Here is a 57,671-nt window from a genome sequence, read left to right as displayed (position 1 = left end):
ACGTCGAATGGATGCTATGCAGACTATCGAAGTGGCGCTCACTGAGGCCCTTACTCAGCAAGCTAACAGTAAAGTAGCCGATGCAAAAAATGAGATGGCCAATCATCAACAGTTACTTACGCGCTTCAATGACGAACACGCCACTGATGGTTCACCGCTTACCTTATTGTTCGATCCAAGCATGCCGGGCTTAGCGGAAGATACAAAAGAAGACGAGATTAAAACGCTGTCACTCAATGAGCAAACTAAAACTCTATCGGCCCACCGCTCTTTTTACGACTTACTGCGTTCACAAGCCCAGCATATAGAAGACATGGGGCGAGAGCTTGAAGAAGCTAAACGTGCAATTCAAGATCAGAAGCTGATAAGCCGAGCAAAGCTGGTAGTAATGGAACAATTTGGCCTAAGCGAAAACAACGCGTATCGCCGACTGCAAAAACAAGCTATGAGCGAAAATACAACTATAGCCACTATTGCCGCTAAAATAGTAGATATTACTACGAAAAATTCAGCCGTAAGGTAAGTAGAAACTAATACTGATTATGCAATCTCCAGTAGCGCTGCTGTCACTTATCAGCAGCTGCCACTACAATTTTTTTATATCAACCTATCGCCCTATTTCAGTTCGAACACCTGCTCAACTGGGATAGCAAAATGGGCAGCAATTCTTAGCGCTATAACAACCGATGGTGTGAAGCGTCCTGTTTCCACGGTACTAATGGTTTTTCTGGAAACACCAATCGCATCAGCTAATTCTTGCTGAGAGATTTTATGTTGCAATCGGAGCTTGTGAATGTGGTTATCTAAATCTTCATTCATCTAGGTCTTCCTCTCGCAGTTTCCACAAAATGGATGTTCCATGGGCGGCCGCGGCTACACCGAGCAATACTTGAAGTGCATTGGTAATTCGATAGGGAGCAATTAATTCTACAAACCACCTGCTATCCCCCCAAACAGCGAGAATCATTGTGCCCAAAATTAGTATATGACAGGTAACGCGCAAGCTAAATGAGCTGACATAGTCTACGTATTCATCGTCAAATGTTAGTGTCCAAAAACCCAAATGAGATATATTTTTGGCGAACTTCATTGATTTAATACCTAACACTACACAATAAACAACACTCGCTAAAGACGCTAACCCTAATGACCAGTAGATAGCTGAGTCTGTATCGTTAATCATAGCTAATGCGGCTTTGACTAAGATAAAGAACGCTAAGGCGAGACTGATTTTGCCAGTTATCGTTAAATACTCTTGCTCCGTCTCTGGTGGTACTAAAATCGATGTTGCCATTTTTAAATCCCTTAATAATTAACGGGCATTGATGCCGTTTGAAGCTCTCTGCGATTTAATATTACTTATGATACCTAAACGGATCATATGCAACCTTTAGGTATCAATGATACCCTAAGGTTACATAACTGCAAGTTTTTTATTCAACTTCAGCGTTGCGTGCTTGCTATAACTGTATTTCCCAGCCAACTTTTCGGCAATATATGTAGAGGAGATACGGAGATAATTGTTTATTTAGCAATGCTTTACATATTGCATAGGTGCAGACAAAAACGACTCTTTGTTATGCAGAAAAATCTCAATAATGGCTTTATTCCAACACAGAAAAACCTGAAACATTTAGGCTTGATGCGCTCAAATGCGTACTGCTTTCCGATTACCTTTGAACCTTCAGCAAAGGCCACACATCAAGCCAATTTTTAGATGCAAGTCGCTTACTAAAAACATCGGGTCTTGGGTATTGTGGGTTAATACTTATGGTGCCTGAGAAGTTTGTTTCCAAGCCAAATGGTGCCAGTACGTCTAAATCATCATTGGCTAAAAGGCGAACCGCTACGCAAGTCTCACGTTCTATCCAATATGAAATGGCTTCGTGGCAATTTTTGTAGGGAGCGTGCACGTGCACTAAGTGCATACGCGCTTGATTTTTAACTTGCCAATTAGCTTGGGGAACCATACGCGCTAACTCGCGTTCAATGGCTTGTTCTTGTGCTTTTACTTCTGATTTGGTAGCTGCCAAACTTGGTGAGTAAACTTGTGGTTGAGGTGCTAATTCCAATGCATTATCGGCACTCACAACACTTTGCGGCGGATTAATTCCACCACTAAAGTAAATCACATCAATATCGTTAAGCGGAGTCGGTGTAGCTCTTTCGTGTAACGCATCCCATATGGCATTTCGAACAAATCCAGCACCAATGTACCCTTGCGGTAAATCGAGCGCTCTTAGAGCACGAAGGCAACGCACTCGAAACGGATCCCGCTTGATAATGTCGCCTAGCCGTTTGAGAACTTGCACGTCTAACCTTCGTCTTTTATACGCAGTTTGCGTTCCCACTTGATGATATAAAAGCAAAAGGCAGCCATACTGCCACCAGCAAACCACCCAGCAATAATATCGCTAGGCCAATGCACGCCTAACAGTATACGGCTTAAACCAATGCAAAATACGAGAAAGGTGGCTGCCACGTAGATCCACACTTTTACTGAAGCGTTTTGCGTAAAGTACGTTAACAAATAGGCTATATAGAAATAAACAAGCGTAGATAAGGTAGCATGTGCAGAGGGGAAGCTTTGTGTATACACACTCACACCCTGCATGGGTAGCGGAGGGCGCGGCCTGTCTATCCCTACTTTGAGTAAGAAGGTCGTTGCGATCCCCACGGCAACAGCAATCAAAAAAGTCAGTGCTTTTTTCTTTTCACCGGCCATCGCCAAGGCGCCGGCAACTGAAATCGTTGCAAAGATAAGCGCCGTATTACTGCCTAACGCTGTGATATCGCGAAGCGCGTCTTCTTTCCAACCCGATACATTGCCTGCTTCGCTAATTACATTGAATAACGCATTGTCAAACGCAGTCAGCACGCCCATGTAAACAAACAGCATCATGAGCAAAAAGCCAGTGCCAAGCAGTAAAACCTGAATAGCTGGTGTTTTAATCATATTTAAATAAGAGGCTAGCGCGCCGCTGCTTTTCGTTTCACTTTTTGTCATTAATCTACTTCCATTTAGTACAATAAGCGCGTTATTGGTCGTGCTTGCTACCACCTAGGCAGTTCGGCGATACCTGAGATTGTCCACCTCGCGCTTCCCACTCTGCAGGCGTATACGTATGAAGTGCCAACGCATGAACTGGCCCCTGCAGTGCATCGGCCGCAAGACCGTTAATTTCTCTGTGTCTCGCTATCAAGCGCTTACCATCAAAAGCATCGCTCACTACCGTTACTTTAAAATGACTTTGCGCCCCCTCTGGAACATTGTGCATAAAACTTTCATCTACAACCTCGAGATAACTCGGCTTAAGTGCAGCTTCAATCGTAGTTTCCAGAAACGCTTTTACTTGCATTTGGCTTACCTTGCTCTTTGAATAAGATGTCGGAATGTAAGGTTAATTCTACCACCGATAGACTTAGCCGTCTTCGCAATACCGTGCACATAATGACTTTGTGTTGTTCCTGCCATAATTAATACACTGCCGTGCTCAAGCACCTGTGTATGCTTTTCCTTTGTTTCCTTATGCTTAAAAACAAAGGGCCTTGGTTCACCTAAAGTGACGGATGCGATAACCGGGTTTATACCCAACTCAGGCTCGTCGTCTGAATGAAAGCTCATGCTATCTTGCCCGTCGCGATACCAGTTCGCTAACACGCTGTTGAACCTTGCTTGGTACTGTGAAGCACCCGATTTTTCACACAGTTGCTCACAGCGCGCTTTGATGTCAGCAAGGCTTTCAGTCCAAGGGTTCGGCGACATGGTTAAATTTGAATAGGTGTAAGTACACTCGGCATCACCGTGCCAGCTTTGAAGCCGAGGGATCTTTACCGGCTTGCCAAACAGTTTAATCGTATCCTGACGCCAGGGTAACTCTGCCTGTAGCTTTGTAAAGAAGGTATCAGCAGCCTCACGAGATAGCGCATTCGGAAAATAGGTGACGTCGCCTTCTACTAACGGGAGCTTATAAGACGTACGCTTGTCTTCAGGCGTGTCGAAAAGAGAAAATTGCATGTGTAAGTGAGAGACTTCCTTTGGTATTTAGTAATCGCTATCTAGATAGCGATTGACGGTGCCAATGCCCCTGTAGAGCTTGCGTTATAACGCCTTGTTTTCTATGAATACGCATACTTTTCCAGTGCGGATTGCTCTGCTATCGTAAAGTATTCTGTTTTATACATGGTGCATTCAATATCGAAGAATAACGGGTTATTCGCTAGAGCCAAGTGGTTGATATGATAATATAGATATTAGCACGTAAACTGAATGAGCATTCCCTAGTAGATAATGCTTTGAGCCTTCTCTAAAAACAGACCCCAATGAACACAGAATTTATTTTTGCCGACCGACAATTCTCGCTGATTCGCTATCCTGAAAAGCACCAGCACATTAGCCTTCAGGCGTGGGATAGCGCCGATGAACTTGTTATAGAACACATTGAGACCTTATTAAGTGAGGCGTCGCTTTCAATTGGCAGCGGTGAAAATGATGGCTCAATGATGATCTTTAACGACGATTTCGGCGCGTTGGGTTGTTGGTTTTCGCACTTAGCACCTTACTGGGTATCTGACTCCTACATCTCTTTGCGTTCATTATCTGAGAATTTAAAAGCCAATCATTTGTTAGATAATGTAGAGACCAGTGATAACGGTGACTTGCCAACAGCGCCGCTTAAAACGTTAACCAGCGTACAAAGCTTGACGTTTAATCCAGGAAAGTCGCCGAGTCTTGTTGTACTGAAGGTGCCCCGCGCCCTTGCACTTCTTGAACAACAGCTTATTGATTTACAAAAATATATAACGCCTGATACACGCATTGTCGCGACGGGCAAAGTGAAGACCATCACAAAATCCGTACTCAACCTGTTTGAGCGATATATTGGCCCCACCACCACTTCCCTTGCCAAAAAGAAATCAAGGCTTGTGTTCGCTTCGCCTCGTAAGTCACTAAAACTTGCAGACTCTCCTTACCCTACGCGCTGGCAGTGTAAAAGCACCATGGGCACAGAGCTTACTATAGATAATCTTGCCAACACATTTGCTCGACAGTCGCTGGATATTGGCGCGCGTATTATGCTTGAGCACATGACGGTGAGTGCCAATGACGTGGTAGTAGATTTAGGCTGTGGTAATGGTGTACTGGGTGTAAACGCGCTGTCTCTCGCTCCTGATGCCAAAGTAATATTTGTAGATGAGTCCTATATGGCACTAGAAAGCGCTCGGCTCAATGTGCTAAACAACTTTCCGGATAAAATCGACCAGTGTGAGTTTGTGGCAAGTAACTGTTTAGAAACACTCTTAAATCGTGAAAATAAACCTGCTGTTACCAAAATTTTGTGTAACCCGCCATTTCATCAACAAAACGCAATCACCGACCATATAGCATGGCAAATGTTCACTGATTCCCGGGACGTACTCATTAAAAGCGGTCACTTAGTGGTGGTGGGTAACCGACACCTCGACTATCACATTAAACTTAAAAAGTTGTTTGGTGGTGCTAAGGTACTTGCGAGTGACAAAAAGTTCGTTATCTTAGGCACTGCAAAACGATAAGCGCGAATTAAGGAAAACACTTAAAGGCATTTTTATGAAGAAAATACTTTTATCTCTGCTGACCGCCATCATGCTAATAGACAGCAGTTCACCCGTTATGGCCAAGAAAGACGATGGGTCTCAGGTTCAGCCCGATAACTATTACCCAAGGGTGAAAATAGAAACCACTATGGGCGATATCGTGGTCGAGCTAGACAGAAGACGCGCGCCAATTACGGTAAATAACTTTCTTCGTTATGTGGACAAGCGAGCCTATGAAGACACGATTTTCCATCGCATTGTGCCCGGCTTTGTTGTGCAAGGTGGGGGCTATACTGCTGACTTCGACGGCAAGTCGAACTTTCCAGATATCTTCAATGAGTCTGGTAACGGTTTGACCAACGATCTGCACACCATTGCAATGGCAAGACAAAGTGACCCGCATACCGCAAACCGACAGTTTTTCTTCAATGTGAATGACAACAGCAGCTTAAACCCAGGAAGAGACTGGGGCTACGCGGTGTTTGGCGTGATTGTGGAAGGCGAAGATATTGTTGATGCTATGTCGGAAGTAGAAACTGAATACTCCATTCGCCTTAACGCGAATAACGTACCCATTGAGCCGATCATTATTAAAAAGGTGACTGTTTTACCACCGTTGTAATGATTACGTCTTTCAACAACGAGTCTGTAGAAAAAGCAGCCATGAGCATTATTGCTTTATGGCTGTAACTCCAACCTAAACAAGTGCTGCTTTGGGAAGGTTTTATCGAAGTAAAAGCCCTGTTTTTTAAACCCTAACCGCTGCAATAGCTTCTGTGAAGCCATATTTTCTGGGTGCGTCATCGCGGTTAAAAAGCGATATCCTTCAGACGCTGACCACGCAATAACACATTGACACGCCTCATAACATATACCATTGCCTCTTGCTTCAGGCAACATGGCGAAGCCCAAATCTGGACATTCAAATGCAAAGCGATTAAATAGACCACAAACTCCTAGAGGCTGTTTTGTGTCATTTAGCTCAACCGCAAGTAAACCATACCCCCACTCTTCTCGTTGAGCATTGGTTTTTCCAATGTAGTCGCAGGCATCGTCTAACGTATTTACATTTTTACTTCCAATGTACTTAAGCCACAGCTCGTCTTGTTGTAATGCCAACACCCAGTATTGATCATCAAACGCGAGCGGTCTTAAAGTAATTCTGTCGGAGGTTAAAATTGATGTTTCTGTATTCACATTAAATTCTCTGCCTAAGGGCGTCTGTTACTGCTAAAGCTAGCGCTTCGCTAAAATTCTGTCTATATGCTCAATAGTTTCATTACTTACTTTCGCCGCGCGCGGGTATTTGGGTTGTGCTCTGTCGTTCACTCTTGGGTGCTCCCAAAGCGACGTATGTATTACAAATCGCTCTGCCTCTTTGATGCCACCATGTTCTAAACAACCGGCCATACAAGTATCAATATAAGTTTGGTTAACCGGAAATGCTTCGCTTGCTGGCTCGCAAGCTAGTGTTTCACAAATCCAGAATGTGAACTGCGAGAATCGCTCGTTTAACGCATCTGTTACCTCACCTTGATGAAGTTGAAAACTAAGCGCTTTTGGGCTTACTTCCACAAACCTATAGTCTTTTTCCCTCTCCTGTAAGGCAGGGTTAATTTGCGTGGGAATAAGCTGAGCGTTTAACTGACTATGAGCGTTGGCTACAGCGCCTACATAGGTTTGCTCTTCATGAATACTGCGCGTCACCCAAGCCCGTTCGAACCCAGATACGGTTACAGGGATCCCTTTCGTGAAAATGTTCGAGTAGCGCTCTCGACTGTCTTTACTGAGCAAGCTTCCATAACCTAACACCATGTGTTTTTCGGTTTGCATGCTTAACCAATTGGCTACTTCATTCATTTTTACCTCTACTTCATTGCTGCTTAAAGAATACCACCTTAAGCATGCTGGTCGTTGCTGCGTATTCTCGCTGGAAAAATAAACTGTACTTGGCACTTTTATCCTAGCGTATAAACAACAAAGGCGGTGTAACAAGATACACCGCCTTTGATGTTTACAATAACGTTGTTGGTTAAAACAACGCTCTCACACCCATAGTAAAGTTTCTACCTGGAAGCGGTGCTTGGTCTTTTAAGAAAGATGTATGAACACGGGCTTCTTCATCAGTCAGGTTTTCACCACGGGCGAACAATACCCAGTCAATGCCTTGTGTGCCAAACTCATATTGCACGCTGGCGTTAACCAAGGTGTAGCCGTCGGTTGTGGTTTCGAACGACGCGACTTCGTTTTGGTCGTCGTACCACGTAAAGCCAACATCGGCACTTAAGCCATCGTTCACGTAGCTTAATTCACCACCAAAGCGCATTGGCGGGGTGCGTGGTAGGTTGTCATCTTCTATTTCAGCACGAATATAATCACCAAACACGGTTAAACGTAACGTATCTGTTAGATCAACGTAGGTTTCTGCTTCAAAACCCCAAATGTCAGCGTCAGCCTGCTGGAAGTAATAGATTGGCAAACCTTCTTCATCACCGTGCTCGTCATGCCCGTGTTCGTCGTGCTCACCTTCCTGCTCCTCTTCCTCATGATCATCGTGCCCTTCGTGTTCACTGAGCGCAATTAAGCCTGTGCTTGTTTGGAAGATATAGTCATCTGCCTGATTGTAGAAGAAAGACGCACTATAGCCCCAGCTACCGGTAAATTTACGGAAAGTAATATCCAGGTTGTTGCTTACTTCTTCTTTTACGCCTTTGAGCGTTTCTTCGATATGACCTTCTTCATCCATATCAAAGACTAAGCCCACTTCGTAACTTTGGGTTGCTAGATGTTGGCCCGCAGAGAAAAGTTCCTGCTGGCTAGGCGCTCGCTCACTGCGCGATAATGTAATTGCGATGGAGTGACCTTCTTGATATACCCAGTTAGCACCCGCTGACAGTGACAAGCTGGTAAAGTCGTAGTCAGGGAAGTTGAAAGCAACAGCATGCGCTTCATGTTCTTCTCCTTCATGCTCTTCATCGTGCTCCTCGCCATCATGCTCATCATGTTCTTCATGTAAAACGTCAAGTTCCACTTCGCTGGCATCAGCGTCTAATGTCGTTCGCTCTAGTCGGCCACCAAGCTCAAAGGTTACATCACCTACTTTCTTTTGTTCTATTAGATAAAGTGCGTAGCTTGATGTTGTATTAGCTGGGGTAAAGGCTTCCTCACCTACTGCATTGTAATCGCTATGATTAAACTGTAGCCCAAATACGCCGTGCCAGCCGTTCACTTCTTCATGGTAAGCTGATAAACGAATATCACTCGACTCATTAGTGAATACCGTGCCTGGCTCACCGTCTTCAATTTCGGCGTGTTGGTAATCGGTATAAGCTGCCGCAAACTTTAGGTTTGTTAAGCCACGTACTGGGGAGTGCCATTCACCTGCTGCTTGATAACGGGTCATATCTACGTCAAGTAACACGCCTTCTTCAGTGTGTTCTTCAAGATCATGGTCTTCGCCCTCATGCTCTTCGTCGTGTTCTTCCTCACCATGAGCATGACTATGACCAGGTACGCCATATTTGTTATCGAGTTGTTCAACCGCGAAACCGAAGTAGCCTTCTTCGGCCACGTAAGATAAACCTGCAACGACGTTACGCGTCTGCATTGCGCTGCTTTCTAGTACATCATTTGGTTCGTCTTCATCGGGGTCAATAGAGGCAAAGCCCGGAATATCCGCATTGTCTGTATCGCGATAAAAGCCATCAACATGCCACACAATATTTCCGCTTCCGCCTGTCACATCTGCACGGGTGTATGAGCCGTTATTCACAGTGCTGTAGCTCGTTTCAGCTTCGCCTTCTACGCCGTCTATCTGATACTGCGGAATACGTTTATCGACTACGTTCACCACACCACCAATAGCGCCACTGCCGTATTGAAGCGTTGCGGGGCCGCGAAGCACTTCTACCTGCGTTGCGCTTGAAAGCGTGGTGGCGACATTGTGATCTGGACCTACACGCGATACGTCCGATACATCCAAACCGTTTTGAACAATCTTTACTCGAGGACCATCGTTACCGCGAATAACCGGGCTACTTGAAACCGGGCCAAAATAGGTGCTGTGCACACCAGGCGCGTTTTTAAGGGTTTCGCCTAAGGTTGGTGCTTCTATTTTACGTAATTTTTCAGCACCAATTACGGTCACTGGCGTAACAGATTCCAGTACTGATGATTGAAGCGCATTGGCAGTAACCACGATATTTTCGACGGATGCAGGCTTTAAGACGAAGTCTACATTTTGATCCGTATTAACGTCGCCTAAGTCGTTGTCACCATGAATGTAGTTTGAAGAGTAAACATGTAAATGAATATGTGGCTGCTTAACATCGTCAAAACGGTAAATACCATTTGCATCGGTGTATGCTACACGGCGGCTGCCTTCAATTTTTACTTCAGCCCCTGCAACAGGTTGCCCTGCCGTGTCGGTGACTTTTCCCGTTACTGTGGTGGCGTACACAGGCGCACTTAACAGCCCTGCTATGGACAAACTTAGCAGCGAACGCATTTTCATGAGTATTCCTCTGAGGATGTTATAACATTATCTAGTGATGTTATAACATTTTTCAGCATTGGCTTACTTATGTCAACCGCAGGCTACCGTGACTTTCCTCTTATCTAACGTAATTTAATGTTTTGTGATCATTTATGCGCAAAATCGCCGCTTTTCACTCTTACAACCAATAAAAAAACGCTATGCTCTGCTTACCGTAAAGCTAATCACTTCTTGAATATGTTTTGCGTTAGCTTTAAGCATAAGCAGCCGGTCGATGCCCAGGGCCACCCCCGCACATGCTGGTAGCCCTGCGTCAAGCGCGCTTAGAAAATTTTCGTCGATAGGCTTTGTGGGTAGGCCATTCTCTTTGCGCTTCTCGTTATCATTTTCAAAGCGCAGCCGTTGCTCTTTTGCTGCACTTAGTTCATTAAACCCGTTAGCGAGTTCAGCGCCTTGGAAATACACCTCAAAGCGTTCGGCAACGCGTTCATCAACAGGACTTAACTTGGCAAGCGCCGCTTGAGAAGCTGGAAAATTGTAAATAAAACACGGTTTTTCGCTACCAATTTTAGGCTCGATAGCATAGCTGAATAACAGTTGCAATTTGCTGTCATAGCTTAGATTTTGCGGCGTATGAATATCTATATTCTGCTCTTCCATCGCCTTTAGCAACACGTTGTCATCTGCACTTAACGGGTCAATATTTAAATAGGTTTGAAAAGCTTGCTGGTAAGTCATCTTATCGGCCGAGGCCGTGTTTAAGGTTTCTTGCAATAAGGCGTCTACTTCATCCATTAGCGCAAAGTGATCGAAGCCCAAGCGATACCACTCTAACATGGTAAATTCTGGATTGTGCCAACGCCCTTCCCCCTCATGGCGAAACGCTTTACAGACTTGATAAATACTCCCGCTATCAGCACATAGCAATCGCTTCATGGCGTATTCAGGCGAAGTTTGAAGGTACAACTTGGTCGGTCTACCTGATGATGCAAAGTTAAATTGTATGTCAAACCCATCTAGATGCTCGTCGGTAACCGTACCGTTAGAAAGTAAAGGCGTGTCAACCTCTAACACATTTCTTGCGTAAAAAAACTCACGGATGGTTCTAAGTAATTCTGCTCGCGCAACTCGCGCTTCATGAGTGGTAGTAGGTTGCCAAGATTGCATGTGTTCAAACCTAATAGCAGTAGCTAAAACAAAAAACCGGTACACAAAGGCACCGGCTTTATACGTAAACAGAATGCGCTATATGCGCTTAATACCAATCCGCATAGATCATTGCCCACTCAGAAGGCGCTGGCAAGCTTCATAGCGAAGCGTGGGAATGCAGGAATGGTTGTTCCCTTTCAAATTCCCAGAATGAAGCTAGGAAGCTTGCCAGACCTTCCCGAAGGGCGAGTTTAAAATGTCCGTACTCTTTGTTGTGTCACCTTGATGTAGAACCACTATACCTACGGCAACACGCCGCGATTACGAACATTTTAACTCTCGCTGAGTGGGTAATTATCTATGCGGACTGGTATAAGATATTATTTTTGTGCGCGAGACACGTATTCGCCAGAGCGCGTATCTACACGGATAACTTCGCCTGTTTGAACGAATAGAGGAACGCGAACAACTGCACCAGTGCTAAGCGTTGCTGGCTTGCCGCCAGTGCCTGCTGTATCGCCTTTAAGGCCAGGATCAGTTTCAGTGATTTCAAGCTCAACAAAGTTTGGTGGCGTTACTGTGATAGGTGAACCGTTCCACAATGTAATGGTGCAAACGTCGTTTTCTACCAACCACTTTGTATTCTCGCCCACTGCTTTTTCATCTGCAGCGATTTGTTCGAATGTATCGTTATTCATAAAGTGATAGAATTCACCGTCGGTGTACAGGTAGGCAAGTTCCGTATCCATTACGTCAGCGCCTTCTACTGTTTCACCTGAGCGGAAAGTTTTTTCTAAAACTTTACCTGAAATAAGCTTGCGGATTTTTACGCGGTTAAACGCTTGGCCCTTACCCGGCTTTACGTATTCGTTTTCTAGAATGTTGCAAGGTTCGCCGTCCAGCATGATTTTCAGGCCGCCTTTGAACTCGTTAGTGCTGTAATTAGCCATAATTCCTCTGTCTAAACATAAGGTACAAAAAGTTTCGTGGAACAAATAATACCTAAAAAACCGATTTCTGTAGAGCATAACTGGCAAAAAGAATTAGCAAGCAGCTTTACCGATCCTGCAAAGCTGTTGCAACACTTAGGTTTAGACCAAGAAAAATACGCTCAACACATTAAAGCACGTCGACTTTTTCCTATGCGTGTTCCACGACATTTTGTTGACCTGATGGAAAAAGAAAATCCCAATGATCCGTTGTTTTTGCAAGTCATGCCGCTCAGCGACGAATTTCTAACGTCACCGGGCTACAGCGAAGACCCTCTCGACGAGCACGATACCGCAGGCAAAGGCATATTGCATAAATACGATTCTCGCGTGTTATTGATGGTTCGCACCGGCTGTGCGGTAAACTGCCGCTACTGTTTTCGCCGCCACTTCCCCTACGCCGACAATGCCGTAAGCAAACATCAATGGCTTGATGTGCTTGAATACCTTCGAAGTAATAACCAAATCAATGAAGTGATTTTTTCAGGTGGAGACCCGCTAATGGCGAAAGACGATCATTTATCGTGGTTAGCCAACGAAATTGCCACTATTGCCCACATAAAACGCCTGCGTATTCACAGCCGCCTCCCCGTGGTGCTGCCTGAACGAATTAGCCATGACTTTATTGAATGGTTTACCGTATTGCCGCTTCAAAAAGTGCTTGTGCTGCATGCAAACCACGCGAATGAGATGTCAGAAACGTTAAAATCTCGATTAAATGCGTTGCGAGAGAAAGGTGTAACTCTGCTCAATCAGTCGGTATTACTAAAAGGCGTGAACGATTCCGGCGTTGCGATAAGTAATTTGAGCGAAACCTTGTTTGAGGCAGGTGTGCTGCCCTATTACTTGCATGTGTTAGATAAGGTGCAGGGGGCGAGTCATTTTTATGTCAGCGATGATGAAGGTCGTCAAATCATGGAAGAAGCGATAAAGCGCCTGCCGGGCTTTTTAGTGCCAAAACTGGTGAGAGAAATTGGCGGTCAACCCGGCAAAACGCCTATCGACTTACATTTGCATCCGTAACTTACACGTAGGTATCGATGTTGGCGCCTAACGCGGAGGTTGAAGATGACGGTTTTGGTACGTCAGCGGCTGATTCCAGCAGCTGAAGCGCCGCTTGTCCCTCTTGTTCTTGTCGGCTTTTAGCTAACTTAAGAGAGGCCAACTCAAGTGACGCACCGGACGTTCCAGAGGCACTAGTACCTTGTAGATCCATACCATTTTCCTTTGTTGCTTGTAGCAAAGTAAAAAAATGGGCAGAATTGCCCACCCTTACGGCGTGTTGTCTATTACGTAACCTTCAAGCCGTTTAATGAGCAACAGACTTCGTAATTTACAACTGACATAGGGTTATCGGCCTTGAAAGGCGAAACTTTAATCACTATTTACCGTAATGCGTTATTAAGCGTACTACATTATTGGGCGGAGCATGAATAATAGTGACGCCAGTTACACAGACATTGAGTGTACGGGTAACACGTACACCGGATTACTTTAGAAACAAAAGGCATGACCATGCAACAGAGCCAAGAGATGCAAGCTGTCCATCAACAACTTCAAGAAACACTTCAAACGCTGCACCGCAAAGCCGTTGATGCCGACCAAGTTCTGGATAATTTACAGCGCGATCAAAAAGGTAAGTTTGCAGCCGTATTCGCGGATGACAGTGGGTTTAGCACATCCGCCAAGCGTTTTGGCCCGTATATTCAAGAGATTGCGAATGACTGGCAATCGCTAAAGGAACTGAATGAAGATGCGGCCAAACAAGCCCTAGCGCCACTGGTTAAGAAGATTGAGTTGGCACTAGTGACCATAGCACAATTTCAGCAGTCTCTAACTAAAAGCTAGCACTTACAAAAGATGTAAAAACGAAAAGCTTGCTTATTTGCGGGCTTTTTCGAATTAGCGTTTCACCTAACGCACTTACGCCTTAACACTTATTCTTGATAAAGCGGTAGCAAACCGATCCTACGCTTAATTTCCTTTACTTCTTTTAAATAAGCTTCACTGTCTACCCGCTGATACTGCTCGGTGAATGCTTGCTTACTTAAGCCTTCAGGCAACCCATCAATAGGTGGGATTATTTCAAGTTCACTTTGAATGCGCGCCATCGCGTTTTGTACATCCATCGCGGTGCTTGGATTGGTAGCGACTTTTGCAAACTCGGCGCCCGACATATCTGCCGCTAAATCTACAAAGCTATAGCCCGAACCACCATTGCCGCGGTCCATGAGCTCTTTAAACTCGCCAATTGCCAAGGACATCCCCTGTTCCGCCAGCAGCTCTAATGCAGCAGAAATTATAAAGTGGCGGGCCAAATCGTTGCGTTTGTGTAGCACAGCACCTCTACGTGGCTTTAGCGCCTTTTCGGCATCGGGCTGAATATCACCCACCAGCGTACCAACGCGATGATGTCCCACATAAACCGCTAGCGCAAAAATCACCGCATTATTGTGCAACACGGCATCTTGTGGCGTTTGGCTTTGCTCTCGTGCTCGCGCCATTCCCTCGCGCAGATATTCAATAAGAGATACCGGTCTATTTGATAAGGCGATTTCTCTTCCAGACAAATAGCGCAAATAGTAAGCAGATAGCTGCTGAAGCTCGGTCTGTTCGGTTACCGACATGTTCGATGCCACCACGTTTAATTCGCTTAGCAGCTCATCTAAACGTCCAACATCAAGGGTAAGCTCGCCACGTCTCATGGTCACACGTTCAACCCGAGACAACGCAATGGTGGCTATTTCTGACTGCGTATAAGAGTTTACCGTACGCTCTAGAAACCTTAGTAAAAAACGCCCTGGAATGGTCAAATCGCCAACTTGGACTTGCTCGATACGCAAGCTATCGCCGGGCAGAACAAGCGCTGATGCGTTAACATAATAGCCCGTTTTACCAATAGCGTATGTGACGTTAATCGTACCCGCCAATGGGGTGATATTTACCACCCCTTTAAAGTCAGGTAATGCGCGCTGCAACACACCCACCAAGCTTTCGACTTGCGTTTCGGTGAGCGTAACTTGGTGGCCCTCTTCTCGCCGGGAAAACGCCTGTTGAAGCTGAGCCAGTAGCTCGTTCACACTATCAGCACCATCAAGCTGTGTGGGCGCTGTCGATGCGACTAATGGCGCTTTTTGCACAGCCATAATCGTAACCGTAGCAACGCTTACTACAAGCAGAACAACAATGATGGCAAAAGTAATCAAAAGCCATTTTACGCTACGCAAAATCATGAGAAATCAGCTGTACCTGTCATAATTATTAATAAAAAATAAGTTAGCGCCTCTAGCGTTCTTCGCTGTAAAACAAAGAAAGTTACGCCCTAAAGTGCTGGTTATACTACGTTATCTATTTTCGCGCCACCAGTGACAAGTGGCACGACAAGTCGGTAATTAACCTCCACTGCATTCGCTAAGAAACGAGTTCGCAATTCACCCAATCTTTCAAGCTTGTATACCGCACTGTGGCGCCAGAAAAGTCATGGTGTTTTGACAATTCCGTGGGTATCACAACGCAGGCTAGGTTTGCAGCAAGTGCCGCCGCCATGCCGGTTTGCGTGTCTTCAATTGCCACACATTCACCTGGTATTTTTCCTAGCTTGTCCATTGCAAGCGCGTAACAGTCAGGTGCTGGTTTGCTGTTTTCAACGTCTTCAACGGCAACTACGCAAGAGATATAACCACTCAAATCATACTGAGATAAGGTTTTTTCCACCGACTTTTTACTTCCCCCAGTTACGATGCCAATGGTATAGCCTTTGTTTACACATTGTTTAATGGCTTCCTTAGCAAACGGCATTAAGGGGAAAGCTTGCTTGTCTAAGTAGTCGCTAATGTTTTTGTGTTTTTGGTCTGCCAGCTGCTGTGGCGCTATATCGATATTAAAATGTTCGACGAGATCGACAGCATTTTGCTTTACTGGAATACCCGCCATCACTTCACAATAAAAATCCTCGCTTAGTTCAACATCGTACTTCAGCAAAATGTCTTTCCACAGGTCAAAATGTACGGATTCTGAGTCAATAAGGGTACCATCGTGATCAAATAGTAGCGTTGTGGTTTTATCGCTTACCGCTAACTGCCGTGATGTTGAGGAAACTGAATGCAATGCCAAAATAGATCTCCTTGCTAGTTAAAGTAAATTTCGATTGTGAAAATATATCAGGTGTAATCGACACCGAAAAAACGATAACACCTCTAGGATCTATTGATCTTTGCTACATTGGGTTAATGGTAGTTGGTTTTATGCCAGATCATGCCAGAACAGTGCCAGTCCTGTGGTACACTGAGTCTTTCACGAATTAGAACATTTCCAACGTGGAGTAAATTGGGTGCTTTACCACATACTAGGTTTTGCCAGTGCTGCGCTATTTTTACTGACATGGTTAGGATTATGGTCACAAATTAAGGCCATGACGCGCTATCAAGTACCCGTTCCGTGTGAGAGTGACGATGCCAACCATAGTTTGTCACTGAACCAGTTCGGCTCTAGCTATTTTGCTTTTTTCTCTATTTTTCTGTTCGGTATTTCGGTAGAGCCTTTTAACCACTACTTGGTATGGACACGTTTTGGCGCCCTCATTTTAACGCTCATTATTATTTGGAAAATATGGCTGTACAGGCGCACTACAATATCAGGCTATGTTGCTTTAATCGCGCTGTTTGCCCTTATTGGTGGCACACTTTCTATTGCTTTTCGTCCTTTCCCAGCGCTTGCACAGCTTGGCGCAAATACCTTAATGCTGGTCGTTACCGTTATCTTGTTTCAAGGGTCTCTGCATCAATGGCTTGTACTGCAGCGCAGACAAAAAGTGGGGTCGCTGTCCTTTGCGCTGTTTCGTAATATATTAATAAAAGACGTTAGCACTTTATTGTTTGGCTTAACCATGCCACTAAGCCAAAGCTGGCCGCTGCTTATCTTAAATGGTACTAGCGTAATTATGCGCGGAAGTATTTTATTGCAAATGCACAAACTAAAACGCCGAGAACTTCCCTTGTCAGGGTAGTTTCTCGGCGCTTCCCGTTTATTTCGGATAGAAGGCATCGATTTGTCTAGCTATGCATTTATTTGAATAGAGTTACCAATACAAGCTCCTATAAATAAGCACAAAAGCGACGCATTTCTGCAATCTACAAAGCTATTGATTAAAGCATAAGTTGACAAAATGATAACTTTGCAGGCCGAGTTTTTCAACACTAACAATCTTACGTGATCGCAAGTTAATTCCAAAAAATGACAATTAAGATGCATAATAAAGCATAAGCTGACAACATCTAGATACCTGCTAAGTCGTTCGTTTTCGAGAAACACGCAATGGTAAGGCGATTTCATTCCAATATATAGGAGTTATACTGTCACCAAAATCATTACTGGCTTTTATCTGGCTTTCACGTACTTTTAGAGGTTAGGTTTCAGACCTAATCTCAATAGTATCGTTCAAACGTAAAAACATGTTTTGCTCGTCGCCGGGAAATTTTGGTGTCCAATCTATGTCCAACTCATTCCCCTCATAATGGTACTCAGTTGTCGAAAATACGACTTGGATACCATTTTTTTCAGCCAATGATTTCAGAGCTGCCATATATTGGTCAAGGTCATCGTTGTGTATCTCGTGTTGCTTAGGTGTATCGAGAATTAAGAAGGAGAACGGTCGATCTTCTCGCTTTACAATCAACTCGAACAAGGCGGCATGATAAGCTAATACAACACGAATACGAGTACTGCCTTTAAGCTGAGAGACGTTTTCCGAACCAAGAACAGGTTTAAAGTCGTCAACAAAACTAATGTCTTTACTAATATTTTTTGTTCGCAGTTTGTCAACCCATTTGACTATAAGCTGGCCTAGATTGGAACGCAATTTCATTAATTCTGGACTACTGCTGTTAGAATTACCCATTGCCCGGTAATTTTCATATGCACTGTTACGCTCGTTTTTAACCTCGAAAAGCTTTTGTTCGAGCGATTCTATTTTTTCAAGCTCACTCAGTTGAGATTGCAACTCAAAAATTTGCGATTTCAGCCCTGATATCACTTCTACTAATGCTGAGATCTCGCTCTTTTCAATGGAAGCATTTCGCTCGTCTACTATCGACTTGATAACACCTTTAACTTGAGTGCGTTGTGACTTCAGTTGTTCAAAAACTGCATCGTCAAGCGTACTATTCCTTTCAAGATCTTTAATCTGGTCTTTTAGATAAAGGAGATTCTTACTGTAAGCATCAGAACTTTGCGAGAATAGCTGACAGTTGTCAGAGCCACAGATTTCGCTAAAGGATAAAAAGACCCTTCGAGCCTCTTCATTAAGATTAAGAGTTTCTATTTCTGTTTCGATATCTGCGATGATTCTCTGAATACCAGAGCGCCTTTTCTTTATTCCGGCAATTTCTGAGTCAATATTCCTAATCGTGGTCTTGTGTCCAGCAATGATTCTGTCAAAAACAGCCAAAGTATCATCATGAGAGACACTAGACGTTTTTAACTGCTCCAGTTCACCGTTGAGGCCACTAATTTCGCTTCTTAACTCCTCAGGCTTTTTATTGATCTCACGAGCTTCATGCTTTGCCAAATCCAACTGTTTTTTTAGGGCCTCAACACGCTTATCTTGGTAGTCCAGCAGATCCTTCGCATGCAAACGTGCTTTTTTCTTGTCGAAAGAATTCTTCACGGGCAGACGGAAGACCATTCTTATCATTTCAGACAATTGGTCTTTGATAAAGTTACTTGGTGAGTTGTAGACCTTGCTGTAACCTTCGTCTTGATCAAGATAAAATATGGGAAGTAACGTTGACAAATAAGCCGACGTTGGTTTGCTCTTCACTGTTACCAACTTACTAGTCTCAATATCTAGCCATTCAAATAAGTATGCAGAATAACTATCTTCGTCGAAAAAGCGTTGCTCTGTTCCTGTTGGCTCATTAACCACGATATCAGTATCTTTCGAGAAGAAACGTTTCAGCGATAGCGGGCCTTTTGAAGTTGAAACTTCCAAAACAACGTAGTTACATCGTTCATAGATGTCTTTGCGAAAAACACATGGGTATCCCAAGCAATAGGCTATAGACTGCACTAATGGCGTTTTGCCGCACCCGTTGGGGCCGTATAACTGAGTTATATGACTCCCAAACTCAAGCTTTTCTGACTTCCATCCATTGTTTCCTTTCGGAAAGATTTCGAGACTAACTAACTTCATTTAGTTCCATGTCCAATTGTTTTGATACGCAAATATTCCGGTATGAACGAGAAATTACCTGTAAGTTGTATGCAAGATTGTCATCCCAATCCATAGCACGCTTTACAACTTTTTTTCCTAAATCAGATATATCAACTCGCCCCTTTCGATTGTTTACAATGAGTAAATTTGTGTATTCCAGAAAACCGATGGCTTTGACTGTTCTAATTCTTAGGTTCGCTGACCAACCGACATGTTGAGCTGAACCTTTGAATCCCTGCATACTGGCCTCGATACTTTCACCTACTAACTGGCCTATTTCTGAAACCTTTGGTTTTCGCTTGTCCTTTGCCAGCAATAGAATAATTAAGCTAATCAGCGGTAACTGGAAAAGAGCTTCATTGTCCAGAAGCTTGTCTGATTTCGAAGTCAACTCATCTACTTTTAGCGAAAGACCGTTATCTTCCAGTTGATCAAAAAACGAATCAAAGTTCATATGCTTCCCTTAATAAGCTCTGAAAATACAGCCCCCAGTAAGGCATTGTTATCTAGGTCGTATAAGATATCTTCTTGTGTAAGTGTCTCGTTCAATTGCTTGATAGGGCTACGCAAATCAGCAATGCATAAGCTACCAGCTTGCATTCGCTCTTGTTTAATCATAGTTCTGACTCGACCCAATATTGACTGTAAGTCTATCTCAGGAACCACATGCCTGTTTTCTCTGTACCATCCGTCCCAATGCGTCTTGCAATTTGAACAGTATTTGACTGCCTCTTGTGAGACCCCACCAGATTCCAACATACGCTGGATAATAGACGCGCTCTTTATCGCTTTCCCATCTCCACCATTTAGCAAAGCATAGTAGGCATCTTTAGAAATACTTAGTACTGACAAAAGGTCGTCAATAGCAATACCTGCTTGCTCCTCGATAGCCTCTTTGTTCCAGTCAGTTATTTTACCGCTAGACTTTTTCGATACGAGTTCTAGCAACTTGTTCAAAATTTCTTTGGTTTCCAGATACCCTAGATCGACTTCACTAAACCTAAAGATTTTCTCCTTTGCTATTGGTTCAAAATTGTCATCACCTTGCTTTAAATACTGAACATCTGTTTCAAATTTAAGCTTTGAAATACGTCGCTTTATATCATCTAGGGTCAATTCTTCTGCAATTTCTTCTGGGTAACATTCACAAAACCTATCCAACAGTACTTGTACAAATTTGTTCTCAAAAGCACCGCTCTCAACATCTGCAATCATCTCAGACACTTGGTCACTGTTATGGATGTTGGTTTGAAAAACAACTGTATTGCAGTACTGATCGAAAACAACTGTATGGAGGAGTAGCTTGCCAACGAAGCTATCTTTGATTTTTGCTGTGGATTGCTTTGATTGGTCTTTTAACCTGTCTTTTAGTCCAAATACTTCGTTAAGAGTCCAATTATGGTTGGCCTTACCTTTTGTCTTGACCTGATAGAAAAGATAGCCAATCCCATTTTCGTCAACGCTACGAACTACAAAATCGTCGTGGAGATCACAATAAACACGATCAATGTCCTTATTCTCAAGGATAGAAAGACTCGCGATTGCGGCAGATCTAACTTGTGCCCTGTATCGGCCAAAAGAATCACGACCGTCTTGCTCTCTGGGCTTCTTCTTTTCCAATGCCATGTGCTTTTTATTATCCCTTTTAATGTTGCACTTTTGTATAAACATACCTTAAAGGCAGGCAAGTTATCCACATTGATTTATTTCACATTAAATTATCCAAGTTAAGGCCCATTTAATAAACATGTAATTAATTGTTTAAAATCAATCACATAAACCCAACCATAGAGCCTAGCACACTCACCTAATAAAGACTATTTTTTGAAGAGGTATAACTCTTAAATATTGGCTAATTGATGAACAGACCTGCTAACTTTTGTGGACTATTTTGCAGGCAACAGGCTAAGACAATGAGAGACATAATTCTAAGTGAGTCAGTTCATCTGGATAAGGCAAATGGGATTCATCTAGTGACTTTCTGCTCTGAACAACCGAAGATTCAAAGTTATGCGCTTGAGCTGTTTAACTGTGAATTATTTGAATATTCTAAGTGCTATGATGGTGATTTGATTACAATACACTTCTCACCTGAGGAGCTTGATAAGCTCTGCACCGCGTATCTCAATTACAAGAGTAACATGGCGAAAGTTCCGGGTTAGGTTCGTAGTTAAACCAACAAAAATGGTTTGTAAATGTTTACTTTCAAGGCCCTATCCGCGAGAAGATGAATCACTTCCCTCGTACCTGTTGCGTCTGATTTCAGCTAACCATTACAGGAATCCTGTAGTATTGCTCCAACATCTGGGTGCTTCCATTTCAAACAACAGATTGCCTGCCAAAAAGATATGGTTTGGTGAGTTTGATACTCAAGCTGTGGAGCGATGCGCTAACCTTACCCACGGTACATTAGGACTGATGGCGGCAAAACACATTGAGTCAAATGCGTTAGAAGTATGTGGCAAGCGATTTCGTGAACATGCGATACGTTACAACCGCCTTAAAGTCTGCCCATTCTGCCTTATTGAGAATCGTCCTATTGATCTATCCAATAGCCTTTGCGCGAAAACCCTCTGCCTAATACATGGGGTAAAGCTGCTTACTCAATCCCCTGAAACAGGCAGAGCCTTAACTTGGGGGACTCACTATCTTCTCAACAAAGTGACGACGTGGGACGTTGCACTATCCAATGTTCCTATCATTGATTGCGAATGGGGGATGAATCAGGCTATTGACGATGCTTTGACGACTGGCTTCTGCACACCCTCAGCATCACTGGGTAAATTAGATCTATCAACATTGCTCGATTTGCTTTACTTCTTCGCTCGCTTCAATACGCGTCGCTGGCTTGCCCAAAATGCATCGATTCGAAATAGCTTCCGAAAAGACGAGAACTACATCAATGCATTCAACATTCTGGAAAACTGGCCTGTATCGTTTCACAACGAACTAAAGTCCTTTGAGCACCATCCATTATCAAAGCGAGGAAAAAGTGGCCTCAGGCATTATTACAGGGACATTTATGATGCTTTGTATGCACCATCAATTGTCTCAGATTGCGTCAAACAACTCATTCGCCCTGTTTTTGAACAGTATTTGACCAATGCTTACCCATATCCCATTATGAGCAGCGCCATTAGGTTGGGCGATGGTGTATTACATAACTCGAACACGGTGAATGAAAAGCAAGCATGCAATATCCTGAAATGTCCTCCAACAAGGCTAAAGCTATATGTTCGAGTTGGCTTACTGCATCCGATAGCGCAATTCCCTAATGACAATTCTTGGTATCACAGAATTGATGTAGATAGACTCGGATTGACGCTAGACAATGCCGTTTCACTAACGGGTTGTGCGCAAGCCTTATGTATATCTAACCATCAAACTAGAAAGTTACTGACAGCAGAGCTACTCCCAGCCCTTATCAAGCCGACCAGAGAGAACAGAGACTGGCTAATTGAGAAAAGTGAAATACAACAGCTTGTAGGGAGTCTTAAGGCACGTAGCACCGTAGCTAGAGATCCAGACCTTCATGGTTTTAAACGCCAGACATTTAGAGGAATGGACATAGTAGCCTCTATCAAAGCAATACTGTCTGGAACACTTAATTGCAAAATGGTTGCTGATCCGAGCCAGCCATTGAGTTTACATCAGTTCGTTCCAATCCCATCGTTAGCAGAGCACGAGAAAGACTTTGTCTCTCCAAAAGAAGCCAGCGAATTGGTAGGGGCAAACATCAACGCGATTTATGATTGGATGAAACGCGGGTTTATCAGTTATCAGAAACGAAAAGTAGAACGAACAGCTAGGCCCGTGAAGCTGATTAGCAAATCATCTTTGGCCCAATTCAAACGGAAGTTTAGGGTTGGTACACCCATTAGTGCGACCAACCGCCAGTCGTACACTCAGGTTTCGGGTCCCAACATTGACGGCGCTTGCGTAAAGCTTTATTCGCGTCGGTGTGCAGGCAAACTACAACCCCCATCTTCTCCCACTAATCTTTCGAATCTGAGATAAATATGGCAAAGTTAGGCATCGAGATAATTGCAGATGAGCAAGACCCTTGGTCTTTATTGGCTAAGTTGGCAAAAGCTAAGTTTGGCGCATCCAAAATCCACAAGTTAGATGGCACCAATACTATCAATATCGATAACGGAGCCAATGATATCAGAGGTTTGATTCGAGACGACGTTATCGAGTTTTACTGTCGTTACGAAGATGACAGCCTGAAGTATGAAAAGGCTATTCTGGAGTTTTGTCGAGAGAGCAACCTGACAATTCGATTTTGCGAAGCCTCAATCAATAACCGTTAATCGAGTCTCTTAGTAAGAGGTCAAAAATGCATACAACAGTAAGAAATTTTCTTATTGTCATGGTTTTGGAAGATGCCACAAACCGAACTTTAGGCACAGTATTACACTGGAAGGTTTAAGGTAGGTTCCAACGTATGTACCTCTCTCATCGAATCAATTGACCCTTTATCGAAGAAGGTTATTACCGATTCAGGTTCAGAATATTTCCTGAGTGAAAACGAAGGCAAGAAATCGGCGGTTTATTTGAGTGAAATTCCGCTACTCCGCAGTGCTATCACCCCATCAGAAGTAATCACATTAAGAAATGAAACCAAATCTTCCCATAGCTAAAGAAAAGAGCCTCATCTCAGCATAATGGCAATAAGCTACGCTGATCCTTTTTTGTGTTCGTGAACAGTAACTTTGTGCCAAACGCTGCCGTTTATACCACAGTACTTAAACGGCAGAAATGTACGTATTGCAGACACTTGCAGTATGATAAATCAATTGGTTTAGTGTGCGATTAACGGAAGTTCAGCACTTGTCTAATAATGATAGAATAATGCTAATTGTTTTAGAGAATCCGCTTATGAAAACCATTGGAACGCTGGCTAAAGAACTAGACATTAGCGTAGAAACAATCCGATTTTATGAACGTAAAGGACTTATCGTACAGCCACTAAAACCTGATAGTGGTTATCGCATGTATGACGACACCCATGTGAGTCAACTTAAATTCATATTAAAAGCTAAAGCCTTGGGCTTTACACTTGATGAAGTCGCTTCGCTCATGACGATGAGTGGAAACTGCGCTGATGTCGAATCGATGGGATTACAAAAACTTAAGTTGATTCGAGAGAAAATTGCTATTTTGCAGCGGCTAGAACATGTGATTCAAGATATGACAAATTCTTGTAAAGCCAACCATGACCCTAATTCCTGCCCAATAATCAATTCGCTCAATTAACTATTGACTCCGTACCTATGTACGGAGTTTAGACTACCTCAAAAGTAGAGGTAATTATGATGAATAAAATTCTAGATAAAGTAGGCTCTGGTGGCGTTTGGCTAGCCGCACTTAGCTGCACAGCATGTTTCCCCGCACTTGGTTCACTAGCATCAGCTTTAGGGCTTGGTTTTCTATCACATTTTGAAGGAATAGCGGTTAATACTTTATTACCATTGTTTGCTGCGCTCGCTTTATTGGTCAACTCGTACAACTGGTATCAACATAAGCATGTGGTAAGGGGCATATTAAGTGTAATTGGCCCAATTGCAGTATTGCTGACTCTTTATCCACTGTGGCAATACGACTGGAGCACTTACTTATTTTACTTTGGGATCACATGGATGGTATTTATGTCAGTATTGGATGTCGTTAAGCCAGTTAAGGAACCCGTATGCGAGGTATAGAATTGGAATCTAAGATTACTTGTCCCGAGTGCGCCTTTAGTAAGGTCGAGACCATGCCAACAAACGCTTGCCAGTGGTATTACGAATGTGAGGGATGCAAAGCGCTACTCAAGCCTTTAATAGGTGATTGTTGCGTTTATTGCTCTTTTGGGACTGTTAAGTGCCCACCTATTCAAGAAGGAAGTAGTTGCTGCAATAAATCTTAACGTCTGCTAATGGCACAAATAGTAAGTCCGATATCAACCTTCTGAAGGTCTGCAATTTGTCTGTATCTGCCGCTTGATATTGGATAGTCGAACTTCTGCTTTGGTGTGTGAGCTGCGAGTCACGACGTGTCGTGTTCACCCGCACATATCTGAATCAGCGCCCAATAATCCTAGTGAGGGCACCAATATGTTGAGCTAAAACCAAAAATGGGCTTTGATTCAGGTCTAGGAAACTTTATCTGTACTAGCTCAGACCTGACTGTCACCCTAAACGCAAATGCGCATGCGCCACATATGCTAACGGTTTGTTCTCCACTCTACGACGAGGTTCTTGAATTTGATATAACGCATTATATGCACTAGCTAAAAAGCTAGTTCCAGCAGCCAAATTTCCTAATGCAGAAGCCGGAGCCACAGCGCTCCATGCTAGTCCCGATGCAGCAACAGGTAATAATGAACCGAAGGTGATTTTTTTCCAAGTAGGCTTCATCGCTTCTTCGATTTCTTGAATTGTATTATTACAATCATTTAGGAACTGCAAAGAAAAATCAGCTCTATCATGCGGATCATCAATTCTTGAAACTTCAGCGCAGTGATTTTCTACCATCAACCTTAGCGGAGGTAACAGGTGACCATGATCACTTTTAAATCTGAGAAGGTCATCTAACTGTACTTTTTCTTTCGGTACGGGTAACAAGGCTTTTAGAACGACGTCTCTTGCTTTTTGACGATGGCGATTGATATATCGCCTATGAATACCAGCATTACCAAAAGGAATAGTGTTTTGAATACTGTTAGTAACAGGAACTGCATTGACTCGTTCTAATGAGCCTAAACAAGTCGCCAAGTAACACATAAATAAATTGGCAACATTTCGCTCTACCCGATACCAACCGTATTGATCACATTTCTGAGCCAAATTTTGCTCTATCAGAAAATGTGGAATATAGCCCATTTTTTCGGCATGTATTTTCACTAGATTACTGTCCGACTTTGCAGATTGAATCCACCCCCTATCGGATTTGAAGCGTTGTTGTTGATTTAGCTTTTCTTGAATGAGGTTGATAAACGATTTTTCAAACTCATCTATTTCATACAGATATGAGCCGGGAAAAAGCTGTTCAACCAAGTCAGACCGCACCAGTTCTCGCATAAAGGGAGTTAACCGCTCAGGCTCGTGCATATGATCCATAGGAACAATCGAAGCCAATTTATCCCAATACAAGAGAGTCTTGATGGTCCATGATTCGTTGGGGACAGAGATATAAGGGAAATATAAGGCGTTATCTTGCATCATTCATCCTTGAGTACTTTGGCTGTATTCTGACCAATCAACGTTCAGGATATCACCTTGATTTCAAATAGCCATCAATCACGTGGCCAGCATCAAGAAGTCTAATAACACCTTTCCTCGTTTGAAGCGCCTCGTGGTTTAACACGACAAATTTAAACAGGCTGTCATCATCAATACCATAGAGGTCACTTAACCAACGCAGCCCAACGGTTATTCCGTTGTCGTCATCAAAATTTTCAACGTAGGTTTTTATTGCCTTTATCAGCATCTGCGGAAATTGGTTTTTAATGGCTTTCCGGGAATACCTGAACAACTTTGCAATATCAGTCTCACCATCACTTATTACTTCACCTGCATATTGAGCCACCGCATCATTCGTAGCGGATTGGCTAGATAGAGCCTGACTTACTGCGATTTGATGTTGATATCGCTGAGCCAAACTATAGGCTCGCTTTTTCCGCCACTTTGCTTGGTCACCTTCGTAAACATAGTTTGATAATGCCTCAATAGTGTTGAACTGCGCTGTTAGTAAGTTAATAAGAGCAGTTCGATTTCTTTCATCGGATATCAATTTGGTACTATCAAGTTCATGTATTTGCCCACTAAAAGAATCAGGTTCGGCTATGGTGCTTTCACTCGTAATCAATGGTGTGCCGCACTCTGTACATTTATGACTATGGACTGCTTGCTCATTTATTGCGGTGCCACAACAAGAGCATGTATCCACCAGCAGGCAACCATGAACGGGGCAAGTTAGATTGAACCTGAATGACCACTTAGGGTGAAGCTTGCCCTTCGATTCCTTGAAGCAATGGGGGCAAATTTTAATTCTGGCAAAATCGAACCCCAGTTTGAGATCTGTATAAAATGCCCACTGATCGAAGAGTTCAGAAGTTTCATTTCTACCCAGAATGCCATCGATATATTCGACAAGTTTTTTTCGAGATTCTTGGTTTCGGGTCCGATAAGGTATGCCTTGATCAGCGAGGTGCCTTGACCACGCTTCAAAGGTGTAGTGATTGGCTCTGGCTAAACGAATGAGGAAGCTTTGTAACGTCTCATCTGTCGAACTGAATGGTCTGGTTAACAACATGCAGGTCTAACGCGGACGAAATACATCAGCTAATGAGTCATCCTTGCCCACTTCTACGTATTTTCGACTTTCTTTTTTATCTTTGAAACGTCTTTGCTCTTCATACGTTAAGAAGTGCTTTACCTCAATATTGTCTATATCAATTTTACTGGATAGCGGGTTGTAATCTTCTGGGACAGACATATGCTTTCTTGCCGCCGCCAAAAGCCTATGTACGCCAATACAGTCCTCCCCACTCATTAATGCCTTCCGAGCAGCAGGCTTGATTAGCTTCTTCATGAGACGTGATATATTTCCTCCGGTTAACGCAAGAATACGTAGAGCGAGTTCTGGATTAGAAAGATTGGATGGCTTATCAAAAGGAAGTTGTTTTTCAACCTGTTCAAGTAATTCAAGCCAGTCTGCAAACATTTCATCTTCTTGGTCGTACTCTTCTAAATAGTGAATATTGTCAAATCGGTTTCGTAACTCGCTGCTTTGAGCGAGTAACTCAATACACCAAGGCAACCCAAACAAAACAACGGGCCTCTTAGTTTGATTAATTAACGTTTTAATCCAATTTGCAGCACTACCTTTTCTGCTTTCGCTTGCACCTTCGAATGCGTGTTGGAACTCATCTATAAAAATAGCTTGAGTCTGAGCGTCATTTATCTGCGCCGTAAATCGGTCCCCTAACTCTGAGCGTGTTCCTTTTGCTCCTTGTAACAAATCCCCTAAGTCGCGAAGCATTTTGCCCGGAGCAGCCTTAGGATTTTTATCGTCAGTAAGAGTCGTTGACAAAATCGGAACGATTACCTGCTCTTTGTCTTCGTCCACAATGGTTTTTCGTGGATATTTTTTTTCGAAGTGTTCTTTGAGAGAAGTTTTACCAACGCCGCTTAAGCCCATGACAAGAGTGCATATCGGCTGGCTTGCATAGTTAGATGCTTTTCCAACTAAAATGGCTTCGTCAATATCTTCCATTATTTCTTTTATTTTTCGCGTCTCAATGTAAATATTCTCAATCTGAGCAATTTTTTCTTCTAGTGTCATAGTCATTATTTGTTCTGGAATCGCTTTAAGAAATCTGAGTTAGACTCTTTTGGCTTAACGTCGCCAGTTGGAATACTTGGCATACTAGGCTTCTGAGTCGAATTCTGAGTTGACATGTTCGTATTGTTGCCGACTTGATGTTGACCCAAATCGTTAAACCGAGAGGCTGATTTAGCATGTGCTATCTTCACCCTCTTAGTATTAGCAAATGCGTCATCAATGATCTCTTTTATTCTGCGTCGAGCATATGCAAGAGATACGTCATCCGTTGACTCCTTTGCAAGCTTGGCTTTGTAGCGCTTGCAAACCATATGCTGATAGTAGGTTAAACCTTGTGTGTATTCTTGGTCTGTAGAATCGACAGCGAAGAACTTTTTGTCTATTGGGTGAAGTACTTGAATTTGGGATAAGTCTTCTCTATCGACTTTAATTTGGACATCCTCGTTTCCAAACTGCATTCGTAATTGTTTTAATTCGAAGCTGTCGTACTTAATATGTTCGTATACAACACCATCATCGTTATTTCTCCGAGTAAGGTTTTGAGAAAACGCTAAGTCGAGCTTTTTGGGTGATATCGGCTCAACATCTACAAACGGTTCATCTTGTTTCCAAACCACATAAGGAATTGTTTTATCCCTACCATGCGGTGATCGCATATACACGTCTACTAACCAGACATAAAATGACTCTAAGAACTCAGACAGCGAAATAACTGCATTTTTCTCAGGATCATATTCGTTTGAGTCTAATATTTCGGAGAATACTTTTCCGGGAGTGTCGTTTAAGAATCGTTCATTGATGGTTTTAAAAAAGGTCTCCACGCCACCTTTATACCAAGGCATACCAGCAGGGTTACCTCGACCCGCAATTTGAAGATCATCCAAAGCGTCTTCTAGCAAAGTACTTTCAAACTCTGCTCCCCTATCATAAGCAAGCTCACAGAACGCACCTCTGCAAGGCCAGTCTCCCTCGACTTTAGGAAACTGCTTTAGAAACTCAGTTTTGTCAGAAATTGCGTGCTTTACAGCTCTTCCGACACTAACAAAACTGGGAGCTTCAAAACCAATATTCATCCCTAATGGCGAACCAGATCTTTTGTCTAGCACAGCAGTAGCATTAGGCCGTCCGAGTGGAAGACGGGAGCTATCGTCAACAACAATACAGTCTCCACCTGTATGATCAATTTCTGCTCTATCAAGAATCAAATATGCTTTGTCTGGCTTGCTGGATACTCTGTACTTTGTTTGGACTTTAGCCTTGCCAATGTACGCCGCAAGCAAATCTGCTGGAGCTATATTTTTGGCTCTATTTATAAACCCTTGATAAGAAATACTATCAAGGTATTCAGAAGCGTCTGGCGGCGTGTCTTGTAGTTTGAGTTCATGATTATGTATGACGATGCGATCTTTTAAACCCTCATACGCCTTTGCAAACGTCGGCCTCTTACTATCTTTGAACTGCTCTAAAGCATCTGAAATAAACGCCTCTAGTTTTTCACTTTTACGTGACTTTCGATTTCCTTTCTTTTTAGTACTCGGAACGAGTCCCCTTACTCCGTACTCACCATAAGCATCTATATAGCGCTTTAACGTTCGCCAGCTAATTGGCTCGATGTCGTTTTGACTGGCAACAGTCTCAATCAACTCTCTGATTGGCTTCTTATTAGAACAGCCTTTTATTCCTGATACTTCAAACGCCTTTACATACAAGTGACGCTCGCGAGCCACGGCCTTAAGTTCTTCAGGGTAGCTGTGGAAGTCCATAGCGTCATCGGAATGTAATTTGTTGAACTTGCTGTCGGTAGATATTACCTGCGCTTGACCTAGGAATATGAGATCGCTGATTTCTTTGAACGAATATTTGAGCTTGGCTGAAGTGATCGAGTCCTTTAAATAAATTTCCTTTTTCGGGCCGATTTCAGTGATTTCATACTGACGTTCATCTTTGACTATAAAGTTGCCAGTAACAATTGATGAGCGCACTTTATCCTCTCCAAAGGGTCATGTCTGGCCCAAAAAGTTGTTCAAAGTCAGAAACAAGTATTTTGAAGTTTATCAACTGATAAATCTCGCCAATAGATAGCTGTAAGCTTTCCATTAACTCTATTGCACTTATGCTATCAACTGACGCAAAAGCACTAGTAACAGCCCTTATCAATGCGGGGCTTGGCTTGCCGCGTCTTCTAGCGGTATACACTCTCTTAAAATTGATGAGTTTGGGCTGCTTCATAATAAACTGATCGTCAACTAGAATGAGATCACTACCAGCATTCTTTGCAGGCCACCTTTTTGCTTCAAGCTCTCTCTCAAATTCTTTATCAACGAACTTGCGTTGTTTGACTTCGTAGTAAATTACTATCTGCCCGTCATCGCTTTGATATACAACTTTGAAATCTGGTGTGTAACGCAGCTTTTGGCCCTCGTAAAAATAATAATACCCAAGAGGCTGGCATTGATATTCAACAACTGATGAATCCATTTCGAGGTGATAGCAGAAATTCTCCTCAAGCACCCCTTCCGTATAAACCATTGAGACATCCCCTTTCTCGGAAGGGAACTTACAAATGGTCTTTCGTTTTATTTTTTTGAGGTCTCTGCGCTTAGAAAGGAATTCCACAATCGAATAGGCATAAAATTGAAAGAGGATAGATATATAGTGAAAGGAACCATCGCTGTCAAGTTATGCTTAATTTTGACAGCGATTATTTTATTTTTGACAACTTATGCTTTACCCTACAAAAGCCACTTCGGCCATATTACCTTTACTTTCAAGCCATATTTTACGGTCGCCAGAACGCTTCTTGGCAAGCAGCATGTCCATCAGTTCCATCATTTCTTCAGCGTCTTCAATGGTCAGCTGAACAAGGCGACGGGTATTCGGATCCATGGTGGTTTCGCGAAGCTGTAGCGGGTTCATTTCACCCAAGCCTTTAAAGCGCTGCACGTTAACTTTGCCGCGTTTCTTTTCCGCTTCAATGCGGTCAAGAATGCCCTGCTTCTCGCCTTCATCTAGCGCGTAATACACCTCTTTGCCTACATCTATTCTAAATAGCGGCGGCATAGCGACATACACGTGGCCTTGCTCTACCAAGGTTCTGAAGTGACGTACAAAGAGCGCACATAGTAGCGTTGCAATGTGTAGCCCATCGGAGTCAGCATCAGCAAGAATACAAATTTTACCGTAGCGCAAACCCGACAGGTCCGTTGAATCAGGGTCGATACCCAGCGCAACTGAAATATCATGAATTTCCTGTGAGGCCAACACCTGAGAAGAGTCAACTTCCCAGCTATTTAGGATTTTACCGCGCAGGGGCATAATGGCCTGAAACTCTCGGTCACGCGCTTGCTTGGCCGAGCCCCCCGCCGAGTCACCCTCTACTAAAAAGAGTTCAGAGTAAGAAATATCTTGTGATGAACAGTCGGTCAGTTTGCCTGGTAGTGCAGGCCCTTGCGTGACCTTTTTACGCGCAACTTTTTTGGTTTGACGCAGGCGGCGCTGTGCATTGTTGATACACATTTCAGCAAGCGCTTCAGCAATTTCGGTGTGCTGGTTTAGCCACAGGCTGAATGCGTCTTTCACTACACCTGATACAAACGCGCTGGCCTGACGTGAAGACAGCCGCTCTTTGGTCTGCCCGGCAAACTGCGGGTCCTGCATCTTAGTCGACAGAATATAGGCACAGCGGTCCCAAATATCATCGGGCGATAACTTAACACCACGGGGCATTAAGTTTCTAAATTCGCAGAATTCGCGCATTGACTCCAATAAGCCTTGGCGAAGCCCATTAACGTGTGTACCGCCTTGTGCTGTAGGAATAAGATTAACGTAGCTTTCCGTTACTAAATCACCACCTTCAGGTAACCACATTACGGCCCAATCGGCGGCTTCTGTATTACCACTGAATGTACCTACAAATGGCGTATCTGACGGTAAGGTTTCAAATTCTTCCACCGCTTGGTAGAGGTAGTCTTTAAGGCCATCTTCGTAATACCATTCTTGGCTTTCTTTGGTGATCTTGTTGTCGAAGCGAATACGCAAACCTGGGCTCAGTACCGCCTTAGCGCGCAAGTTGTGCACAAGTCGACTGGCTGAGAATTTTGCAGAGTCGAAGTATTGCGGGTCGGGCCAGAAGTGAACGCGGGTTCCTGTATTGCGCTTACCGCAGGTATCGATAACCTGTAAGTCTTCTACTTTATCGCCGTTTTCAAAGGCAATTTGGTATACGTTACTGTCTCGTCGAATGGTCACCTCTACGCGAGTTGAAAGCGCGTTAACTACCGAGATCCCCACGCCGTGAAGGCCACCAGAGAAGGCGTAGTTTTTATTTGAAAACTTACCACCCGCGTGAAGCTTACATAGAATAAGCTCTACGCCTGATATCCCCTCTTCAGGGTGAATATCTACCGGCATACCACGACCATCGTCAATAACTTCTAACGATTGGTCTTCATGTAAAATTACTTTGATGTTAGAGGCATGCCCTGCAAGCGCTTCATCCACACTGTTATCAATGACTTCCTGACCCAAGTGATTAGGGCGGGTAGTGTCGGTATACATACCAGGGCGGCGTTTTACGGGGTCAAGGCCGTTTAAAACCTCGATAGCATCTGAATTGTATTGATTTGACATAGTTATGGTTATTATTTAAGCCAGCGACAAAGAAAGAGGTACGCAGCACTAAGACTAGTATAGTAAGCATAGCGCCGCACAGCATAAGTTTGATGTTAGCAGGGCGAGTAAAGACTGGCAATGCGCTTATTTCAGCAAAAACTCGGCAATAGCAGGCAAGTGATTCTCATAACCTACAAAGCTGTGGTCGCCGCCTTCTTCAATAACCAGATGACTTTGTGCGTACTTTTCAGCCGCTAAGCGGTAATCCAGTGTTTCATCCTCGGTCTGAAGCAGCACTTTGTAGTTGCCTGGCGTTTTAATTGACGTTGCCTCTAATGCTTGGATTACCCCCATATCACTTTCTACTATTTCAAACATTTCTTTGCTGTAAGGGTTTTTATGAGTACCGATAAAGCTTTGCAGTAGCTCGTAAGGGCGAACAGCAGGATTGATTAACACCGCTTTGCCACCAAACTTTTCAAGCAAAAATGTAGAGAGATAACCACCCATTGAACTACCAATAAGTTTCAGCCCATTTTCAAGCAGTGCTGGCGTGTTCTCAATAAGTGAAATTAATTGGTCTTCCACTTTGCTAGGAAAATTAGACAGTTCAGGAATGTGTAAGGTAACGTTTGAGTGATGCTGCTCAAAATACGCTTTAGTGGCTTGCGCCTTAATGGATTTCGGCGAACTTAGAAAGCCGTGAAGATATAAAATGTGCTGCATACTGTTCTCTATTTTGTTGTTTTTTTTCGTGCTTTGTACTAGTTCGTTTGAGTTTTAACGGTTACATTTACCATGCCGTCATCCATTAAGTTCATCACCTGATACCCCGACGCTTCATTGCTAACACCAAACTCGGGCCGCATTTCCCACTGCCAACACGTAGAAGGGCTGCCGTAAGAAGGCGTATTGTTCGTTCCTATCTGTTGGCGTAACGGCGAATGTACGTGTCCGTGGACGAAGGCTTTTATTTGCGGATATTCATCTGTAAGCGATACTAACCGTTGCGCATCAACCAAAGAGTGCTTATCCATCCAGCTATTTGAAGGCAATATGTGATGATGAAGCGCAATAAGGTGATTGGCCTGCGGCGACGTTGTTAACGACTGCTCTAGCGCCTGTATATCGCTTTCTTTCACTTCCCCCGCTGCCGTGTACCTATTACTTGTAGCGCGGGTATCCATGCCATGTATTTGCCAATTGGGAAAGCTTATCGGGTCATTGCTCTTTAAATGACGGCTGCCAAGATATTTTTCGAAGTACGGATTATTGTCATGGTTTCCCGCCAGCACAAACCACTCTATACATGCTGGCTCAATATGTTGCTCCATCAATGCAATAAAATGCTGATAGCTCTCAGGTGAATTATCGCCGCTAATATCCCCAGTAACCAGCACAATAACTTGGTGCTTTGCCCTCTGTTCTGGCTCGCTGGCAACTTCTTGAACAATGCAATTTTGGATATCAGTAAGCACGCGTGCTAGTGAATCATAAGGCGCTATGCCCGTATAACCCGTCTTATCTTTGTCTTTTAGTAAGTGGCAATCACTTAGCTGAATGAGTGTTATCACGCTTCAGACGTAATATTTGAGGAGTGTTGCAAACAAAAGTTTAGCCATTCAGCTAAAAAGATATTCACCATGTGCTTTTCGTTACGCTGGCGCATTTTTAAGTTCGGGTACTCGTACGAAGGTTCAAGCGCTCCCGTATTTTGGCTATTGATAACCTCGGCCATACGCGCATCGTGATATAAGCGCACCGTCATGCTGGGCGTTAAATATGAAGGCATATCTTTAGTGGTTTGTTTAATGCTTAACGTACTGGTGTAGCGAGCAGACTCCACAATACGGATTTCATAAGACAGGCCCACGCCAACCGAAAATTCATAGCTCAAATCTTCCGTATCGCAATCAGGCAAAATTCTCAGAACGTGGGAGTAGTTCAGTTCGCAAAGCGCCTGCATGGAAGGAAGATGGGGTACGTATTTTCGTTGATTGCGTTGTGTCACGATGTCTGCCACTGCTCCAGAAGTTGTGTTTTGTGCATAAAGAACCATTGTAGCGCAATTACCGCTGCGGCGTTGTCTATATGGCCATTTTCCAACCATTCAAGTGCGGTATTTTCTTTTATTCGGTGTACTTTAATGTCTTCAGATTCGCTTTCTAGGCCGTGAATGCCTTGCGCTTGGCTAGCATCAGTCTTTGCTATAAAAATGTGTAATCTTTCGGTCGTGCCGCCCGGGCTCGATAAATAACTCAGCGCTTTGGTTAATTTCTCTAGGGTAATACCTGCCTCTTCCATCGATTCTCTATGGCATACCGACTCTGGCGTTTCGCCTTTATCGATCATACCGGCGATAATTTCTATTAACCAAGGGCTTGAAGACGTGGCTAATGCCCCAATTCTTACTTGCTCTATAAGCACAAACTCTTGGAGTTCAGGATCGTAGGGTAAGACACCCACCGCGTGACCGCGTTCAAATATTTCTCGCGTAACCGTGTCGCTCCATTCTCCATTAAAACACTTGTGCTTAAATTGATACTGATTCATGGTAAAAAAACCACGAAACACTGGCTTAATGTCGGTGATTTCGACATCATTTGAGGTAAATGAAAGGAATTCCTTGCTCATTTGCTGACACTTATGGTTCAAATAGATTTATCATACATAGTACATTTACACACCAACCATGTATACGCATGAAAAATGCGATATGGCGTGTGAGCGAATAACAGAAAACTCATATTACAAGTCGTCTATTACTATAAAAATTGCGTGGGTAGATCACATATTCTGTTACAGTTAATCGAATACTGTTACGAGTTTGGACTTTCGGTTTGTGGTTGAATTTTCATACACTTGGTTTTAATAAGTCGTCTCAACGAATAAACGACGACGCAACTTGAACACAACAGGAAGACGTAAGCATGAAACGAACACTTCTGTCGCTAGTTATCGGTGTTTCGATGACAACTGGTGCGCTAGCCGATGACCTAATGCAGGTATATCAACAAGCACTGGCGAACGATCCATTGGTAAACCAGGCGAAAGCGCAACGTGATGCTGCGTTCGAAGGAATCAGTCTTAGCCGCGCAAGTCTATTACCCCAACTTTCAGGCTCTGTCGGCTACACCATGTCAGAATCGGAGCGCTTTCAACAAGCGGCCGGTGACAACGGCCTTCAGGTATTTACTACAGATACAGAAGTAGACACTATCGACTACGGATTATCACTTTCTATGTCTTTATACGACCACGCTAACTGGCTGGGTCTAGACCGCGCTGAAAAAGTTGCTGAACAAAGTGATGCACAGCTTGCTGCTAGCATGCAAGACGTTATCGTGCGTACGGTTACAGCTTACTTTGACGTATTGCGCGCTCGTGACAACGTAGAGTTTGTAGGTGCTGAAAAACGTGCCATTGAGCGACAGCTTGAGCAAACACGGCAGCGCTTCGAGGTGGGTCTAACTGCTATTACTGACGTGCATGAAGCGCAAGCAAACTACGACAGTACAGTAGCTCAAGAAATCCAAGCGAAAAACCAGCTTGAGTTTGCTCTTGAAGCACTTCGTGTTATTACCGGCAAGTACCACGACCGTCTATTCGGTCTAAATACAGAAAATTTCTCTGCAACTATGCCGGTACCTGAAACCGTTGACAGCTGGCTAGAAACTGCTCAGGACAAAAACCTTGCATTACTCGTCGACCGTTTAGCTATGGATGTGGCTAAAGAAGATATCGCTATTGCACGCTCTGGTCACCTTCCAACGTTATCACTTTCTGGCAGCTACGGTCGTTCAAAAGATGATGTAGATGCCGAAATACTCAACGACGATGGCTCTACAACGCCATTTGGATATGAGACCCCCTATCTGGATAGCCAGTCTATTGGCATTACGCTGAACGTTCCTATCTATCAAGGCGGTCGTGTAAACGCGCAAACGTCGCAAGCAAAATACAACTATGTTGCAGCTAGCCAAGCAGCAGAACAAACATACCGTCAAACGGTACAGTCGGTGCGTAGCTCGTTTAATAACGTAAAAGCGTCTATCTCAACCATTCGCGCTCTGGAGCAATCAGTTGTATCGGCAGATAGCGCGCTTAAAGCAACCGAAGCAGGCTTTGATGTAGGTACGCGTACTATTGTTGATGTACTAGACAGCACCCGTAACTTATTTGACGCACGTCGTAACCTTGCGGGCGCACGCTACGACTTTATTCAGTCAGTAATTACGCTTAAGCAAGCGGCAGGTACATTGACAGGTGAAGATGTGGCTATGATCAACCGTGGTCTTAAGCCAGCAGAAACCAAAACCAATGGCTAACACTAAGTAGTTGATTGCGCCAAGCGCTTTCAAGAGTAAGAAAGGGTAGCCTATGCTGCCCTTTTTTATGCCTACTTGTTTTAATTAGTTGATAGCAAAAGCAGGTTCTATTCAAACGGTGATGAGAAAGGAATGCTACGCCGCGGGCGTAAACCTTTTTAGTGCACTGAGCAGTTGGCGATATTCTGCGCGCAAGGCTTCAGCATTTTGTTTTGTAGGTGCGAAGTTAGATAGGCGTTCAGACACTATGTGCAGTTTCTGTTGCAACAACTGTAATTCATCATCCATGATTATGCCCTTTAATTTTAAGCCTGTGTATTTGGCTTGATAAACGTTTAGGTCACATGTGGCGATACAGGTTTTAAAACGCCCTTTGTGCCCCTACATTTGTAAGCAATAAGTGCCCAAATTCAGCACTATTGTTTACTAAGTATACCGCCAATCGCGCTTACCACAAGCCCTTTGGTTATTTGGTTTTTCTTTGAGTGATAAATTGAAATGCAAGCCTCTGAACTTCAAAATAAATTTGAGCGTATTCGAGCCAATAAATGGTTCGAAGCTTTTGTCATTAGCGTTATCGTTATTTCAGCGCTGCTGGTAGGTGCCAAAACCTATGAACTGCCAACAGGCATGTCATCCATTACGTTATTTTTAGACTGGTTTATTAGCGCGTTCTTTTTAACAGAGATCACCATACGATTTTTGGCCGAGAAACGTAAACGATACTTTTTCAAGAGCTTTTGGAACTGGTTTGACACACTGATTGTGGTTATTAGCCTCATTCCGGCAGACGATACCGAACTGGCACTTATCGCCCGTTTGGTGCGTGTGTTCCGCGTATTGCGTATGATTTCTATCATCCCCGAGCTTAGGATTTTATTAGTATCTTTGGTTAAAGCATTACCTCAATTAGCCTATGTCATGCTGTTGATGTTTATTATTTTCTACATATACGCCGCCGTAGGAAGCACCCTATTTGAAACCATCAACCCTGTGCTGTGGGGTGATATCACTATCTCGATGCTAACACTCTTTAGAATTATGACATTCGAAGATTGGACTGATGTAATGTACGAGACTCAGGAGGTTTACTCGCTAAGCTGGATTTTCTACCTTACCTTCATTTTCTTTACCGCGTTCGCATTCCTTAACATGGTGATCGGTATTGTGGTGAATGTGATGGAAAGAGAAAACGAGAAAGCGCGAGAAGAAAAAGAAGCCGCTTTGCTTGAAGAGCAAATTGCACAGGGAAACGTAGAGCCTACCTTGCATGATGTGATGAAAGAGTTGCGAGAGCTAAAAGCACAGATCGCCGCTAGTAGCGAAAATAAAACGCTAAATAAGACAAACTAAGCACTTAGCGCTCAACCAGCACGATAGAAAAAGGCCACGTCAATGTGGCCTTTTTCGTTGCTGTCAGAGTATGCTGCGTAGACAAAAAATGGGGAAACCCAACGTAGCTAAAGTCCGTACTGCTGTTTAAGTGACTCAGCCCTTTGTTTCGCCGCTTCAGATTTAAACTCTCGACTTGCCAGCTTGCGCGAGGCTAGCGCCTTTTTATCAAGTTCAAGCAATAAACGCATATAGTTTAAATACACGTTGTCGTTTGCAATGGGGCGAGCGGAGACTTCCTCGTAAAGTTTGAGTGCTGCGGCTTTATCGCCTTTTGCGATATAAACTTGCGCTAGAGTATCTGCTGCATCGGCACTCTCACGTTGAAGCGATACCGCTTTTTTGGCGAGTGTTTCGGCTCGCGTAAGATTTTCATCTTCAAATGCCAGATACGCTAAGTTATTTAGTACAACAAAGTTATTTGGTGTTTTAGATAACACCTGCTCATAGGTTTTAATGGCTGCCGCTCTGTCACTGCCGATTTGACGCTCGGCTAGCAGCATTGCGCTCGGGATATCGTCGCTATTTGACTGAACGTGTTTTTCGAGGAACTCGTACGCCTGCTCTTTTTTACCCGACATTTCCAGCGCCGCAATGACCAATAAGGCATTGTCTGAGTTAGATGTAGCTTCGTAGGCCGCTTTGGCATGCGCTACAGCTTGTTCAGGTGCTTTATCAATAAGGTGCAAGCGCGCCATCACACCTCTAACGAAAGGCAGAGCCTTAACATCTTCGGACGCATTACTGATGATATCCCACGCGGGCTTGGCCTGACCAAGTCGGCTGTGAAAGTAAGCTTTTAATAACGTTAACTGCGGGTCGGGGCGTTTAGCCAACACCTTATCTGCAAGTGTCAACCCCTGTTCAAATTGCTTTTGAGAGTCGACAATTAACAACTTACCCAGTACCGCATTTTTATCTTGCGGATAAAAAGATAGCCAACGATCGAAGAACGCTGTTGCGTCTTTCACATTGTTGGTGGCGATGAGCGCTTGCCCCTTCAAGTTCCAAAACGCTTGTGGTGACGCTTCATTTCCTTGTACATCAGACAAAAGCGAAACCGTTTTATCGACCTGACGATTCAGCGAATACATTCTTGCCAGTAAAAGGCGTAGGTTTAAATTATCCTTGTTCGCATTAAACTGTGCCTGTGTATGGTTAATAACTTGCTCTGCGTTCCCCGTTTCAGTGGAAAGGGCAAACCACAATGCTAGCGCCTGAAGATCGGTAGGATTTTTATCAATGAACGCGCGAATAAAAGAAATCGCGTTGTCTTTTTTGCCTTCTGCTACCAGCAATTTAGCACGAGAATAAAACACCTCTTTCTCTGCACCTTTTAACTCACTGGCTTTATCAAGGTATTGAGCTGCCTCTTGGTAAGCGCCCTCTGCCGTCGCAATATTACCTAAGTAAATGAGCGGTGCAGCCGTTTCCGGAGACTGTTCGAGCCATTCTTTCGCCGCACCTTTTGCTTTTTCAAGTTGATTAGTAGCAACGTAGGCGCGAAGTAACGTTGCTTGTGATGTTACTGACTCTGGTGACTTTTCAACGGCTTGTTCAAGGTTGACTAAGCCGTCGATATCATTCAGTGATAGCTGCAAAACGCCTAAACGAGATAAGTCTTCGGCCGTGGTACTTACCGCTTCAGACTTCTCTACCATCTGCTGAGCACCGACCACGTTGCCGTCTTTCAATAATTGATAACTGGCTTTCGAGAATAACGCGGCATCTGTACCCTGATCGCCTTTTACTCTAGCCAAGACTTCAAGCGCCTCATCATTCTCGCCAAGCTGCAACATGCTGTCTGCCAGCATACGAAGGCCAGGGTGATTGTCGGGAAGGTTAGAAGCAACCATCGTCAGATGGCGCTGTGCCGCTTCAAAATCCTGTATTTGATATGCACTGAAACCGGCAACCAGTCGCACAACCTGATCACTTCTTCCGTTTTGAACCGCAATTTCTAAGTGTTCTAGCGCTTTTGCGTAATTTTCATTGGCCGACTCAATAATGCCTTTAAAGGTATTAAGCAATGGGTGCTTTTCGTTTAAGGTCAACAAATCATCTACAATAGGTTCCGCTTTTTCGAGCTCTCTTACCTCAATAAGTAGCGCGGCATAAGCAAACTTACTGGTTATGTCGTTAGGGAACTGACTAACATAGACGCCGTAAACCTCTGCGGCTTTTTCTGGTTCGCCTTTTTGGAGGTATATTTTCGCTAGTTGTTGTAATACGTCCTTGTTGGTGGGCGCTTGTTCTCGCAATTTCTCTGTGGCAGCTAGCGCTCCATCGATATCATTATCTAAAACGAAGGCGTAACTGTCTATGAGGCCTTTATAGACAGATCGAGTATCCAGAGTGGACAAATCTGCCAATAGGGTTTGCGCTTCTTCGTTTTTGCCTAACTGCATTAGTGCCTGAAGCTTATAAAACCCCACTTCAGCTGACTCGACGGCCGTCATGCCTTCTGCGCGATATTCTACCTCGGCAAGCGCATTTTCTGCCCCTGACTGCTGGTAAGCTACCGACAAAAGAGGAATAACTTCACTAGCAGGGTGCCCCAGCTCCATAGCTCTATTGAGTTCTTTTTCGGCAGCTGAAAAATTGCTTTGCTGCAAGTATATCTTGCCAAGTTCAAAGCGCGGTGCTGCAGCATCGGGCGCTTTTTGAATAGCATTCTTGTATTCAACAATGGCAGTATCAAATTGTTGAGAAGAGGCGTAGCTCCTTGCATCCGCCAAATGGCTTTCCATTGATTTTTCACTACATCCAGATAAAAGCGCACTGGTCAGCATTACCGCTAACGTTGTGCGTTTAAGTAATGTGTTGGGATTCTTCTTTGTCATTCTAATTCCTTGCCCTATCTCAACTTTTTATTGGCACATCGCTACATATTGAAAATAGCGCCTAGTGCATTGTCTATTATTTCATCGAAATTGTGCAATTTCGTGGCAACCTTGCCATTATTCGAATATAATACGGTTTTTTGCAACACTGCTGGCAAGCATATCGCGAAATACGCTACGAATACGCTTCATAAACTCGCCTGAAAGGCCAGTTCATCGCTGTATAGCGTCTTGCGATACTAAACCGAAAAAGTACGGTTTAATCGTATGCCGCACCCTCCTTACTTAATGCACCAGGATCCTTAATGACCACAACTGTCGACATGACATTTAAAGACCTCAATTTACCAGAACCTATCTTACAAGCCCTTGAAAAAGTTGGCTACGAGAAACCGTCTCCTATTCAAGCTGAGAGTATTCCTCTTTTACTTGAAGGGCACGATTTACTCGGTCAGGCACAGACAGGGACAGGAAAAACCGCTGCGTTTGCCCTGCCCATGTTGGCAAATATCGATCCTGAGCAACGTAAGCCGCAATTACTGGTATTGGCCCCAACCCGTGAACTAGCTATTCAGGTTGCCGAGGCGTTTCAGGTTTATGCGAGCTTTAGTCAAAAAATTAAAGTACTTCCCGTATACGGCGGTCAATCGTATGACAACCAAATTCGCCAGCTTAAGCGCGGCGTTCAGGTTGTTGTAGGCACACCTGGCCGTATCATCGACCATATCAAGCGCAAGACATTAGACCTAAGTGAACTTAAGTTCTTAGTGCTAGACGAAGCTGACGAAATGCTTCGTATGGGCTTTATCGATGACGTTGAACTTATTCTTAGCCATGCACCAGAAGAGCGCCAAACCGCGCTGTTCTCGGCAACGATGCCAGGCCCAATCAAGAAGATTACGCAGCGTTACTTGAAAGACCCTAAGCACGTTAAAATTGCGTCTAAGGTCAGTACGGCTAGCACTATCCGCCAGCGTTATTGTCAAATAGCACCCCATCATAAGCTTGAAGCGTTAACCCGTATCATGGAAGTGGAAGTGTTCGACGGTATGATCATTTTCGTACGTACGAAAACTGCTACGGTTGAACTAGCAGATAAACTTTCTGCTCGTGGTTACGATGTAGAACCGCTAAACGGTGATATTCCTCAGGCAGCGCGTGAGCGTACTGTTGAAAAACTTAAACAGGGTAAAATTGATATCCTTGTTGCTACCGACGTTGTAGCCCGTGGTCTTGATGTTGAGCGTGTAAGTCACGTTATCAACTACGATATCCCGTACGACAGCGAATCCTACGTTCACCGTATTGGTCGTACTGGTCGTGCAGGACGCCAAGGTGACGCAATCCTGTTTATTTCTCACCGTGAAAAGCGCTTGTTGTTCTCTATCGAGAAAACCACTAAGCAGCCTATTGAAGCAATGCCAATTCCTTCAATTAGCGAAATTAATGAAACCCGTTTAAGCCGCTTCAAACAGTCAGTTGCTGAAGCAACCCAAGACGATAGCATTGAATCATTAATGCCTATTGTTGAGATGATTAAAGAAGAAAACGAAGCGTCTCCTGAAGTATTGATGGCAGCACTGCTTAAAATTGCGCAAGGTGACGAGCCGTTAATTCTTAAAGAATCAGATCGTCCAGATATTAATAGCAAGCCTCAGCGCGACAATCGTGAGAGAAACTCTCGTGATCGTGATGGCCGTGAGAGAAAGCCGAGAGTACCTCGTGGAAACCGCAAGCCTGAAGAAGGTATGCAGCGCTTCCGCATTGAGGTAGGTCACGTTCATGGTGCGAAGCCTGGCAACATCGTTGGCGCAATTGCTAATGAAGCAAACATAAACTCGAAGCACATTGGCGCTATCGAAATTTATGACAATTTCAGTACGGTTGACCTTCCAGAAGGCATGCCTAAGGAAACGCGCGATACGCTACAGGGCACCCGTGTTGCTGGCCAGCGTTTAAATATCCGCGAATGGTCAGATACGCCACCTGCTAAAGGTCGTGGCGATCGCGGTAACCGTGGTGACAAAGCGCCTCGCGGCAATCGTGAAGACCGCCCAAATCGCGGAGACCGTAAGCGTAAGAACTAAATAGCAATATATTCAGCCTTTATATAACTAATAGAAATATAAAGGCTGTTTTCGTTGTTTTCTAATTAAAAAGAATTGGCGCAAAATAGTGTCAGTTCTTTTTTTGTATATGAAGCTAAGAAAACCTTTATGGATTACTTTCCGTTATTCCTAGATGCCAGAAAGCTCGATGTCCTAATTGTTGGGGCTGGTGAAGTGGCAGCCCGTAAGCTAGAGCTTATTATGAAGACACCTGCGACCATTACCATAGTGGCGCCTTGGGTTTGCGATACGGTAAAGCAGTTGGCACTAAGTGATAAAGTGACTCTCGTAGAGCGGGCGTTTGAAAATAGTGATCTCACCCATAAAGATATGGTTTTCATTGCCACCGACAAAGGCGATGTTAATCAACATATTCACGACTTAGCGCGCGCTAACAAGGTGTTGGTCAACGTGGTGGATAATACGCCGCTTTGCCAATTCATCACCCCCTCTATCGTTGACCGCTCTCCCATTGTTATTGCTATGAGTAGTGGTGGTGTAGCGCCTGTTTTGCTTCGTTATTTACGTCAAAAGTTAGAAACGGTGCTGCCCGCAAACTTAAGCCGCCTTGGGGCATTTTCTGAAAAATTCCGCGAAAAAGTTAAGCGAACGCTTAACGGTGTAACCGCCAGACGCTACTTCTGGGAAGACGTACTTGACGGCGACATTGCAGAAATGGTTGAAAAGGGTCAAGACCAAAAAGCTGATGAAGCGTTTAACTTAGCATTACACGCTGCTGCTCAAAACAAAAAAGTGGAAGGCCAAGTGTATTTGGTGGGTGCTGGCCCAGGCGACCCTGATCTACTTACTTTCAGGGCGTTGCGCCTAATGCAAAAGGCCGATGTGGTAGTGTACGACCGTTTGGTATCGCCACAAATTCTTGAGCTTGTACGCCGTGACGCTGAGAAAATCTACGTGGGTAAGGCCAAAAGCAATCACACGCTTCCTCAAGACGACATCAACCAATTAATGGTTGATGAAGCTAAAAAAGGCAATCGCGTGGTGCGTTTAAAAGGCGGTGATCCGTTCATCTTCGGCCGTGGTGGAGAAGAAATTCAAACCCTTATTCAGCACGGCATTGAGTTTCAAGTGGTTCCAGGTATTACCGCAGCAAGCGGAGCGTCAAGCTATGCAGGCATTCCGCTTACTCATCGCGACCACGCACAATCAGTGGTGTTTGCCACCGGTCACTTAAAAAATGGCACTATCGACCTTAACTGGCCAGCCCTTGCACAGAAGAATCAAACCGCTGTGTTTTATATGGGTTTAACAGGCTTGCCTATTATCTGCGAAAAGCTCATTGAACACGGTCTTGATGCCAATACCCCTATCGCTTTAGTTCAATCGGCGACGACCGAAGAGCAGGCGGTACTAACAGGCACACTGAGTGATATTGTGGCTAAGCAAGAAGAGGCGCAATTACAGCCTCCTACACTTATTATCGTCGGTTCAGTTGTTAGTTTACGTGACGAACTAAACTGGTACCAATAATCCCTTCCTGCCCCTTTGTGTAAATAAAGGGGCTCTGTACCAGCTTTCCGCTTTAGAACATCGGCTTTTACTTACCAATTCAATATTGCTCTGCCGCCAATTTCCAAACCTGCTACCAACTTCTGCCCCAGTAATTTTGCTCTGTATTATTGGCAGTAACCAACGCTGCCTGCACTCGTAGTTAATTGCGTTATTTCCTGAATACCGACTAATTATGTAAACGTTTCCCCTTACATTTAAGCTTCATTTAATATACATTTAAAAAAACAAAATAATTAACATTCTGTTTTCATAAAGTAGGTTTTGGGAAAATATGCATCAAGCGAACAGCCCCATTCGTCGTATCGTTGTTGTTGGTGGTGGTGCCGCTGGCTGGTTAACCGCGTCAGTAATCGCAGCTACGCACAAGCACGATGACAATATCAGTGTCATATTGGTTGAATCGCCAGATGTCAACATATTGGGTGTAGGCGAAGGAACGTGGCCTACCATGCGCAGTACACTTCTTAAAATTGGTATCAGTGAAGAAACCTTTTTAGCCCAATGTAATGCGTCCTTTAAGCAAGGTACCAGTTTTCACAATTGGCGCTCAGACACCGTTGAGCATCAGTACTACCACCCTTTTAGTTTACCTTTTAGGTATTTTGAAAGCGATGTCGCGGCGTGGTGGCAAGGCTTTGCAGCAGAACAAGATTTTGCGCACGCTGTGTGCTCCCAGCCCGCACTATGTGACCACCACTTAGCGCCTAAACAGCGTCAAACACCTGCGTATGCAGGCATAGCTAACTACGGTTATCACCTTGACGCAAACAAGTTTGCAACCCTACTTCAAAAACATGCTAAATCGGTTTTAGGTGTTCAACATATTGTCGATCATATTGATGATGTGGTTGGCTCACCAGAAACCCCCATGACAGCAATTGTAGGTCGTGAACACGGCCATATTGCTGGTGATCTCTTCATAGATTGTACAGGCTTTGCGGCAAGGTTAATTGGTCAACATTACGGTATCCCTTTGATGTCTTGCTCCAACGTACTGGCTAACGATAGTGCTATCGCAATCCAAGCTCCCTACGTTGACAGCGCCGTTGATATTGCCTCTACTACGCATTCTACAGCCCAAGATAATGGCTGGATTTGGGACATTGGTTTGTCTTCACGAAAAGGCGTCGGATATGTGTATAGCTCAGCGCATTGCGGTGAAGATGAAGCAAGAGCAACACTGGAGACCTACTTAAAGCACGACCAAAAAACCGCTGATGTGGATGTTAGCAAAGCGAGAAAGATTACATTCTCACCGAGTTACCGCAAAACGCTGTGGGTAGAGAATTGTGTCGCCATTGGCACATCCGCAGGTTTTCTGGAACCTTTGGAAGCGTCGGCGCTTGTCATGATTGAATTATCAGCCACACATATAGCGAAACAGTTGCCTAGAACATACCAAGAGTGTAAAGCGGTGGGTCGACAGTTTAATCAGGCCTTCGGCAAAAAATGGGAAAGAATAGTCGACTTCTTAAAGCTTCATTATGTGTTGAGTGAGCGTGAAGCTTCTGCTTACTGGCGTGACATGCGAAGCCTGGATAGCTGTTCTACCCAGCTAAAAGATTGGTTAACCCTGTGGAAAAGCAGAAGCCCTATCTCATCTGATTTTGAACTTCGTGAAGAGCTATTTCCCGCGGCAAGCTATTCGTTTGTTTTATACGGAATGGGCTTTAAGTCGCAGTACAATGATATCTATCAAGCGAACTTACATACGCCTAAACAGCGCCAGGCCTACGCAAAACATGTACAAGATATTCAGCAACAACTCAGTGGCTTACCCACTAATCGACAGTTTTTGAATCAAATAGCGCACTCCCAAGGTACTTAAATGCGTCGTTGACTCTCTCTTACCTCTGTTAATGTTATGTGCTGACAACTTTGTTTGGCAGGGCCTTCAAATTAGACTTTACCTTGTTTTTTTCATTATGACGCGCATACTCACGACATGAGTAACTAATTGTTGCAATAATCTGACAATCTCAATGAACCTTTACACCAACTCGAAGAAAAAGGACATTTGGCGCTTTCTTAGTAAGGTGACACGATACCTTGGTTTTGCCACGTTTTTTATGGTTGGTAACGTTCATTACGCAATGTCTGAACAAGTCGCGTTCAAAAGAACAAAAACAGACACTGGTATGCAGTTCTATTATGAATGGATAGATGGTGAACAACAGCGCCATGACCTCACGTTTGAAATTCCGTTCGAATCGATTAAAAACCTGCCGCTCAGGCAGGCAAATTACAAGCCCCAAATAGCACAACGACACGTGACAGTTGCGTTGACTAAAGCAGCAAAGGCTATCGATCCCAAGGACGCAAAAGTAACAATCAAGCCCATGAGAGAAGCCATTAATATTAACGTGTCTGGGACTAACGAGGAGAAAATAGAAGACGTTCAAGCGCATCTACGTGAAGTACAGCAAAACGCTTACGATAGCTACTTGCATGAACATTACTTCACTCGCTTTACGACCATATTTAACCAAAGTGCCATAAAGCCAGATCACCTGCGTTACATCTCTGAGTCAGTAAAACCTTTGGTGTCCGTTTCTCAAGCGTTTTACGAGAAAGTCGCGTCTGAGTCAGATTCAAGAGCCTATTTTTCTTTAATTCTCAGTTGGCTGCAAAGCATCCCTTACGACACGTTAGAAGATAGAGTAGTGAGTAATGGCTCTGGTTATGCGCCGCCCATAAGTGTGCTTATGCAGAACCTAGGGGACTGTGACAGTAAAGCAGTGTTAGCGTCTTCAATGGTAAGAGCTTTTTTACCCAATACGAAGATGATAGTGCTTTACCTGCCCAACCACGCCTTGCTTGGAATTGCATTAACTCCAAAGGCTGATGACAGAACCGTAGAGTACGACAGTAGCACTTACGTACTCTACGATCCAACCGGCCCCGCACTCATTCCTTTCGGAGAGGTCTCTGAAAGTACCGAGCGCTATATTGTTACCGGGCGCTATCAAATAGAAGTAGTAGAGTAAATGTCATCTACATTTGTTTTGCTTCCCCTGAATAAAACATCACTTCACTGCCAATAACATTGTCAGTAGATTTATCGGCAATAACAAAGCGAACAGACTGCATGACATGATACATTGGCGATTGTGCTTCAACTGAAAACGGCACGTTTCGCTTTTCGCCCGGTGCTACATCTATAGTTGGCACGTTGATCAGCTGCATATCTGAAGGCGAATCAATAGTAATTTCATAGGTTTTTGCGATACGAGATTTATTTAAAATTGTGAGCGTGTAGGTGTTTTCAATGTGACCCGCGTTGTTCTCTCTATAAAGCGCGCTACGGTCACGGCTAATTGATGCCTCGAAGTCCTGCCTGTTTATAGCCCATTCGCCCATTGCAAGCAGTATGGCTATGATTGCAGTGCCATATAGGTAATTGGTGAATTTACGGCCAGAGTTTCTGCCGGCTCGTGCAAAATTAATCAGTTTGAGTGGATAGCCAAATTTGGCCATGACCTTGTCGCACGCATCAATACATAAACCACAGTTAATGCACTCGTACTGAATTCCTTCACGTATATCAATGCCCGCTGGGCACACTTGAATGCATAGACTACAGTCAACACAATCACCTAAGTATTTGTGCTGTGAAAAACGCTTCCTTGGCCCGCGACTTTCTCCTCTCGTTTCGTTGTAAGTGACCAATGATGTACTGTTATCAAACATTGCCGCTTGAAAGCGAGAATAGGGGCACATATGCGTGCACATTTTCTCTCGAAGCCAACCGGCATTGGCATAAGTACAAACAGCAAAGAACATTGTCCAGCCTGAAATTAACGCCGGCGCAGAGAGAGTAAAAAACTCTTTATATAAACGCGTTGCAGGATAAAAATAGGACATAAAAACTAGCGCAGTAATAATACTTAATACCAGCCACGCGAAGTGTTTCAACGACTTCACTGCGGCTTTATGTAGCGAGCCAGGCTGTTTATCTAATGCCTTACTTTGATTATGCGTACCTTCAATACGGCGCTCTACCCAATTGAAAGCGAGAGTCCACACGGTTTGAGGACATGTAAAACCACACCATACTCGCCCGTAATGACGGGTTACTAAAAATAGAGCAAAAGCCGCAAGAATAAACAGAAAAGCAAAAATCATGAGGTCTTGTGGATACAACACCCATGCAAAAAGCGTGAGGGTTTGACGACCCACGTCAAACAAAATCGCCTGCTGCTCTTGGTATTGCATGAAAGGTAATGCAACAAACAGCGTCACTAATACTACATTCAAGTATCGGCGTATTTTTTGAAAGTGCCCGGTTTCCTCACGGATATAGATCTTTTTGCTTTCTACGGGTGTACAAGCAATGATGTCTTCTTGCCGAATTTTAACTGCCGTCATTAGCTTTCTCCGAAAATTTTGCGCTAATGGTAGGGATTTAAGGGCGTTAAAATAGAAACAGATTAGGGGTTTCTTTATAGATCAGTTGCTACAACTTTTAAGGCGTAGATATTTAAGATGTATGTTTTTTTATTTCAAACCTACGTCCTATACAGCATGTGGAAAAACATCGTTTGCGTTACTCATAACTATAACGCGTTATTTATGAAAGACTTTTTATAAATAAAGAAAGCTTAAGCAGTTGATTGCGCTTCGCTTCATTCAGAGTAAACGACGCGTTTAAACGAAAACAATGGTTAAACTCATTGGTTAAGCTAAACAGCTTTCCAGGCGCAATGGTGATGTGTAAACGCAACGCTTCTTTATAAATAGCCATTGCATCAACATGCCCCCTGCATTCCACCCACAAAAAATAGCCACCGCTATGTGTGTGAATAGTCGCAACGTCTGATAGAAGGTCGGTAAGCAGCGCCGTTATCGTCTTCTTACGAGCGATGAGTTTTTTTCGCAGCTGCTTTAAATGAGACTCGTAATTTTTTGTTGATAGATAATCTACAAGTGCAAGCTGTATCGGTGCGCTGGTTGCCAATGTACTCATAAGCTGCTGTTTTTGTATTTCAAGGGCACGCTTACCTGCGGCGATCCACCCTATTCTGTACCCTGCCACTAAAGATTTGGAAAAAGATGAACACAACATGCTATCTCCCTCTTTCATAAAATGCTTAATTGGCAGAGGTGGACGCTTATCAGCATAAAGCTCGGCATACACATCATCTTCAATTAGGGCAACATTGTACTTTTCGAGTAACGCGGCCACCTGCTGCTTTTCGCCGTCGCTCAATGAGTATCCAACAGGATTTTGAAAGTTGCTCATAAGCCAGCAGGCTTTCACATTATGATTTTTAAATGCGCGCTCAAGTGCAGCTACATCCAGGCCAGTGTTGGGTGATACCGTTACAGTAATCGCTTTTAGACCTAAACGTTGAAGCGCCTGCAGTGTTCCGTAAAACACCGGCGACTCTACCACCACCCAATCTCCAGGTGTGGTGCACGCCTGCAAACTTAAATTCAACGCTTCCAATGCACCCGCGGTAATAATGATTTCATCAGGCGAGATATTCATGCCTTTGGCTGCGTAGCGCTTAGCGATGATTTTTCTGAGGTTAAGGTTACCTGGAGGCAAGTTATCCATGGCGCTGGTCAACGAAATTTGCTGGGCGGCGGCTGCAATGGACTTATTTAAATGTTGCCTTGGATAAAGGCTTGGGTCGGGGTAAGCAAACCCTAAACTGAACATGTGAGGGTCGCGAGAGGCCTGTAGTACTTCATACACAAAGTCGTTGACGCTGACGGCTTCTGTGGCCTGTACACGTTCCTTTGAGGCATTGCTCGCTTTAGCTGTTACCAGAAAGCCCGAACGTTCTTGGGAACTGACGATGCCTTGGCTTTCTAACATCTGATAGGCGTGCAGCACTGTCATTAGGCTGAAGCCTGTTTGCGCTGCCTGTTTGCGAAGCGAAGGGAGCTTTTCATTTTCTACCCACACGCCGCGCTCAATCTGCTCTTTAAGCTGGTGAGCTAAAACTTCGTATTTAGCCACGTTATACTCCGATAGTTCCCACTAGCGGAGTATAACAGTGAGGAAAGTATTCTGTTATAAAAACAATACTGCCAATTTACGCGTTATCTTCGGTTAAAGGTTCTCTTCTGCAAAACTCGCTAGCCGGCTTCTTACCACACCGTCTAAGTTGATAGTGGCACTGCCTGAGAAGTCTTTAAATTTCTCAACCAAATAAGTAAGCCCAGAGGTGACTGCACTCAGATAGTTACTGTCAATCTGCGCTAAGTTTCCGCCCACTATTAGCTTAGTTCCTTCACCACAGCGTGTGATGATCGTTTTAAGCTGTGATGCTGTTAAGTTCTGCGACTCATCCAAAATCACAATGGCATTTTGAATGCTTCTACCCCGCATAAAGTTAACTGATTTATACTGAATGTTGGCTTTTTCCATGATGTAATTCATCGAGCCTTTCGTGTTCTCGTCATGCTTGTGAAGCACTTCAAGCGAGTCGGTAATGGCCGCCAACCACGGCAGCATTTTTTCTTCTTCCGTTCCCGGTAAAAAACCAATCGACTCAGCAATTTCCGGCGTGCTTCGCGTAACAATGATCTTATCGTACATATTGCGCTCTACCACCATTTCAAGCGCAGCGGCGAGCGCTAGTAGCGTTTTACCACTACCGGCAGGACCTGTGAGAATAACCATATCAATGTGTGGGTCTAGCAGCGCATGGAGCGCCATGGCCTGCCCTATATTTTTGGGTGTAATGCCCCAGGCGTGACGACCCATTAAGCGTTCGTAACCTAAATCCAACACCTCTAGATGGTCGTCGGTGATCTCTTCTACTAAACCTGCAAACTGTTTAGTTTCGTCGAGCAAAAACTCGTTTACATACGCTTCTGGCAACATAGACTTGGGGATAGTGTGAATAGTGTCGCGCCCTTCGCTGCGGCTATCCACGCTTTTTACGCTGTCCCAAAAATTACCTTCAAAGATATGAAAACCGCGAGATAGATACTTGATATCAGTAATTAACTGGTCGGTGCGGTAGTCTTCAACATGCGCGAGGCCTGCCCCTTTCGCCTTAAGGCGCATGTTTAAATCTTTAGTAACCAACACCACTTTTTGCGGCGCGAACGTCTTTTGCAAGTGCAGCGCTACGTTAATAATACGGTTGTCGTTTTCATTGCTGGTAAAGACTTGCTGGGCTTCGACCATATTAAGGTCGGCAAATATAGATAGACTACCTGTAGGTGCCGTTTGACCCGCGCCTAACCCTTCCATCGATACACCGGCAAGCATATCTTCTGGCGTTGCGTCGTGGAGTAAATCCTCCATAGCCCGAATGGATACCCGTGCATCACGCGCCACGTCTTTTTTGCTGTCTTTGATGTAGTCGAGCTCTTCCAATACTGTCATTGGAATAACCACGTCGTGTTCTTTAAAGGAGAGAAAAGCGTGAGGTTCGTGCAGCAGAATATTGGTATCGAGGACGTAAATCTTAGTATCGGTAGAATTTTTTCTTGGCATCCTTCACTCCGGTAAATAAAGCCAGGTTAGACGTATTGTTCATTTATGAACGCATGCGCTAACAAGCTACAGTTACGGTTGTAGGAGAATGCCGCTCGAAACAGGACTTCTTCCCCTACTCGCGTCGACTGAGAAGCAGTACTACTCTTTCTGCCTCACAGGTTCGTCTGTTAAATTAGCGAACCCTTAATTCCACCATAATCCAGTTTTTGAGATTTAGCACTGTTTTTTCTTTTTTATTTTTCGTTAGAGCAAGTGAGAAGCGACGAACAGTCCCTTCACGTTATATGAGATAGCACAGCGCTCCCATTCTGCATTAAACAAGAAACTGGCATACTTGGTCGTAACAAATGCTCACACTTTAACTACAGTTAGCGCAGTTTTAACTGCGTTTTTAATACCCAAATAGGCTAAGGTGTATTTGTTAAAGCGGTGAATTAAACACGGGTGCTAACCCAATGCCACAACACCTCAATAAAGTGGATGCGTTTAAATTAATAACACTCAGGGAAAGCTCATCTATGAATTGGCTTAACATCACAAAAATAAAAACGACCATAAGCATGACGTTAGCGCTACTAGCGTGCTTTAACGTTGAAATTGCATGGGCGAATAGCCAAGCGCACAATGATTCTTCCCCTTCTACCATTCTAATCAACGTTGAGAAAAGCACGGCTGACACGTCTGGAAAATGGGTAGTCACTTACACATTAACTACGCCAGCAAAAAAGCTGGCTTTTGTTAGAAACCCAGATACATCAAGAACAACACGTTGGTTCGCGCAAGACAACGACATAGAAATCATCTTTGATAACTCCAAACACCAAGAACTTGTGCGCTCGAAGTCAGGCAAGTCCCTCTCTACCGTGTCATTTTTACTGACGCCCACCTATAAACATTTGGGTAAAGATTATGCGCCATTTTCTCCTTTTTCTGATGGTGGAAATGCCTTTCACTCTGGGCGACTGTTTGCTTGTGCTAATGCCTGTACTGAAGAAGATAATAAATGGCACCTGACACTCAATGTTCCCAGTGATGAACACATTGTGTTGAATGGCAAAGTAATGAAAAGCAGCGTGTCGTGGACAGATAACAATGATGGAAGAGTCGTGTATGTGGGTAAGCAACAGCCAATTATTACCGATGATGTGGTTGCTCTAATTGATCTCGGGCTTCCTGAAAGCATTAAAGCTTCGTTAGAAGAAGATATACCCAACATGATGGCGTTTTTCTCCCATTCTCTTAATCCGCTTAAGGGCGAAAAGCCCATGTTACTTGCCTCTTACGCAAACGTAGACGATCACTCTACACAAGGCGGAACACTACCTAACCAGATATTTATGCATTGGAACAGACAAGACTTAAATGAGCAGGCCGATAACAGCAGCTTTGTTAACCAAACACTTTGGTTCTTTGCTCACGAAGTCACCCATTTATATCAGCCCGGCAGTACCGAAGGTGTATCAGAAAACGAGGAGCAGTCTTGGCTGCACGAGGGCAACGCCGACTACTTTGCGGCAATCGCCATGAACTTCCTCTACGAAGACGCCAATAGCTATGTTGAAAGCCGAATGACCCGCGCTTTCGAGAGCTGTACTGAAGGGCTGACACAGACTACGCTGGCTCGTGCTTATAAAAACGGGCACTTCAATCTTTATTATTCATGCGGGATGATAATGCACCGCGCCATCGATAGCGTGGTGCAACAAAAAACGTTAAGTGAGGAGTCGCTGTTCACCGTATGGAAGCGACTTCAAAAAGCAGTGAATAGTGGCATGCCGCCTGGCACGGCGACGTTCTTAACCTTGTTAGAACCCTACAATGCACCTGAACTTATAAAAGCCATCAACAATGCAACGAGCGATGATGCTTTCAAAGCCATTCAAGGAATTGAAACTTTGTACCAGTTACCTGAGTAGGCTACTTAATGAAGTAGCCTATTGCTTTATATTCGCCATCAACTTCCACCATAGAAAGGGTCTCTACTTTCATTGTGGTCTGGGAATCAAAGTCAGTGGTGAACGACAAAATCAGGTAGTTTCCTTTAGGCAATCCCGGCAGTGAAGTTGGCGCTTGTGCTAACGCAATTTCTCTCGACTTGGCTACCCCCAATGGCTCCCTGACTAGCTGCATCGCCTCGGTCCATTTAGCTATTGAAATACCGCTTCTAAAAATAGCCCCACTCTCTTTCCAGCTTTGTTCATATTCACCGCTGTCGATAAGTTCCAGCCAACTTGTTGCATCTTCAAGGACTTCGCTACTGACATTAACTGGCTTGCCTTCTTCAATTACTTGGTTGCTACCATTGTTCGCATTGACCGTTTGCGCATAATAAATAGCTACAAATAAACTGATGGCGAGCGCTAGCGTGATCCAAAGAACATGTTGGGGATTCAACGACGTTGGCTGGTCAAGCTGCTGTTTAATTGCATGATGAGCTGTGGCATTCTCGCCCGCAGTAGAAGTTTGCGAAGTTGGCTGCTTTTGGGCATGACTTGTGGTGGCGTAGGATTCCTCCAATAAAAGTCCATCGGGCGTCGTTTCGAAAACCGAAGCAAGTGCGCCTATTGAATCGTGTGATGCAGATTGTGTTTTCTCAATTCGCTGAATAGTACGCAAACTCAATCCAGACACATCTGCCAGATGCTGCTGACTCCATGCCTTAGCATTGCGAAGTTGTATAAGCTTTTGACTGTCTACTTTCATATCCATCTCGCGCTTCCTCCTGTTAGCTGCGCTTCACATACGTTAAAAACGTAACGCGGTTAACAGTAAGAAATATCCATGGTCAGTGATACGACAGTTTTACGCCAACCCTGTGACAAAGCAAGCCTGATAGGCACGTTAACGTTCTAATTCTTTTGCTACCAGCATTCTCGTTGTGAAGCAAAGAAGGCCTACTAGTGCTAATCGTATTGTTAACGCAGAGGCATAGGTACTCAATCACGCCCCCACCTGCAACCGTAAATCAAATGAGCTAGTATTAATGACTTATCACAACGCAATGCGTACAATACCGCCCCCCGAAAAATAGGTTGGTGATTTATGAGTTCAGATAGTCAATTTTCAGTTGGTCAGCGTTGGTTAAGCAACACAGAAATAGAGCTGGGGTTAGGCGTCGTTATTGGTAGCGACTTCCGTTCAGTTGAAGTGTTGTATCCGGCAACAGGCGAAGCGCGAAAGTACACTAAACAAGACGCCCCGCTTACGCGACTAATTTTTGAAATTGGCGAAACGGTCAAAAGCCAAGACGGCTGGGAAATGACCATTACAGAAAAAGAAGAAAGCCAAGATCTTTTCATCTATCACGGGCTTCGCGAAGACACCAAAGCGCAAGCGCGATTACCTGAAACCATGCTAGACAGCCATATTCGCTTGAACCAACCTGAAAAGCGTCTGTTTAGCCAGCAATTAGACAACCCTAAATGGTTCGACTTACGCGAACGTGCTCTAGATCATCAATACGATTACCTGCGTTCAAGCACTATCGGCCTTGCAGGTGCGCGCATATCGCTTATTCCGCACCAGCTCCACATTGCGTCAGAGGTAGGCGGCAGACATGCACCTCGCGTATTGCTTGCCGATGAAGTAGGTCTGGGTAAAACCATTGAAGCCGCGTTGATTATCCACCAGCAGCTTAAAACAGGCCGTGCAGAACGCGTGCTTATTTTGGTTCCAGACTCGCTCATGCACCAATGGTTAGTTGAAATGCTTCGCCGCGTTAACCTTCCTTTTGCCATTTACGATGAGAGTCGTTGCGAAGCAATTGAGAAAAGCGAAGGCTTAGAAGATGACGAAACGTCTGACGCGAGCGCTGTGAATCCATTTGAAAACGACCAGCTGGTACTTTGTAGTATCGACTTCCTAAGCAAGAGCGAAAAACGCCAGCAGCAAATTCAAGCTGCAGGATGGGATTTAATGGTTGTCGATGAAGCCCATCACCTTGCGTGGTCAAGTGAGGCTCCCTCTGCCGAATACCTGTGTGTAGAAGCGCTAGCCAACCAAACACCTGGCGTACTGCTTCTAACCGCAACGCCTGACCAACTTGGTCACGAAAGCCACTTTGCCCGCTTACGCCTGCTCGACCCGGCCCGCTTCCATAGCTACGATGCATTCTTAGATGAAGAATCGAAATACAGCCAGCTGGCCGATGCGGTAGCGCCATTACTTTCAGACGCCGAGCCTAACGACAAACAGCGTAGCAAACTTGCTGAATTCGCGCCTGACGTAATGGAACATGCGGGTGATTTAAGCTCGCCGGAACATCGCCATGCATTGCTGCACCAGCTTATCGATTGTCACGGTACAGGTCGTATGTTGTTTAGAAACCGCCGCGCCAATATCGAAGGCTTTCCGGAGCGTAAATTAAGCGCTTATGAACTGGCTTTGCCTGAGGTTTATTCAGATGCAGTGAGCGGCGGCGACTTAACCTATTCACTGTACCCTGAACGTATGGCAAGCGTGGTTAACAGCTGGACCAAGCAAGACCCGCGCGTTGAATGGCTGCTTGATTTCATGCAAAGCGTTAAGCCAGAAAAGATTCTGCTTATTTGCGCAAGCGCCCGTACAGCGCAAGAGTTAGGTGAGGTTATTCGCACGCAAACCGGAATTCGCCACAGTGTATTCCACGAAGGCATGAGCATTGTG

Annotated in this window: 52 protein-coding genes (2 of these 52 cut by a window edge); 19 read left to right on the top strand and 33 right to left on the bottom strand. The window is 44.2% G+C overall.

The features are described 5' to 3' along the window. Positions 1-523 carry the end of a nitrate- and nitrite sensing domain-containing protein gene (locus tag V7R42_RS04605; RefSeq protein ID WP_334019367.1) on the top strand. 818 nt of this gene lie to the left of the window's left edge, so the window shows 523 of its 1,341 coding nt (coding positions 819-1,341); the start codon falls outside the window, past its left edge; its stop codon occupies positions 521-523. 92 nt (positions 524-615) lie between these two features. On the opposite strand, the gene V7R42_RS04600 is transcribed toward V7R42_RS04605, so the two are convergent. The 6 genes from V7R42_RS04600 to V7R42_RS04575 form a co-directional block, all read right to left on the bottom strand. Then, the gene (locus V7R42_RS04600; protein WP_025256580.1) at positions 616-819 is read right to left on the bottom strand and encodes a helix-turn-helix transcriptional regulator; all 204 of its coding nucleotides are present in this window, start codon (positions 817-819) and stop codon (positions 616-618) included. Beyond that, a complete protein-coding gene (locus V7R42_RS04595) occupies positions 812-1,294 on the bottom strand; it encodes a hypothetical protein (RefSeq protein WP_334019035.1) in 483 nt (160 codons plus the stop codon). The genes V7R42_RS04600 and V7R42_RS04595 overlap by 8 nt, the downstream gene beginning before the upstream one ends. Before the next feature lie 376 nt (positions 1,295-1,670). After that, entirely contained in the window at positions 1,671-2,312 is a 642-nt protein-coding gene (locus tag V7R42_RS04590) for a nucleotidyltransferase family protein (protein WP_334019034.1), read from the bottom strand. 2 nt (positions 2,313-2,314) lie between these two features. Continuing rightward, entirely contained in the window at positions 2,315-3,007 is a 693-nt protein-coding gene (locus V7R42_RS04585) for a phosphatase PAP2 family protein (RefSeq protein ID WP_334019033.1), read from the bottom strand. Between the two features lie 31 nt (positions 3,008-3,038). Further along, a complete protein-coding gene (locus tag V7R42_RS04580) occupies positions 3,039-3,359 on the bottom strand; it encodes a BolA family protein (protein WP_334019032.1) in 321 nt (106 codons plus the stop codon). A gap of 5 nt (positions 3,360-3,364) precedes the next feature. Beyond that, positions 3,365-4,018: an alpha-ketoglutarate-dependent dioxygenase AlkB family protein gene (locus V7R42_RS04575; RefSeq protein WP_334019031.1), complete on the bottom strand. Its 654-nt coding sequence runs from the start codon at positions 4,016-4,018 to the stop codon at positions 3,365-3,367. Positions 4,019-4,323: 305 nt separating this feature from the next. Between V7R42_RS04575 and V7R42_RS04570 the strand changes: the two genes are divergently transcribed. Together V7R42_RS04570 and V7R42_RS04565 are read left to right on the top strand one after the other, a co-directional pair. Further along, positions 4,324-5,556 (top strand): methyltransferase, encoded by a 1,233-nt coding sequence (locus V7R42_RS04570; RefSeq protein ID WP_334019030.1) that lies wholly within the window; start codon positions 4,324-4,326, stop codon positions 5,554-5,556. A 34-nt stretch (positions 5,557-5,590) separates the two neighbouring features. Beyond that, positions 5,591-6,199 carry a peptidylprolyl isomerase gene (locus tag V7R42_RS04565; protein ID WP_334019029.1) on the top strand — a complete coding sequence of 203 codons (609 nt, stop codon included), beginning with the start codon at positions 5,591-5,593 and terminating at the stop codon, positions 6,197-6,199. A gap of 56 nt (positions 6,200-6,255) precedes the next feature. Here V7R42_RS04565 and V7R42_RS04560 read toward each other — a convergent pair whose 3' ends face one another. The 5 genes from V7R42_RS04560 to efp form a co-directional block, all read right to left on the bottom strand. Then, on the bottom strand, positions 6,256-6,774 hold the full coding sequence (locus V7R42_RS04560; protein WP_334019028.1) for a GNAT family N-acetyltransferase: 519 nt from the start codon (positions 6,772-6,774) through the stop codon (positions 6,256-6,258). A 39-nt stretch (positions 6,775-6,813) separates the two neighbouring features. Continuing rightward, on the bottom strand, positions 6,814-7,437 hold the full coding sequence (locus tag V7R42_RS04555; RefSeq protein ID WP_334019027.1) for a gamma-glutamylcyclotransferase: 624 nt from the start codon (positions 7,435-7,437) through the stop codon (positions 6,814-6,816). A gap of 172 nt (positions 7,438-7,609) precedes the next feature. After that, a complete protein-coding gene (locus tag V7R42_RS04550; protein ID WP_334019026.1) occupies positions 7,610-10,090 on the bottom strand; it encodes a TonB-dependent receptor in 2,481 nt (826 codons plus the stop codon). Between the two features lie 180 nt (positions 10,091-10,270). Further along, complete coding sequence (epmA, locus tag V7R42_RS04545; RefSeq protein ID WP_334019025.1) at positions 10,271-11,239, bottom strand: elongation factor P--(R)-beta-lysine ligase; 969 nt, start codon at positions 11,237-11,239, stop codon at positions 10,271-10,273. A 362-nt stretch (positions 11,240-11,601) separates the two neighbouring features. After that, the gene (efp, locus tag V7R42_RS04540) at positions 11,602-12,171 is read right to left on the bottom strand and encodes an elongation factor P (RefSeq protein WP_334019024.1); all 570 of its coding nucleotides are present in this window, start codon (positions 12,169-12,171) and stop codon (positions 11,602-11,604) included. Between the two features lie 36 nt (positions 12,172-12,207). On the opposite strand from efp, the gene epmB reads away from it, so the two are divergent. Further along, the gene (epmB, locus tag V7R42_RS04535; RefSeq protein ID WP_334019023.1) at positions 12,208-13,233 is read left to right on the top strand and encodes an EF-P beta-lysylation protein EpmB; all 1,026 of its coding nucleotides are present in this window, start codon (positions 12,208-12,210) and stop codon (positions 13,231-13,233) included. A 1-nt stretch (position 13,234) separates the two neighbouring features. Here the strand turns inward: epmB and V7R42_RS04530 are convergent, their stop codons facing one another. After that, positions 13,235-13,426: a hypothetical protein gene (locus tag V7R42_RS04530; protein WP_334019022.1), complete on the bottom strand. Its 192-nt coding sequence runs from the start codon at positions 13,424-13,426 to the stop codon at positions 13,235-13,237. A gap of 299 nt (positions 13,427-13,725) precedes the next feature. On the opposite strand from V7R42_RS04530, the gene priC reads away from it, so the two are divergent. After that, the gene (gene priC / locus V7R42_RS04525; protein WP_334019021.1) at positions 13,726-14,058 is read left to right on the top strand and encodes a primosomal replication protein PriC; all 333 of its coding nucleotides are present in this window, start codon (positions 13,726-13,728) and stop codon (positions 14,056-14,058) included. Between the two features lie 89 nt (positions 14,059-14,147). On the opposite strand, the gene V7R42_RS04520 is transcribed toward priC, so the two are convergent. Together V7R42_RS04520 and V7R42_RS04515 are read right to left on the bottom strand one after the other, a co-directional pair. Further along, on the bottom strand, positions 14,148-15,443 hold the full coding sequence (locus V7R42_RS04520) for a hypothetical protein (protein ID WP_334019020.1): 1,296 nt from the start codon (positions 15,441-15,443) through the stop codon (positions 14,148-14,150). Positions 15,444-15,621: 178 nt separating this feature from the next. Continuing rightward, the gene (locus tag V7R42_RS04515) at positions 15,622-16,323 is read right to left on the bottom strand and encodes an HAD family hydrolase (RefSeq protein ID WP_334019019.1); all 702 of its coding nucleotides are present in this window, start codon (positions 16,321-16,323) and stop codon (positions 15,622-15,624) included. A 217-nt stretch (positions 16,324-16,540) separates the two neighbouring features. Here V7R42_RS04515 and V7R42_RS04510 point away from each other — a divergent pair, with 217 nt between their 5' ends. Next, positions 16,541-17,215 carry a hypothetical protein gene (locus V7R42_RS04510; RefSeq protein ID WP_334019018.1) on the top strand — a complete coding sequence of 225 codons (675 nt, stop codon included), beginning with the start codon at positions 16,541-16,543 and terminating at the stop codon, positions 17,213-17,215. Positions 17,216-17,614: 399 nt separating this feature from the next. Here V7R42_RS04510 and V7R42_RS04505 read toward each other — a convergent pair whose 3' ends face one another. From V7R42_RS04505 to V7R42_RS04495, 3 genes are read right to left on the bottom strand one after another with little or no spacing between them, the layout of a single operon-like run. Next, positions 17,615-19,399 carry an AAA family ATPase gene (locus V7R42_RS04505; protein ID WP_334019017.1) on the bottom strand — a complete coding sequence of 595 codons (1,785 nt, stop codon included), beginning with the start codon at positions 19,397-19,399 and terminating at the stop codon, positions 17,615-17,617. Then, positions 19,386-19,874 (bottom strand): hypothetical protein, encoded by a 489-nt coding sequence (locus tag V7R42_RS04500; protein ID WP_334019016.1) that lies wholly within the window; start codon positions 19,872-19,874, stop codon positions 19,386-19,388. Before V7R42_RS04500 ends, V7R42_RS04505 begins: the two co-directional genes overlap by 14 nt. Continuing rightward, entirely contained in the window at positions 19,871-21,046 is a 1,176-nt protein-coding gene (locus V7R42_RS04495; RefSeq protein ID WP_334019015.1) for a dsDNA nuclease domain-containing protein, read from the bottom strand. Before V7R42_RS04495 ends, V7R42_RS04500 begins: the two co-directional genes overlap by 4 nt. Positions 21,047-21,604: 558 nt before the next feature. On the opposite strand from V7R42_RS04495, the gene V7R42_RS04490 reads away from it, so the two are divergent. From V7R42_RS04490 to V7R42_RS04470, 5 genes are all read left to right on the top strand, one after another. Then, positions 21,605-23,437: a TniQ family protein gene (locus tag V7R42_RS04490; protein WP_334019014.1), complete on the top strand. Its 1,833-nt coding sequence runs from the start codon at positions 21,605-21,607 to the stop codon at positions 23,435-23,437. Between the two features lie 2 nt (positions 23,438-23,439). After that, positions 23,440-23,733: a hypothetical protein gene (locus V7R42_RS04485; RefSeq protein WP_334019013.1), complete on the top strand. Its 294-nt coding sequence runs from the start codon at positions 23,440-23,442 to the stop codon at positions 23,731-23,733. 568 nt (positions 23,734-24,301) lie between these two features. Beyond that, positions 24,302-24,679 carry a MerR family transcriptional regulator gene (locus V7R42_RS04480; protein WP_044557005.1) on the top strand — a complete coding sequence of 126 codons (378 nt, stop codon included), beginning with the start codon at positions 24,302-24,304 and terminating at the stop codon, positions 24,677-24,679. A 56-nt stretch (positions 24,680-24,735) separates the two neighbouring features. Beyond that, the gene (merC, locus tag V7R42_RS04475) at positions 24,736-25,125 is read left to right on the top strand and encodes an organomercurial transporter MerC (RefSeq protein WP_044556817.1); all 390 of its coding nucleotides are present in this window, start codon (positions 24,736-24,738) and stop codon (positions 25,123-25,125) included. Continuing rightward, positions 25,113-25,331 (top strand): GDCCVxC domain-containing (seleno)protein, encoded by a 219-nt coding sequence (locus tag V7R42_RS04470; RefSeq protein ID WP_334019012.1) that lies wholly within the window; start codon positions 25,113-25,115, stop codon positions 25,329-25,331. Before merC ends, V7R42_RS04470 begins: the two co-directional genes overlap by 13 nt. A gap of 262 nt (positions 25,332-25,593) precedes the next feature. Here the strand turns inward: V7R42_RS04470 and V7R42_RS04465 are convergent, their stop codons facing one another. From V7R42_RS04465 to nudF, 10 genes are all read right to left on the bottom strand, one after another. Then, positions 25,594-26,625, bottom strand: coding sequence for a DUF6236 family protein (locus V7R42_RS04465; protein ID WP_334019011.1), 1,032 nt, complete (start codon positions 26,623-26,625; stop codon positions 25,594-25,596). 52 nt (positions 26,626-26,677) lie between these two features. Beyond that, positions 26,678-27,718, bottom strand: coding sequence for a TniQ family protein (locus V7R42_RS04460; protein ID WP_334019010.1), 1,041 nt, complete (start codon positions 27,716-27,718; stop codon positions 26,678-26,680). A 6-nt stretch (positions 27,719-27,724) separates the two neighbouring features. Continuing rightward, complete coding sequence (locus V7R42_RS04455; protein WP_334019009.1) at positions 27,725-28,750, bottom strand: TniB family NTP-binding protein; 1,026 nt, start codon at positions 28,748-28,750, stop codon at positions 27,725-27,727. A gap of 5 nt (positions 28,751-28,755) precedes the next feature. Continuing rightward, on the bottom strand, positions 28,756-30,732 hold the full coding sequence (locus V7R42_RS04450; protein WP_334019008.1) for a hypothetical protein: 1,977 nt from the start codon (positions 30,730-30,732) through the stop codon (positions 28,756-28,758). A 1-nt stretch (position 30,733) separates the two neighbouring features. After that, positions 30,734-31,279, bottom strand: coding sequence for a Tn7 transposase TnsA N-terminal domain-containing protein (locus V7R42_RS04445; RefSeq protein WP_334019007.1), 546 nt, complete (start codon positions 31,277-31,279; stop codon positions 30,734-30,736). A 198-nt stretch (positions 31,280-31,477) separates the two neighbouring features. Continuing rightward, the gene (parE, locus tag V7R42_RS04440) at positions 31,478-33,379 is read right to left on the bottom strand and encodes a DNA topoisomerase IV subunit B (RefSeq protein WP_334019006.1); all 1,902 of its coding nucleotides are present in this window, start codon (positions 33,377-33,379) and stop codon (positions 31,478-31,480) included. Between the two features lie 126 nt (positions 33,380-33,505). Beyond that, positions 33,506-34,087, bottom strand: coding sequence for a YqiA/YcfP family alpha/beta fold hydrolase (locus tag V7R42_RS04435; RefSeq protein ID WP_334019005.1), 582 nt, complete (start codon positions 34,085-34,087; stop codon positions 33,506-33,508). Between the two features lie 38 nt (positions 34,088-34,125). After that, positions 34,126-34,935, bottom strand: coding sequence for a metallophosphoesterase family protein (locus tag V7R42_RS04430; RefSeq protein ID WP_334019004.1), 810 nt, complete (start codon positions 34,933-34,935; stop codon positions 34,126-34,128). Further along, on the bottom strand, positions 34,932-35,372 hold the full coding sequence (locus V7R42_RS04425) for a DUF1249 domain-containing protein (RefSeq protein WP_438823630.1): 441 nt from the start codon (positions 35,370-35,372) through the stop codon (positions 34,932-34,934). The genes V7R42_RS04430 and V7R42_RS04425 overlap by 4 nt, the downstream gene beginning before the upstream one ends. Continuing rightward, positions 35,369-35,995, bottom strand: a complete 627-nt coding sequence (gene nudF / locus V7R42_RS04420; protein ID WP_334019003.1) for an ADP-ribose diphosphatase — start codon at positions 35,993-35,995, stop codon at positions 35,369-35,371. Before nudF ends, V7R42_RS04425 begins: the two co-directional genes overlap by 4 nt. A 296-nt stretch (positions 35,996-36,291) precedes the next feature. Here nudF and tolC point away from each other — a divergent pair, with 296 nt between their 5' ends. After that, the gene (gene tolC, locus V7R42_RS04415) at positions 36,292-37,689 is read left to right on the top strand and encodes an outer membrane channel protein TolC (RefSeq protein ID WP_334019002.1); all 1,398 of its coding nucleotides are present in this window, start codon (positions 36,292-36,294) and stop codon (positions 37,687-37,689) included. 135 nt (positions 37,690-37,824) lie between these two features. Here tolC and V7R42_RS04410 read toward each other — a convergent pair whose 3' ends face one another. Continuing rightward, on the bottom strand, positions 37,825-37,977 hold the full coding sequence (locus V7R42_RS04410; protein WP_334019001.1) for a hypothetical protein: 153 nt from the start codon (positions 37,975-37,977) through the stop codon (positions 37,825-37,827). A gap of 210 nt (positions 37,978-38,187) precedes the next feature. On the opposite strand from V7R42_RS04410, the gene V7R42_RS04405 reads away from it, so the two are divergent. Next, positions 38,188-39,042 (top strand): ion transporter, encoded by an 855-nt coding sequence (locus V7R42_RS04405; protein WP_334019000.1) that lies wholly within the window; start codon positions 38,188-38,190, stop codon positions 39,040-39,042. A 107-nt stretch (positions 39,043-39,149) separates the two neighbouring features. Here the strand turns inward: V7R42_RS04405 and prsT are convergent, their stop codons facing one another. Next, complete coding sequence (gene prsT, locus V7R42_RS04400; RefSeq protein WP_334018999.1) at positions 39,150-41,924, bottom strand: XrtA/PEP-CTERM system TPR-repeat protein PrsT; 2,775 nt, start codon at positions 41,922-41,924, stop codon at positions 39,150-39,152. 305 nt (positions 41,925-42,229) lie between these two features. On the opposite strand from prsT, the gene V7R42_RS04395 reads away from it, so the two are divergent. From V7R42_RS04395 to V7R42_RS04380, 4 genes are all read left to right on the top strand, one after another. Continuing rightward, positions 42,230-44,011, top strand: coding sequence for a DEAD/DEAH box helicase (locus tag V7R42_RS04395; protein ID WP_334018998.1), 1,782 nt, complete (start codon positions 42,230-42,232; stop codon positions 44,009-44,011). 129 nt (positions 44,012-44,140) lie between these two features. After that, positions 44,141-45,523, top strand: coding sequence for a siroheme synthase CysG (gene cysG / locus V7R42_RS04390; protein ID WP_334018997.1), 1,383 nt, complete (start codon positions 44,141-44,143; stop codon positions 45,521-45,523). A gap of 313 nt (positions 45,524-45,836) precedes the next feature. After that, entirely contained in the window at positions 45,837-47,393 is a 1,557-nt protein-coding gene (locus V7R42_RS04385; RefSeq protein ID WP_334018996.1) for a tryptophan halogenase family protein, read from the top strand. Between the two features lie 265 nt (positions 47,394-47,658). Further along, complete coding sequence (locus V7R42_RS04380) at positions 47,659-48,552, top strand: hypothetical protein (protein WP_334018995.1); 894 nt, start codon at positions 47,659-47,661, stop codon at positions 48,550-48,552. Between the two features lie 7 nt (positions 48,553-48,559). On the opposite strand, the gene ccoG is transcribed toward V7R42_RS04380, so the two are convergent. From ccoG to V7R42_RS04365, 3 genes are all read right to left on the bottom strand, one after another. Beyond that, positions 48,560-49,933 (bottom strand): cytochrome c oxidase accessory protein CcoG, encoded by a 1,374-nt coding sequence (gene ccoG, locus V7R42_RS04375; protein WP_334018994.1) that lies wholly within the window; start codon positions 49,931-49,933, stop codon positions 48,560-48,562. A 202-nt stretch (positions 49,934-50,135) separates the two neighbouring features. Continuing rightward, positions 50,136-51,533, bottom strand: a complete 1,398-nt coding sequence (locus tag V7R42_RS04370) for an aminotransferase-like domain-containing protein (protein WP_334018993.1) — start codon at positions 51,531-51,533, stop codon at positions 50,136-50,138. Between the two features lie 93 nt (positions 51,534-51,626). Continuing rightward, the gene (locus tag V7R42_RS04365; protein ID WP_334018992.1) at positions 51,627-53,024 is read right to left on the bottom strand and encodes a PhoH family protein; all 1,398 of its coding nucleotides are present in this window, start codon (positions 53,022-53,024) and stop codon (positions 51,627-51,629) included. A gap of 521 nt (positions 53,025-53,545) precedes the next feature. Between V7R42_RS04365 and V7R42_RS04360 the strand changes: the two genes are divergently transcribed. Beyond that, positions 53,546-54,943 (top strand): hypothetical protein, encoded by a 1,398-nt coding sequence (locus V7R42_RS04360; protein ID WP_334018991.1) that lies wholly within the window; start codon positions 53,546-53,548, stop codon positions 54,941-54,943. A 1-nt stretch (position 54,944) separates the two neighbouring features. Here the strand turns inward: V7R42_RS04360 and V7R42_RS04355 are convergent, their stop codons facing one another. After that, positions 54,945-55,736 carry a DUF4019 domain-containing protein gene (locus V7R42_RS04355; RefSeq protein WP_334018990.1) on the bottom strand — a complete coding sequence of 264 codons (792 nt, stop codon included), beginning with the start codon at positions 55,734-55,736 and terminating at the stop codon, positions 54,945-54,947. Between the two features lie 333 nt (positions 55,737-56,069). On the opposite strand from V7R42_RS04355, the gene rapA reads away from it, so the two are divergent. Beyond that, positions 56,070-57,671 carry the 5' portion of an RNA polymerase-associated protein RapA gene (gene rapA / locus V7R42_RS04350; RefSeq protein WP_334018989.1) on the top strand. Its footprint extends 1,260 nt past the window's final position, so 1,602 of the gene's 2,862 nt are visible here — the first part of the coding sequence; its start codon is at positions 56,070-56,072; its stop codon lies beyond the right edge, outside the window.

Origin of the sequence: Alteromonas sp. S015 (assembly GCF_036864485.1) — a bacterium.
GTDB lineage: Bacteria > Pseudomonadota > Gammaproteobacteria > Enterobacterales > Alteromonadaceae > Alteromonas.
The sequence above is the reverse complement of the archived record's forward strand: the minus strand, read 5'-3'. Positions and strand labels throughout refer to the sequence as shown.

Coding starts and splice junctions, on each gene's coding strand:
- V7R42_RS04600 (WP_025256580.1), bottom strand. CDS start 819: ATGAATGAAGATTTAGATAACCACATTCACAAGCTCCGATTGCAACAT.
- V7R42_RS04595 (WP_334019035.1), bottom strand. CDS start 1,294: ATGGCAACATCGATTTTAGTACCACCAGAGACGGAGCAAGAGTATTTA.
- V7R42_RS04585 (WP_334019033.1), bottom strand. CDS start 3,007: ATGACAAAAAGTGAAACGAAAAGCAGCGGCGCGCTAGCCTCTTATTTA.
- V7R42_RS04580 (WP_334019032.1), bottom strand. CDS start 3,359: ATGCAAGTAAAAGCGTTTCTGGAAACTACGATTGAAGCTGCACTTAAG.
- V7R42_RS04575 (WP_334019031.1), bottom strand. CDS start 4,018: ATGCAATTTTCTCTTTTCGACACGCCTGAAGACAAGCGTACGTCTTAT.
- V7R42_RS04570 (WP_334019030.1), top strand. CDS start 4,324: ATGAACACAGAATTTATTTTTGCCGACCGACAATTCTCGCTGATTCGC.
- V7R42_RS04565 (WP_334019029.1), top strand. CDS start 5,591: ATGAAGAAAATACTTTTATCTCTGCTGACCGCCATCATGCTAATAGAC.
- V7R42_RS04555 (WP_334019027.1), bottom strand. CDS start 7,437: ATGAATGAAGTAGCCAATTGGTTAAGCATGCAAACCGAAAAACACATG.
- V7R42_RS04550 (WP_334019026.1), bottom strand. CDS start 10,090: ATGAAAATGCGTTCGCTGCTAAGTTTGTCCATAGCAGGGCTGTTAAGT.
- epmA (WP_334019025.1), bottom strand. CDS start 11,239: ATGCAATCTTGGCAACCTACTACCACTCATGAAGCGCGAGTTGCGCGA.
- efp (WP_334019024.1), bottom strand. CDS start 12,171: ATGGCTAATTACAGCACTAACGAGTTCAAAGGCGGCCTGAAAATCATG.
- V7R42_RS04530 (WP_334019022.1), bottom strand. CDS start 13,426: ATGGATCTACAAGGTACTAGTGCCTCTGGAACGTCCGGTGCGTCACTT.
- priC (WP_334019021.1), top strand. CDS start 13,726: ATGCAACAGAGCCAAGAGATGCAAGCTGTCCATCAACAACTTCAAGAA.
- V7R42_RS04520 (WP_334019020.1), bottom strand. CDS start 15,443: ATGATTTTGCGTAGCGTAAAATGGCTTTTGATTACTTTTGCCATCATT.
- V7R42_RS04505 (WP_334019017.1), bottom strand. CDS start 19,399: ATGAAGTTAGTTAGTCTCGAAATCTTTCCGAAAGGAAACAATGGATGG.
- V7R42_RS04500 (WP_334019016.1), bottom strand. CDS start 19,874: ATGAACTTTGATTCGTTTTTTGATCAACTGGAAGATAACGGTCTTTCG.
- V7R42_RS04495 (WP_334019015.1), bottom strand. CDS start 21,046: ATGGCATTGGAAAAGAAGAAGCCCAGAGAGCAAGACGGTCGTGATTCT.
- V7R42_RS04490 (WP_334019014.1), top strand. CDS start 21,605: ATGGTTTGTAAATGTTTACTTTCAAGGCCCTATCCGCGAGAAGATGAA.
- V7R42_RS04485 (WP_334019013.1), top strand. CDS start 23,440: ATGGCAAAGTTAGGCATCGAGATAATTGCAGATGAGCAAGACCCTTGG.
- V7R42_RS04480 (WP_044557005.1), top strand. CDS start 24,302: ATGAAAACCATTGGAACGCTGGCTAAAGAACTAGACATTAGCGTAGAA.
- merC (WP_044556817.1), top strand. CDS start 24,736: ATGATGAATAAAATTCTAGATAAAGTAGGCTCTGGTGGCGTTTGGCTA.
- V7R42_RS04470 (WP_334019012.1), top strand. CDS start 25,113: ATGCGAGGTATAGAATTGGAATCTAAGATTACTTGTCCCGAGTGCGCC.
- V7R42_RS04465 (WP_334019011.1), bottom strand. CDS start 26,625: ATGCAAGATAACGCCTTATATTTCCCTTATATCTCTGTCCCCAACGAA.
- V7R42_RS04460 (WP_334019010.1), bottom strand. CDS start 27,718: ATGTTGTTAACCAGACCATTCAGTTCGACAGATGAGACGTTACAAAGC.
- V7R42_RS04455 (WP_334019009.1), bottom strand. CDS start 28,750: ATGACACTAGAAGAAAAAATTGCTCAGATTGAGAATATTTACATTGAG.
- V7R42_RS04445 (WP_334019007.1), bottom strand. CDS start 31,279: ATGGTTTATACGGAAGGGGTGCTTGAGGAGAATTTCTGCTATCACCTC.
- parE (WP_334019006.1), bottom strand. CDS start 33,379: ATGTCAAATCAATACAATTCAGATGCTATCGAGGTTTTAAACGGCCTT.
- V7R42_RS04435 (WP_334019005.1), bottom strand. CDS start 34,087: ATGCAGCACATTTTATATCTTCACGGCTTTCTAAGTTCGCCGAAATCC.
- nudF (WP_334019003.1), bottom strand. CDS start 35,995: ATGAGCAAGGAATTCCTTTCATTTACCTCAAATGATGTCGAAATCACC.
- tolC (WP_334019002.1), top strand. CDS start 36,292: ATGAAACGAACACTTCTGTCGCTAGTTATCGGTGTTTCGATGACAACT.
- V7R42_RS04410 (WP_334019001.1), bottom strand. CDS start 37,977: ATGGATGATGAATTACAGTTGTTGCAACAGAAACTGCACATAGTGTCT.
- V7R42_RS04405 (WP_334019000.1), top strand. CDS start 38,188: ATGCAAGCCTCTGAACTTCAAAATAAATTTGAGCGTATTCGAGCCAAT.
- prsT (WP_334018999.1), bottom strand. CDS start 41,924: ATGACAAAGAAGAATCCCAACACATTACTTAAACGCACAACGTTAGCG.
- V7R42_RS04395 (WP_334018998.1), top strand. CDS start 42,230: ATGACCACAACTGTCGACATGACATTTAAAGACCTCAATTTACCAGAA.
- cysG (WP_334018997.1), top strand. CDS start 44,141: ATGGATTACTTTCCGTTATTCCTAGATGCCAGAAAGCTCGATGTCCTA.
- V7R42_RS04385 (WP_334018996.1), top strand. CDS start 45,837: ATGCATCAAGCGAACAGCCCCATTCGTCGTATCGTTGTTGTTGGTGGT.
- V7R42_RS04380 (WP_334018995.1), top strand. CDS start 47,659: ATGTCTGAACAAGTCGCGTTCAAAAGAACAAAAACAGACACTGGTATG.
- ccoG (WP_334018994.1), bottom strand. CDS start 49,933: ATGACGGCAGTTAAAATTCGGCAAGAAGACATCATTGCTTGTACACCC.
- V7R42_RS04365 (WP_334018992.1), bottom strand. CDS start 53,024: ATGCCAAGAAAAAATTCTACCGATACTAAGATTTACGTCCTCGATACC.
- V7R42_RS04360 (WP_334018991.1), top strand. CDS start 53,546: ATGAATTGGCTTAACATCACAAAAATAAAAACGACCATAAGCATGACG.
- V7R42_RS04355 (WP_334018990.1), bottom strand. CDS start 55,736: ATGGATATGAAAGTAGACAGTCAAAAGCTTATACAACTTCGCAATGCT.